This is a genomic window from Planococcus faecalis, from assembly GCF_002009235.1.
GTDB classification, from domain to species: domain Bacteria; phylum Bacillota; class Bacilli; order Bacillales_A; family Planococcaceae; genus Planococcus; species Planococcus kocurii.
This window is the reverse complement of the sequence record NZ_CP019401.1, coordinates 998872-1056542: the sequence shown is the minus strand read 5'-3', so window position 1 is coordinate 1056542 and position 57671 is coordinate 998872. Positions and strand designations below refer to the sequence as shown.

Sequence of the window (57671 nt, the reverse complement as noted above, 5' to 3'; positions counted from 1 at the left end):
CAACCAATTTAAGACATCTTCAATTACCGGATAAACCCGTCTTTTGAAATCTGTTGAAGCTATAACCTTTCTCAGCAGGAATAATATCAAAAATTTCCCGATAAGGATTAAAGCCACATACACGAAGAACATGAAAAACTCTACTAAAGACAAATCCTTTAAAAAAGTAATGCCTTCGAACAGCTCATTGTTTTTCATAACCCCTCTCCTTTACTGCTTGATAGATTTCTAACACTGTCCTCAGTTTTTTTTCGTCAAAACCAGATGATACGAATGCTGATCCGTGGCTATGGCTAACTCGTCCACTTTTTCTTGAAGAACTTCTTGATCAAAGGTTTTCAATGCCCCGATATCCACATCTTCTAAAACGTAAGCATGAATTTCCCACAACTCCACATAATGCCGTTTAGCTCCCATTTCAGCAGCCACTTTCAAAGACTCAAGAATAGAAATTAAAACTGAAATGTCTTCCTTGCCGTAATGCGATAATTGATAGAAAGTTTTATACAACGCTTTTTTATATGCAGGAAAGCGGTATAAAACATGCTCTTCAGCTAGTAAGAAAGGTCCTGTTTTTAATCGACCTAATTGGCCAAGTAAACGTCCGAGCCGAATAATAATATCGTTCGCTGTATTTGGATCATTGATGCCCGGCGATATGGCACGAAGCGCCACTTCCACTAATTTTTGAATGGCAAAATCAAGGTCCTGTTCTGTCGTTCTAGAAGTACCGAGTGAATAGAAGTTATTAATAGACTGTTTAGCGTGATTCACTCCATAAACATGAAAAATCGGCTTGCCCTCATAGACGTAATCGCCTGGATTCACAAGAATTTCAACTTTTAGTTTTTGCTCTTGTGCATAATTTCCCAGCTTTTCGAAAGACAGATACTGAATGTAGCCTTCTTTTTCAGCTTGATACGTGTCTTTGATACCAATTGGGCTCCACGTTATTTCTTCACCTTTTTCATTTTCTTGTAACTTTTCAAATTTGGAAATGGCATCTTCTGTATCCTTAATTAATTGATTGATTAGTTGTCCTACTTGTACATTTGTTGCAATATAATGGATGAAATAGGCAAATGTAGAAAGACAGAAAAAAGCGATAATAATACCGATAAAAGTTGAAATGACATCAGTTTCGTAGAGATCTTCTCTCATAAATAATAATGATAAAGTATTGTAAATAAAGCCGCTCAGAAAAATCCCTAAAACTCGCCAAACAATTTTATCGTGAACAAAGTTCTTTAATGTTCTTGGCGAAAATTGAGATGAGTACATCGTTAGTACGACGAGAATTGTTGAAAAAGTAAAAGTCGTCATCGTTAGGAGAGCGCCTGATAAACTTCCCATAATCGTCTTAGCTAAGTCAACATTCGTTAAAAGAATTGCTGGGACATATGGCTTTAGTTCGTCGATATACAATAAGTCAACATAGTAAAAAAAGATGGATAGAAAAATTGAAATTACAATGTAAAATGCAGGAGTAATCCACAGTTTTTCTTTTAGCCAAAAAGACAATGCCTTCATCGTCATGCTCCTTTCTTGTGGGTATCTATCCTCTTTCTTTTCCCTTGATGGCTTTTTGACAAACAAAAAAGGCTTGATGAGGTAGTGCACCCAAAAGTTAGAGTTCGACTTTAACTTTTGGGTGCTCTACCTGTTGATCAGCCCTTCTTCTAGCACAGCCGAAGAAAATCCATCTGTTGGCATGCGCACAACTAACATAGAACTAAAGAAAATTATTTTTCCAAAGCAGTCGACAGCGCATGCTTCATTAGACTCGCTACATATTGATCGAAATGTGCGAATCTCGGATCTTGTGTCTGTCCTTTTTTGTAACGATAATAAATTTGTTGAATAATCACAGCCAATTTGAAATAAGCAAATGTTAAATAAAAATTCATATCGGATACGTCTCTTCCACTTTTTTCACCATAGCTTTTTATAAACTCCTGCCGACTGTAAAAGCCTTCTAGCACAGTAACGGGTGCTCTACCGAGTCCTTTTTTTAATAAGTCAGGATCTCCCTCTTGAATCCAATAACTCATAGCCGCTCCAAGATCTGCTAATGGATCTCCGACTGTCGTCATTTCCCAGTCAAACAGACCCGTTATTTCTGAGAAATCTTCCGAAAATAAAGCATTGTTCAATTTAAAATCATAGTGAATAATCGTAGGTTCTTGAGATACTGGCATGTTTGTGAGCATCCATTCAGTTAATCTTCCTACACCTTCAATATCGTCTGTTTGTGCACGCTCATAACGTCCAATCCAGCCGTCAACTTGACGCTGCATAAAGCCTTCCGGTTTTGCCATTCCAGCCAAAGCCGTTTGCTTGTAATCTAACGAATGAAGCTCGACCAGCAAATCGACCATTTTCTCTGAAATTTTTTGTCCCAACTCTCTCGTCGGTCTACTATTTTCTGGGAAATCACTATCTAATACATGACCATGGCGCCTCTCCATCACAAAAAAGGGACTGCCAACAATCGATAAATCATTTGAAAAAACAAAAGGCTTTGGTGCTGTTTTAAAGACTGGATGTAAAGCAGATAGAATGTTATATTCGCGTTCCATATCATGCGCTTTAGGTGCTACAGGTCCGAGCGGTGGCCTTCTTAATACAGCTTGCCAGTTTCCGATTTGCAAGGCATACGTTAAATTGGAATGACCCGTACCAAACTGCTGAACTTCAAGTTTTCCTGTTGGTAGATTTTCAATTTTCTCTTGGAGAAATCGCTCAAGCGTCTCTATATCAAGTTCTTCGCCTACTCTTACTGGAATAATCACATTTTGTCGCTCTCTCATTTCTCCACCTCTTCTAAATTTAATCACCACAAGAATTCGGAATAGTCACTTAATGGTAGCGTGGTCATTTCGTTTATGCAAGTTACAGTAAAATATTTCCCAATAATCTAAAAAATGTTCTTGACCAAAAACAGAATATCCTATATCGTTAATCTAACTTGAAGAAAGAGGTGAAGCATTATGGCTATTTTATTGTTGAATACGCAATTCCAGTCTATAGTGTCTCCCTCTGTGTATCGCTGACGATACGCTTCTTCCATTATGTCCGGAGACCACGACTGCGAATTGCGCGCATCCGTGGTTTTTTATTTTGCATAATTAGGAGGAAATAACATTGATGAAAATTGAACAATACGGCTGGAATTCAGGCTGGCAAGACAAAACAACGACGAATGGCACTCCAGGGCGTGTCACACTGGAGCATAAAAATGGATACCGCGTTGTCACAAATGATGGCGAATGGCTTTGCTCATTATCTGGAAAGTACAGACACCAGCACCATGGCATAGAATTTCCGTGCGTCGGAGATTGGGTCATGGTCGAGCAAATGCCGGGTGAAGACAAAGGCATTATTCACCATGTGCTACCACGAACGTCTCAGTTTTCTAGAAAAGTGGCGGGCGAAACATCTGATATCCAATTGATTGCGGTCAATGTGGATATCGTGTTTTTAACGATGTCACTAAACGATGATTTTAATATTCGGCGGTTAGAACGCTATTTGTTAGCCGCTTGGGATTCTGGATCGAATCCCATTATCGTCTTAACAAAAAAAGACCAATGCACTGACATTACCCCTTATTTACGTGAAGTAGAAAATGTAGCGTTCGGCGTTCCGATTTTTGCCGTATCCGCACGTACTAGTGAAGGAATCGAAGAATTACAGAAGCAGTTAACGGGTTCAAAAACTGGAGCTTTACTCGGTTCTTCCGGTGTCGGGAAATCTTCTTTGATCAATGCCTTGTCTGGCAATGAACAAATGCTGGTTCAAGATATCCGAGAAGATGACAGCAAAGGGCGACATACGACTACACACAGAGAAATGATTTTACTGCCTGCAGGCGGATTAATGATTGATACACCTGGCATGCGTGAATTTCAGCTGGGCGACTATTCAGAAGGCGTAACAGCAGGATTTAGCGATGTCGAAGATTTGGCACTCCACTGTCGATTCCGTGATTGCGCTCATCATGACGAGCCTGGTTGTTGCGTTCAGGAGGCACTTCGAAATGGTAAGTTGGATGCCGGACGTTACCAGAGTTATTTAAAGCTAAAGCGTGAGCTTGCTCATATGGAGCGAAAAAGCGATGCCGCTGCTCAAAAAGCCGCGCGTAACAAATGGAAACAACTAACCAAAGACAATCGCAAACGACCCGTTAAAAAACGCTAAAATAGAGGAGGCTATCCCGTAAGTCTCTAACATAAAACAGGTGGAGAAAAAGAAACTCTTTTTCTCCACCTGTTTTTTTGAATTGCTTCTGAGAATATAAAAAGTCATTGATTACAGATCGTACGTGCAAATGCATCCACCTATTTTGTCGCCTGAAAACGGGGCTGTACTCAAAAAGTCGTTTTTCATGACCTTTTGAGTACAGCCCTCTCCTTTTATCTTATCTCTGGTTCAGTCAGACCATGCTTCACGGCATAAAGTGCCGCCTGCGTCCGGTCTTGAACAATTAGTTTGATAAAGATGTTGGAAATATGCGTTTTCACTGTTTTTTCGGTAACAAATAACGCAGAAGCGATTTCGCGATTGCTTTTGCCTTTAGTCAATTCAGCCAGCACTTCCTGTTCTCTTGGTGTCAGCTGGTTGATGGTATGAGGTGCCGGTTCCGCTGGCGCTTTCATCAGTTCAGAAGAAGCTTTTGGATGCAGTGTGTTTTCACCACGCATCAAACTGCGCAAAGAAGCAACCAGTTCATCCGGTTCAATATCTTTCAATTGATAGCCTGCTGCTCCCGCTTCAATCGCAGGCACCACGTGATCTTGATCTGAAAAACTAGTTAGCATTAAAACGATGATAGTGGGGAATTGTTCTTTGATCATTCGCGTTGCTTGAATGCCGTCCATAATGGGCATTACCAAATCCATTAACACAATATCCGGCTGAAGTGCTGCAGCCATTTCTACAGCCTCTTTGCCATTTATCGCTTCTCCTACCACTTCAATATCCTTTTGTGTTTTCAAAAAGAATAACAATCCTCGTCGGACCACATGATGGTCATCGGCTATTAAAACTTTCATCACGTTTTCAACTCCTTATCCATACGGAATCCGCACTAAGATTTCCGTTCCCTTGCCAATCTCACTTGACCAATCAGCTGTGCCACCTTCTGCTTTGGCACGTTCACGTATGCTTTGAATGCCGATAGATGGCAAGTGGACTCTATGATCAAATGCGAATCCGCGCCCTTCATCTTTTAGCACGAACAAAACATCCGTTGCCGTGACCGATAAATACAATTCGACTTTATTAACTTCCGCGTGTTTCCGGACATTGTTCAACGATTCCTGCGCAATCCGGAATAGCGTTTCTTCAATTCGCGATGGCAATTGAATAACACCCATTACTTTTGTTTCAACTGCAATTCCGAGCATTTCTCCGTAACCTTTGATGGCATCAAGCAATCCACTCTCTAACCCTTTTGGCCGCAATTGCCAAATTAACGCTCTCATTTCATTCAATGCTTCCTGCGTCAAATGTTGAATATCGCGAAAAGTTTCTTGAACAACAGGATCCTCTGACATCTCGACACCACCGCGAGCAGTTAACGTCACTGAAAACAGCAATTGGTTAACAGAATCATGGAGGTCGCGCGCTAAGCGATTTCGTTCTTTCACAAGAGCCAATTCCTGTTCTTGCTTTGTTAAGCCAATTCGTTTGATTGCAGAGCCAATTTGAAAAGCCACTGATTCCAACAGAGCCAATTCGTCTTTTGAAAACCCGACAGTGTCGGGTGCGGCAATGTTCAGCAAGCCAAATTTCTCTTCTCCTGACTGCAAAGGAACCGTCGCATGATGAGTGATACTGCCTTGTAGCCGCGAATTTTCTGGCATGGCATTTTCGATACGTTGACAAGCGATAATATTCGATGCTTTTTCAAGATCGCCATCGTGATAGCGCTTAACGCACCAACAGCCACCTTTTTGTAAATGACGGCAACTGTTTTCTTCTAAAGCGGCCGGCAAATTAGCCTGAGCCACTAATTGATGCTTGCCTTTTTCATTAATAAAAAATATCCAAGCCGTTTCAAAAGCAGAGCCGTTCAACAATTTACGAATAGCCCCATCTAACATACACGTCATATCCATTTCTTCATTTAACAGTTCAGCAATTTCTTTTAACAGCGTTACATTTGAAGGTTCTGCCAACATTAATCACCTCACTTTTATCATATACGTGATCGCAATCCAACTCACTCGTACTTTTGTCTTAGAAAGGCACATACGTATACAGAGTTAGACAATAAAAGCCCCCTTTTTTAGGGGGGCTTAGTCGTTAGCGGCTATTTACTTCTTCTATGAATGATTCTTTTAGCAATTCCATTTTTTCATCGCTTTCTTGCTGTGTTTTTGCGGTGATGCCGAAATAATATTTCACTTTCGGTTCTGTGCCGCTTGGACGCACACATACCCACGAACCATCTTCTAAGAAGTACTTCAAGACATTAGATTGAGGCAGTTCAATTTTTTCATTGGTGCCCAAATTGACAGAAATGCGGTTTTGCGTTTCATAATCTTCAATCGAAACAACAGGAATGCCGGCAATCGCCTGTACTGGGTGTTTACGCAAACCTTCCAGCAATGCAGTAATTTCACGGGCCCCATCAATGCCTTTTTTCGTAACAGATACGAGTGATTCACGGTACCAACCAAACTCATTATACAATTCGATCAACACGTCATGAAGATTCTTCCCTTGTTTTTTATAAAAAGCAGCTGCTTCAACGAGCAATAAAACAGACTGGACAGCGTCTTTGTCTCTTGCAAAATCACGAATTAAATAACCATAACTTTCTTCGTAGCCGAATAAAAATTCGAATTTCGGATCCTCATCGTTGTGCTTTAATTTTTCACCGATGAATTTAAAACCAGTTAAAACATCTTCCGAACTGACACCATATGATTCTGCTACGACGCGACCAAATTCTGATGTGACAATGGTTTTAAAAATACGACCGTTTTTGGGTAACGTGCCTTTTGCTTGTTTTTGACTCAGCAAATACTCAATCAAAATAGCGCCGGTTTGGTTGCCGCTCAGTAGTTCATACTGGCTACCGCTCCAAACGGCAATTCCAACACGGTCTCCGTCTGGATCGACGGCAATCAGTAAATCAGCTCCGGATTTCTTACCGTATTCTTTTGCCAATTCAAATGCAGATCCTTCTTCTGGATTCGGAGAAGTAACAGTTGGAAATTCACCGTCTGGTTGCATCTGTTCGGTTACGTAAGTAATTTGATCATAGCCTGCTCGATCTAATAACCGCTTAACCGTTGCACCCGATGCTCCGTGAAGTGGCGTAAAAACGGCTTGGATCGGACTCGCTGAATGCTCTTGAACAGTTAACGCATTGGTAAGATACGCTTCATCCAATTTTTCGTCAATTCGGATTAGTAATGACTCGTCAAATCCTTCGTTGACGATAGATAGCTCATCTTCTACACGGCTAACATAGTCAATGACACGGTCGGCATCTTCTAGATTTAATTGAGCGCCATCTTCTCCGTACACTTTATAGCCATTGTATTCCGGCGGATTGTGACTCGCCGTAATAACAATTCCCATAAATGCATTCAAATATCGAACACTAAACGATAACTGGGGTGTCGTTCTAGGGCTACTGTACAAATACGTATGAATACCGTTTGCTGCAAATGTACGTGCTGCTTCTTCTGCAAATTCAGGTGACATGCGGCGGCTGTCATATGCAATGACCATCCCCCGTGCCATAGCAAGTTCCCCATTTTCCTTCATGTAATCCGCGATTCCTTGAGAGGCTTTACGGACCGTATAAACGTTCATGCGGTTTGTCCCTGGACCAATTTCACCGCGCATGCCTCCGGTACCAAAAACCAGATCTTGATAAAACGCATCTTCTGCTAATTTTTCATCGTCTTTTAAGACAGTTAATGATTGGCGCGTTTCTTCATCAAGTGATTCATTGTCTAACCAACGCTTCATGCGTTCTTTCCATGACATAGAAATTCCTCCATCCATATTGAAATTGAGTTAAATTAAACAGTCTTATATGTAGATATTCTACAAACCAGTTGCGCTTTCCTGCGAGAGCTCCTCACTAAGTAAGCACATCAGTTAAAAATTTTTTCGCTGAATCTCCAGTTTATCAAACATCTCAAAAAAAAGCCGCTCCATTTCGGAAGCGGCGGTGTTCAGTCTTTTTTGTATTCTACACGGTAGACATCATGACGACGGTCTTTTAACTGCTTGACTGTTCCATTTTGACGTTGACGACGTAAAATTTCCAAATCGACATCTCCAATCAACACCATTTCAAGGTTTGCATTGGTTTCGCCGACAATGCCGTCACGTGCAAACTCAAAATCGGATGGCGCAAAAATACCCGATTGTGCATATTGAATGTCCATGTTTTCGGTTTGCGGCAAGTTACCGACCGTACCGGAAATGACCGTGTAGATTTGATTTTCCACAGCACGCGCTTGTGCGCAATAACGAACGCGCAAGTAGCCTTGGCGATCTTCTGTACAGAACGGGGTGAAAATAATATTGGCACCCATATCTGTCGCAATACGCGCCAGTTCTGGGAATTCAATATCGTAGCAAATTTGAATAGCGATTTTCCCACAATCCGTATCGAAGACACGAACCGAATCTCCTGCAGAAATGCCCCACCATTTACGTTCGTTTGGTGTGATATGGATTTTGTATTGCTTGTCGATCGATCCGTCACGGCGGAACAAGTAAGCAATATTGTAAATTTCATCGTCTTCTTCTTTAACGAAATGCGATCCTCCGATAATGTTGACATTGTAACGAACAGCAAGGTCTGTAAACAATTCAATATATTGAGGTGTATATTCCGTTAACTTACGTACTGCTTGGCTCGGCGATGGCTCATTTAAGAACGACATGAGCTGCGTCGTGAAGATTTCAGGGAATACCACAAAATCTGAATGGGCATCTGACGCTACATCTACAAAATATTCTACTTGGTTCGCTAAATCATCAAACGATTCGATGGCGCGCATCAAATACTGGACAACACAAATACGGACCGGCAAGCTTGTTTTGAAATGACGTTTAGAAACAGGTTTGTAATCGACGTTATTCCATTCCATCAACGTTGCGTATTTACCTGAAGCTACGTCGTCTTGCAAGTAGTTCGGATTGATGCGCATTAATTGGAAGTTGTTCATCAATTGGAACGTCAAAACCGGATCGTAAATTTTATGACGTGAAACCGAATCTACATATTCACGTGGTGACATTTCATCCGCGTGTTTGTGGTAATTTGGAATACGTCCTCCGATGATAATCGATTTTAAATTTAATTCGCGTGCTAATTCTTTGCGGGCTTCATATAAACGCTGGCCTACTTTCATCCGGCGGTATTCTGGGTGTACCATCACTTCAATGCCGTACATATTGTAACCATCTGGATTATGGTTGGTAATATATCCCGCGTCGGTTACATCGTCCCACGTATGACGGTCGTCATATTCATCAAAGTTGATTAATAAACTTGAACAGGAGCCAATGACTGTTCCATCTAACTCAGCTATAAGCTGACCTTGTGGGAAAACACCCAAATGACTTCTTAACTGTTCTTCTTTCCAAGGATCCATTCCCGGGAAGCATAGACGCTGCATTGCCAGGATGGCATCTATATCTGCATAAGTCATCTCGCGAATGATCATGCTTTTTTCAAAATGGGATAAATCAAATTGTTCTGACACAGCACAGCTCTCCTTCACAAAAGTTTCATACTTTATTATATCGGATAGTCGCTCAGGTTGATATTATTTTACTTGTCTCCCGATAACAATTATAATTCTATGGAATCATTTTTTGAAAAGAGGGAATCTCAAATGACGAAACGCCAGGAGAATGTTTTGCTTTCCATGTGGGTTGTAGCCCTTATCGCCACGGCCGGTTCGCTTTATTTTTCTGAAATTCGTGACTTTGCTCCGTGTGAACTATGCTGGATTCAACGTATCTTTATGTATCCGCTTGTTATTGTCATCGGAGTTGCTTACGTACAGAAAAATGTTCGAATTGCAGCTACTGCGCTTGTGTTCTCCATTATAGGAGGAGGAATTTCTCTTTATCATTACGGTTTACAGAAGCTCGATTTCCTGGCAGATTCTGCACCATCTTGTGGACTTGTTCCATGTAACGGTGAGTATATCAATCTCCTCGGATTTATCACCATTCCCTTTTTAGCGCTTACTGCATTTATTCTAATTGCTGGAATGAGTATCTATTTATTAAAGTCCCTTAAGGAGGAAAAGTAACATGAAAAAGTTATTAATCATCGCAGGAATTGTTGTTATTATTTTTGCCGGAATCATCTTTTTAACGAATCAGGCAAATGATGAGAAATTGGCGGATAACCCATACGATACAGAGGATCTAGAGCAGGCAACTATTGATCAATTAGACGATGAAAATTATCAGAACATTGTCTTACCGGCTGATTTAGAAAAGGAAATTGCTAGCGGAGAGCCAACTACGGTTTATTTTTACAGCCCAACTTGTAGCTACTGTCAGCAGACTACACCTGTTTTGATGCCGGTTGCTGAAGATATGAGTATAGACGTTTTGCAGTACAATCTGTTAGAATATGATCAAGGTTGGCAACAATACTTGATCGAAGCTACACCAACATTGATCCATTTCGAAGAGGGTAAAGAAGTTTCGCGTTGGGTCGGTGCACAGCCAAAAGAGAATATTGAACAATTTTTCACTGATGTAGTTAAAAAATAACTGACAAAAGGATCATGTGCCTGGCGCATGGTCCTTTTTTAATGGAGGAAACCACATGACTTGGAGTTATGAAATCAAAGATGACGGTATGACCGTTGAAGAATTACTAAGAACCGAATGGGGCCTTGGAAAAAAAGTCGTTCACCAAATGCGCATGGCCAAAAGCGTTAAAAACGATAAATTCCAAGAAGTAGTTTGGAAAGAACCTTTACCAAAAGGAACTGTCTTGCAATTTGACTTGCCTCCCGCAGACTCACCTTACGAACCAAAACACGATGTTGAGTTACCGGTACTTTTTGAAGACGATCACTTTATCGTGGCTCGTAAACCAAAAGGTATGGCGACACACCCGAACGAAGTTGGCCAAACAGATACGTTCATTAACGCCATTCTTGGTCACATTATTCGTAACGGCGGATCATATGGGGAGCATGTTCACCGCTTGGATCAAGGAACTTCCGGTTTGTTGATGGTTGCAAAACACCCTGTTGCAAAAAACGTGCTGGACCGTATGTTAGAACAAAAACAATTGGTTCGTGACTACGAAGCTGTTGTGAAAGGCAAAGTTCACAATAAATCTGGCACAATTGATTTCGCAATTGGTCGCGATCGCCATCACCCAACGCGTCGCATGGTTTCTCAAACAGGTCAAAGCGCTGTTACTCATTACCGTGTACTGAAACTAATGGAAGGCAAATCTTTGCTTCATTTAACACTTGAAACAGGACGCACGCACCAAATCCGTACACACCTTTCTCATATCGGTCATCCGATTGTTGGAGATACATTATACGACGGACCGCCAACACAAGACGGCGCTTATCACCTTCATGCTTTCCGCATGTCATTCATCCACCCGTTTACAAATGAAAAAGTAGTGGTTGAAGATACTGCGAGATAATAAAAAAGTAGTGACTGATGTCCATTGCAGCGGACGCTTTCTCGTGGGCTTACGTTGACGCTTCCATTTCAATCAGCGATTTTAAAAACAATAAAAAGAACGGAGAAGAGGATGTCCTTTTCTTCGTTCTTTTTGATTTCCTCTACTTAAGTAGAGGATCTTTTAAACCTTAATGTCATCTGGATGTGTTCCGCTACGCCAATCTTGGTTTAACCCATCGATTATACCCATTTCTTCTGGAGTCAACGCGAAATCAAATACTTGCGCGTTTTCTTGAATGCGTGAGGGTGTTACTGACTTTGGAATAACGACTAAATCATTCTGCAAATGCCAACGGATAATGACCTGTGCAATTGATTTATTATGCTGTTTTGCGATTTCCACTAACACAGGATCCTCTAGCAAACGACCTCTTGCAAGTGGCGACCACGATGTTACTACAATGTCATTTGCGTCGCAATAGTTTCGTAATGGCACTTGTGTCAGTTGTGGATGCAATTCAATTTGATTGACCATTGGTTTTGTATTGGCCGTAGCCATAATTTTCTCCAAATGATGCTCTTGGTGATTTGAAACACCAATGGAACGAACGAGCTTTTCGTCGTAAAGACGTTGGATGGCACGATACGTGTCTACGTATTTCCCTTCAATCGCCCAATGTGTCAAATACAGATCCAAATAATCAAAATCCAGACGTTTTAGCGATGCTTCAAATGCACGCAAAGTTTCATCATAGCCTTGGTCCGTGTTCCAAACTTTCGAAGTGATAAACAAGTTCTCGCGTTTAACACCCGAATTCCGTACCGCTTCGCCTACTTCTGCTTCGTTGTCGTAAATGGTCGCTGTATCGATTGCTGTATAGCCTGCTCCAATTGCCGTAATCATCGCTTCTACTGCGGCTTCTTTGTCGGTCATTTTGTAGACACCGAGGCCGAAGCGGGGCATTTCTACACCATTATGTAATTGTTTTGTTGAGTTGATTGTTAACCCCATCTATCATCATCCTTTCATCTTTCTATTGTACAAATAATATTAGATTAATTCGACTTTTAGGATTTCGGTGCAAGCTCTTGCACTCTCCGATTAAAACGAATAATATATATCATGTTGTGTAAAATTGTTCGTGTTTTAGGAGGAGTTTTTTATGTTTCATTTAAAAGAAAACAATACGACGATAAAGACTGAAGTGACTGCTGGAATGACGACTTTCCTAACTATGGCCTATATCGTCATTGTCAATCCAGTCATCTTAGGTGCTGCAGGTGTGCCGTTTGATCAAGTATTTTTAGCGACGATTATCGCCGCCGCCATCGGAACTTTATGGATGGCCTTAGCCGCTAATTACCCCATTGCCATTGCACCCGGCATGGGATTGAATGCTTATTTCACTTCTATGGTACTCGGATCAAATGGGGCCATCGATTACGTAACTGCCTTTGCAGCTGTATTTGTGGCGGGTCTTATTTTTATTTTGTTGTCATTGACTTCTTTGAGAAAAGTGCTGATTCAAGCCATTCCTGAAAACTTAAAGCATGCTATTACTGCTGGAATTGGTTTGTTTATCGCGTTTATCGGTATGAGACTGAGCGGCTTGATTGTTGCAAACGAGGCGAATTTGGTCGGCTTAGGTGATTTAACTTCTCTTCCTGTCGCCTTAACGTTGCTCGGCTTACTAATTACTGTCATCTTTATGTCATTAAATATTAGTGGTGGTATTTTTTACGGTATGATTGTCACAGGAATCGTTGCCTTTTTCACTGGTCAATTAAAATTTGAAACAGGATTTATAAAATTACCGTCATTGCCCGAAGGGATTCTGATTTGGAATCCGTTAGAAGCTCTTCAATTGGTCATTGAATATGGTCTTTATGGCGTTGTCTTTTCTTTCTTACTCGTGACGTTGTTTGATACGACTGGCACAATGATTGGTGTCGCCAAACAAGCTGGCTTACTAAAAGACAATAAAATGCCTAGAATGCGTCAAGCGTTGCTAGCAGATTCGTTCGCAGCTACTGCCGGTGCTATGGTTGGAACCAGTCCAACTACCGCGTATGTTGAATCTACGGCAGGTGTTGCAGCAGGTGGTCGCACCGGTCTTACAAGTTTAACAGTTGCCGTTCTTTTCATACTCGCAGCGTTTTTCGGACCGTTAGTCGGCTCTTTATCAAGTGTTGCCGCCATTACAGCTCCTGCATTAATTATCGTTGGCAGTTTAATGATTGGTGCAGTCAAACAAATTGAGTGGGAAAAATTCGATGAAGCTTTCCCCGCCTTTTTGATTGTACTCGCTATGCCGTTAACATCGAGTATTGCAACGGGGATTGCTTTCGGTTTTATTTCTTATCCGTTAATGAAAATCTTCAAAGGCAAAGGCAAGTCGGTTCATCCAATTCTTTACGTCTTTGCGATTTTGTTCACGATTCAACTATTAATCGCACCTCATTGATGATAGATGTAAAAAAACCGCCAAATTGGCGGTTTTTTTAGATTCTATTTCTGGTGAATGTTGCTGACAATAATAACACAGCTGCAGTAATCAAGTGGAATACCCAACCGACACCTGGAATCCATGCGATTATGCTTGTAATGATTCCGAGAATCGAACCTGCTTTTGGTGAATATTCACGGAAGCTGAAGAATAAAGTAATCGCGTGAAGCACGAACATAACACCTAACGCTGAGTAACCTGTGCTGATGACAAAGCCTCCGCCAATTAACGGGATTGCTAGAAAGGCTTCAGCTAAGCCTGTAATCCAAAGTAACGCAACAGAAATCTTCATTTTCATATATCTTCATCCCTTCTATAAAAGTTGCTATCTTCTTTATACGAACGATAACAGCTAAGGTTTCATTATTTACGAGACCGTCAGAAATTATCCACATTTCGAGCGATGTTGTATATTTCATTTTTCCCACTTGTAAGCTATACTAAACAAAGATGCACATTTCAAGGAGGTCATTCTTATGAACTTAATCCTTATTTTAGGTGTTTGTGTTTCGTTCTTAGTAGCTATTTTTACTGCTGGATACGATGACAAACCTGGAACAAACGAAAGAGAATAGTGTAAAAGGACAGCGAAATTCGCTGTCCTTTTTTTATTCTAAGCCTGGATAATCTTGTTGACGCAACGCTTCGTACATGAGTATCGCTGCCGTATTCGACAAATTAAGTGAACGAATATGATCGTTCATTGGAATTCGCAAGCAATGATCTGGGTTTTGCTCGATCAGTTCTTTCGGCAATCCTTTAGTTTCTTGTCCAAAAACGAAGAAATGATCTTTTCCTCTATCGGAAAAATCGTATGAAGTATGCGGCTTTGCGCCGAACTTCGTAATATAGTAGAACACCCCGTCTTGGTAACTGTCAAACAACTCCTGCAACCCGTCATAATAATAAATATCGACATGTTCCCAGTAGTCCAGCCCGGCGCGTTTAAGCATTTTATCGTCTGTCGAGAAACCGAGCGGCCGGATTAAATGCAACTTAACTCCTGTCCCGGCGCATGAACGCGCGATATTCCCTGTATTTGCTGGAATCAGCGGTTGGTACAACACAATATGAATAGCCAAATCTGTCACTTATCCTTTCAATCTTTCAGCAAAAAATGCCAATCCTTTTTGAATTTCTTCTTGCACTTCACCATCTTTTTCTAGCTGTTGCACGCGCTTTAATGCTTCTAATCCTTCATCAGTGCCAATTTTACCAATTGCCCAAGCCGCAGTTCCTCGAATGACCGGTCGCTCATCACTGTCGAGCAATTGAATCAAAACAGGTATAGCAGCTGTTTCTTTAAAATGTGCTAACGCCAAAATAGCATTTCGCTGAATCGGTTTTTTGCCTCGCCACGATCCGGACACATAACCAAACTTATCTTTAAACTCACGATTAGAAATTGTTAATAATGGCAGCAATAAGGGTTTCGCAATTTCTGGATCTGGCTCAAACTCTGCATGAATTTGATTGGCTTTTCGCTTGTTTTTCGGACATACCGTCTGACACGTGTCACAGCCATATAGCCGATTGCCAATTTTGCTACGAAACTCATCCGGTAAAAATCCTTTTGTTTGCGTCAAAAACGAAATGCAACGCTGAGCGTTTAATTGGCCGCCTTCGACAATCGCTCCTGTTGGGCACGTGTCGATACACAACCGACAGTCCCCGCATTGATCTTCCATTGGCTCATCAAAACGAAACGGGATATTGGTAATCATCTCACCCAGATACACGTACGAACCAAATTCTGGCGTGATAATGTTCGTGTTTTTAGCACTCCAGCCAATGCCAGCTCGTTCTGCTACTGCCCGGTCAGATAGTTCTCCTGTGTCCACCATCGATCGCATTCGTGCTTCTGGGTAACGCGACGCAATGAACGCTTCTAACAGCGTCAGCCGCTCTCTGAGAGCGGCATGGTAATCCTTGCCCCAAGAGGAACGAGAAAACATGCCTCGCCTTGCGCCTTTTACTCCTTGCGGTGCATCTTCCATCTTTGATGGATAAGCAATGGCAATCGCAACAATACTAACGGCTTCATTTAGCAACAGCTCCGGCCTCGTACGTTTTTCCACATCTGATTCTTCAAAGCCTGACTGGTAATTTAACTGCTGCTGACGAATCAATTGATGCTTTAAGCTATAAAAAGGTTCTGCCGATGCAAAGCCGATTTTATCAATTCCGATGTCCGAGGCATACGCAACAAGCTCTTTTTGAAATTGATCAAGATTCATGTCGTAACCCCTCACTCAATTCTATGATACGATAATAAAAACCCATACGCGAAAGGAAGATTGCAATGAAGCTGACAATCGATCCTCAAATAAACGAGATTCTAGGCGATTTTAAAATTGGCATCATTCTTTATAACAATATCACCGTTTCCGATTCACCTCAAATGTTAAAAGGCCGTTTGCAACTTTTTCAAGAGCAATTGTATTTCGAGTTAGAAGATAAAGACTTTACCGATTTTCCTGGTTTGCTCGAATGGCAACTAATATGGAAAGCATTAGGAGCCGATCCAAGTCGTTACCGACCGTCTGCTGAAGCATTATACCGTCGTATTAAAAAGCAAAATTATTTATCCGTCGTCGATTCTGCTGTCGACATGAATAGCTTTTTGTCGCTCCAATACGAAATTCCACTAGGTCTTTACGATGCTGATAAAATTTCAGGCGATATTGAAATTACGGTTGGAACCAGCACAGACCGCTATGAAGGCTTAAATAACCGCACCAATACATTGACTGGTATTCTCGTATCCAAAGACGACGAAGGCGCTTTCGGTAGCCCTTATGTCGATTCTAAACGGACGGCTGTTACAGAACAGACAAAAAATGCAGTACATATTTTTTATCTGCGTCCTTCTATGCAAAAAGATACGGCTTTGCAGCTGCTTACCGCCGCTTCGAATATGTTTACCGGTATTAACGGCGGAAATGCCGAGTTTTATGTTATCTAGTAAAAATACAAAAGACCGACACTTTCAATTTTGAAAGTTGTTGGTCTTTTGTATTTTTACTTATTTTTTAACAACTACTTTTGTAGTCTTATTGCTAATGTTCCCGGCTTTATCTTTTGCCGTTACTTCAATTGTTGTACCTGTTTTCTGCGCTTTTATCTTCACAGAATAATTACCCTTTGCATCAGCTTTCACTGAACCTAACACTGTTTTCCCTACTTTTGCTGTAACTGTAGCATTTGCTTCTACTTTACCGGTTATTTTTAAGTCCTTACTAGTAATTTTATTGATTGTTGGTTTTGCTGGGGCTGTCTTATCTGCTACCGTTACTGTCGCATTTGAACTTTTGTTTTTTGCACTGTCTTCCGCTGTAATATTCAATTTCACACCAGCTTTTTGAGCAGCTATTTTAGTGGAAAACACGCCTTTTGTTGTAGCTTTTGTTGTGGCTATAACCTTACTGCCATTTTTTATTGTAACTGTGGAATTTGCTTCAGCTTTCCCAGTAATAACTAAATCGTTATTGTCAATTGCGTTAACAGTCGGTTTAGATGGGGCAACGTTATCTATAAAGGATGTAGCCATAATGTATAGATCTGATGAGCCATTGCTGTAATCATCTGCATCAATTACTGGAATATAATAAGTGCCTGCCTTAGCTTGATAAACTTGAATTTCTACTTTACCGTCATAATCACTAGCTAAATAGCTAAGCTTTCCCGTGTCTTTAAAATCTTTTTCAGTTGCCATGAACAAAAGGTCGATTTCATAAGACGTTGTTCCCCCACCAACAGCCAACATACCGTCGCTTGGAACGATCACTTTGTAAAAATCCAAATCATAATAAGGTAGTAATTGTCCTACCGTGGGTTTTGAATAAGATAATTGATTAGCGAAATCAAAGTCATCATTTGGTTCTTGCTCTATCAGGTAATCTGAAGCTGCGCGGTTAACTGTAGATGTATTAGCTTGTGTAACCGAGTGTTTCTGAATCAACAACTCTTTTTGTAGCTGTGATTCTAGTTGCTGAATAGTCGAAGATTTCAGTAGTTTTTGTTCAACAGGCAATTTCTTTTGAAAGGTTGATAATTGTTTAACTGCCTGTGAATATTGTGTATTTGCAAATGTTGTTTCCGTTGATACCGTCAAAGCTAAAAGACCTGATAAAAATAATAGAACCCCTGTTTTTTTACTCATATTAATCCCCTTTTTAATGATTACTTTTACCTACTGGAATATCATACAATATATAACAAACCAAGCCTAGTTATTTTTTATTGTAAAAAAGTCTTCCCTACAGATAAGTTAAATGCACGACGAGATCACTCATTAACAACTAGTACAACACAACTAGTAGTCCATAGGCATATTCTTTTCTATTTGCCTATAAATGCAGTAAACTCTTCTTACATTAATTAGTAAAAGAGGGGTCAATACGTGAAACGAGTACACAGTGACATCGTCCAGTTTCGTGGAAGCCATTACGATTTTGGTCAAATGCAAGGAGAATTATTGAAAAAGTCCGTAATTCTTGCCAACCGCCAAAAACAACGAACAGCTTCCAGTCGCCATTTGATTATAGATGAACAACGCGCTAAAAACATATTGCAAACGTTAGCACCACGTGTGTGGGAAGAAATTAACGGCCTTGCTGATGCGTTAAATTGGTCGTTGCATGATGCCATTCGAGAATTCGGCGGCTATTATTTAGAATACACACGAAGTGGCTGTTCGATTTATACCGAATCCGACTTTATGGTTCGCAATTACGATAGTTCCCCACAAGGCTATGAAGGTCGACTTGCTTTGTATCAACCAACTGATGGTGGATTTGCCACGATTGGCCCGACGATGCAAATAACCGGTCGCACGGATGGTATGAATGAAAAAGGACTTGTTATGGGGTATAATTTTATCAATCGACGCAACTCTGAAGATGGTTTTATTTGCAATATGATTGGTCGGTTGATTTTGGAAAATTGCGCTACCATTGATGATGCAGTCGAGTTATTAGAAGAACTGCCTCATCGTCGTTCGTTTAGTTATGTCTTACTTGATCGTACAGGAAAATCAGTGGTCGTTGAAGCATCGCCTCGTTTTGTCGCCGTTCGTGAATCCGCTGTGTCGACCAATCATTTTGAATTGCTCGTAGAAGAAAATCGGTACCAACTTGATGATTCCCGCAGAAGAGAAGACGCTATGTTAAAGCAACAACAAAATAAAATCGATGCCTATAGTGCATTTCGTCTATTAAACGACTCGAATCAAGGTGTCTTTTCAACAAAGTACAGCACCGCTTCAGGAACCTTGCATACCGCTTCTTACTTTCCGCGTAGTCTCGAAATTGGATTTGCTATTGGTCCTGACCGTTTGCCACTGATGCTCGATTTCGATAAATGGTTACAAGGTGAGCGACTATACGCCAAACGGATCAACGGGAACATTGACACACATTTTCCATTTGCTCATATGGCAGAACTATAAAAAACAGGCGCCAGCAACTAAATTGCTGGCGCCTGTTTTGTTTAGCTGAATTGTTTGTCGACATGTGCAAAGCCAATATCCGTATCTACTACTCCATGGATTTGCTGAATGTTCAAATTTCCTCCGCGTAGCCAGCCTGCGAAATCAAAAACGGTTGGCTGTTGATTTCCACCGAGTGCAAACCAAACTTCTTTGTCTTTTGGCAAATAAAGAGATGTGTGAATCGTCCCCGCCCAGCTCTTGTAAAGCTTCGAAAATACACCTTTGCCTGTGTCGTTAAATAAACGAAATGCTTTCAATGCGTCTGCCGTTTGGCTTTGCTGACTTTGAATAACTTCTAAACGGTCAAACGAATCCTTTAAATAATTGCGGTTTTCGTGCTGCTGAATTTCAAAATGATTGGTGCATGCGTTACTGATGCGGACATCAACCGAGCGAGGGCTTGCTTCGATGATGCGTGTTCTTCCGCTTGTATCTGTGACAATATAGCTGAACGACCCACGGTGAGGAAGCTGTTTTAACAGTTCCACCGCTTCTTCAATTGTTGCACAAGTTTCTAGAATAATCCGCCCGATTAAATAACACACAAAGCCGTCTCCTGGCTTTTTTCGGTGTGTAAAATTATAGCCCATGGCAAGTCCTTTTTCATTCATGCCATCCATCCGTCCGATAATTCGTGATGTTGGACCAATCGTCGCATAGCCCCCGTCGTCTGGTTGAAACAAACTAAAACGTCCTTCATAGGTCTGCGGGTGAAAATCATAATTTCGAACCATAAAATCTGTGCCTGTCACGATCGAACAGCCAGATGGCATGGCATCGATTCGGTATCCACCAAAATCGCGCAGCACTTCCTCCATCGGCAAGCCGAGACTCTCCTGCAGACCCATTAACTCATGCCAGATCCGAGGAGCAAATTTGGAATAAGCTTCTGCCGTTTTTGCCACATCTATTTTAAATCGTGGCCTTTTTGCTTTCCACTGCTTTTGTCGATTCTCCAATATTATACTATTCTTTAACAGCTCTCCTTGCTTGAATCCAAAATCGTAATGACTTCCTCTAAACTCTAAGATGTTACTATGTATAGATTTCATCAAATTCTCCTTTATAGTGCAGAATCACTGATTAGGTTTTAGCATACACATTTACGATAAAAAACTCAAAAGCAGCGTTTGAAAAGTTGTTCTTAAATTAAAGAAATAATTCCTTATTAAATTCGATCCTTATTATTAAGTAAAGCAACTTACTCTTTCTACTCTTCATTTTGTTTATCCAGTTGATTTTGCTATTTCAACTGCATAAACACATCAATCCAAGTATTCTTTATAGTTATACTACTAACATATTCCACAGTCGTTCTCATAGATAGTCCTTATTAATCCTAAATATACTTTTTACACCAGAAATGGAATTTAATATAACTGAATACTTTTTATTTTCCGCAAAAGCACCTTAAAATTCACTGAAAATTATGATAGGATAAGACTATTATTCTAAAGGAGGGTTTTTTTTGGATCAACTATTCACTAAGCTCGATAAACTGTACGACGAGATTGTCGATATTCGGCGCCATCTTCATGAATACCCAGAACTATCTTTTGAGGAGGTGGAAACAGCCGAATATATTGCTCTTTTCCACGAAAAATTAGGTCACGAAGTCCGTAGAAATGTTGGTGGTAACGGTGTGCTGGCCTACTTAAAAGGTGACAAACCTGGTCCAACTGTTGCTTTGCGCGCGGACTTTGACGCCCTACCGATTCAAGAACAAACAGACGTGCCTTTTAAATCTAAAAATGACGGTGTCATGCATGCTTGTGGCCATGATGGCCATACGGCGAGTCTACTCGGTCTAGCGAAAGCATTAAATAGTATGCAATCAGAAATTGAAGGTACCATTGTCTTTTTGCACCAGCACGCAGAAGAACTACCACCCGGCGGAGCCATCGCCATGATTGAAGACGGCTGTCTCGATGGCGTCGATGTTATTTTTGGTACGCATTTACAAGCCCAAATGCCTCTTGGAGAAATTGGTTATCGTTCAGGTCCTCTTCAAGCCGCTCCAGATCGCTTTGACATTAAAATCCTTGGAAGAGGTGGGCATGCTGCAAGCCCTCACGATACAAAAGACAGCATTGTCATTGGGGGACAACTGATTAATAACTTGCAACAAATCGTCAGCCGCCGAATCAATCCATTGGAATCTGCTGTTGTCTCGATTTGTAATTTCGAAGCTAAAAATCCCTATAATGTTATCGCGGACACGGCTGAAATGACTGGAACTGTACGGACATTCAAAGAAGACATTCGTAGTTTTATCGAAGAAGAAATTGAACGCGTCATTGCAGGAACTTGTCTCGTTTCAGGAGCAGATTATGAATATACCTATACACGCGGTTATCCAACAACAGTCAATCACGAAGAAGAAACAAATTTTCTAGCAGCTCTCGCATCCTCTGTCCCTGGAGTAGAAGAAGTTAGAGAAACACCACCTGTCATGGGTGGCGAAGATTTCTCGTATTACCTTCAACATATAAAAGGAACGTTCTTTTTTACAGGTGCACAGAGCCCAGACAACACAGAGGCTTACCCACATCACCATCCAAAATTTGATATTGATGAACGTTCTTTGCTGATAGCCGCAAAAGCATTAGGCACAGCGGCACTTAACTATGCGAAAAAATACCAGTCTGCTACCAACGCAAGCTAATCACTAACGGAGAGCCAGTTCTCCCACATAAAAGGAGTAGATGTTACATGGGCGAACAAGCTTTTAAATTGTGGAAAGATTGGCGGCTACATGTCATCGTTTTAGCGATTGTAGCCGTGACTGAGTCGATTGGTACATTCGCTATTCCAGTTGGACCTGGGACCATTCTATTGTTGCCGATGCTTTATGCAGTTGTGATTGGTCTCGGATTGTATTTCACTCCACTGGTAACCGATAAACAATCGATTAACGCAGAACCTTTAGTATTTCTCTCAGTTTCTGTACTGATAGCTAAATTCGGAGTCCAAGCAGGACCCGCTCTGCCTCAAATCATCGAAGCCGGTCCTGCTCTATTGTTACAGGAATTTGGTAACCTTGGCACGATCTTATTAGCTCTTCCTTTAGCTGTATTTCTAGGACTCAAGAGAGAAAGCATCGGTATGACGCATTCTATCGGACGAGAAGCCAACCTTGCTCTGATTACCGATAAATATGGTTTATCCTCTCCCGAAGGACGCGGCGTTATGGCTATGTATATTTTTGGTACCGTCTTCGGATCGATTTTTATTGGGTTGATATCAGGCTTTTTAGCTACTGTGACGCCCCTGCATCCGATTTCTTTCGCCATGGCGACAGGTGTGGGCAGCGGTAGTATGGCAGCGGCTTCTCTAGGTCCTTTAATTGCCGCATTTCCTGAGATGAGTGAAACCTTGACTGCCTTTTCAGGAGTCAGCAACTTAATTTCTTCAGTAACAGGTCTATACATGAGTATTTTTATTGGTTTGCCCTTAACGGTTAAACTGTATGAGATTCTCTCTAAAAACAAAGAGAAAAAAGCAGCGAAAGGAAGCGTAGATTATGATAAAAAGTCTTAAAGAATGGATACTGGTCTTTATGATTATTGGTGTGATCATGCTGATTGGTAATTGGATTGGCTACGATATACTTCCTTGGGATGCGCTTCCCGGAATAGCCATCCTAATAGGCATTAGCCTGGCCGGATTGGTTATTCACCGCTTACTACCATTCAAGTTGCCTAGCATCGCTTACATCGGCATTATCGGTCTAATATTGACAATTCCGGGTATGCCGGGAGCAGCACAAATTGTCACTTACACAACAGAAGTTACTTTATTAGCAATTGCTACGCCTATCTTAGCTTATGCCGGCGTATCCATTGGCCGTTCATGGTTCGACTTTGTGCAATTAGGTTGGAAAACTATCGTAATTGGCATGGTGGTTCTGCTCGGAACATTTCTTGGCTCAGCAGTCATTGCGGAAATTATCCTTCGATTTCAAGGAATTATTTAACGTTAACCAAAAGACCACCGCAAAAGCTTTAGCTTTTGCGGTGGTCTTTTTACTAGTTCTTTAAAAATCTATTTACTGCTACTTACCCTCAGCAATCCATCTTAAAAATTCCAAAAAGAAAAGCCCAACAATAATGTCAGGGCCTCTCATCTAATCTTGCAGGATACCGGCGGTCGGGGTCGAACCGACACTCCGGTGAAGGAACGGGATTTTGAGTCCCGCGCGTCTGCCAATTCCGCCACGCCGGCAAGTATTTCTTTAGCGGACAAGAATTATTATAGCACATCTCATTTCGCTCGCCAATACTTTATTCGTATAACAAATAATTTTGCAAAAACAGGTGTTTATCTTTTTTACAAAACCAAATTAAGAAGAAAGTAGAAGACAGCGGCTAACATCGCCGATATTGGCATTGTAATCACCCAAGTGATTAACATAGTCTTGGCTGTCCCCCACTGAACGCCTTTAACACGATGCGCTGCCCCAACTCCCATTATAGAAGACGAAATAACGTGAGTTGTACTAACTGGCAAGTGAATCAGAGTAGCACCAAAAATTACTGCTGCACCTGTCAAATCAGCTGCTACACCATTAACTGGACGAATTTTCATGATTTTCCCGCCCACCGTTTTAATAATTCGCCAACCGCCAACCGAAGTCCCTAACGCCATCGCTAGGGCACATGTAGCTTGTACCCACAATTGGATATCATCAGAGCTTTGATAATTATTCACAATCAATGCCAACGTAATAATCCCCATCGCTTTTTGCGCATCATTCGTACCATGGGAAAATGACTGCAATGCAGCAGTGGCAATTTGAATTAATCTAAAATTCTTATTTGTTTTTGTTAAATTATGATCTTTGAATACTATTTTAAAAACACTATACATGAGATAGCCCACGACCAAAGCAAGAATTGGCGAAAAGATTAAAGCTTGCAAAATTGCTAGAAAGCCACTGTAATTAAGAGCTGCAAAGCCAGCCCCTGCAATAGCTGCTCCAGCTATTGAACCAATTAACGCGTGTGAGGAGCTACTTGGAATTCCATAGTACCAAGTCAACAAATTCCATGTAATAGCCGCTAATAAAGCTGCTAGAATAACGACAGAGCCATTATCGAGCGCAAAAGGATCGACGATATCCTTGGTTATTGTTTTAGCAACACCCGTAAAAGCCATAGCACCGACAAAATTCATAATGGCCGCAAGCATAATTGCACGTCTCGGTGTTAGTGCTTTTGTAGAAACCGCAGTAGCTATCGAATTTGCCGTATCATGAAACCCATTGATAAAGTCAAATATTATAGCAAAAATGACAATCAAAACTGTTAACAGCAATACCATATCCATTAGTCATTTTGCTCCTTAGGCGTTTTTCATAATAATTGATTCGAATGTATTCGCGACTTGCTGACAATGATCAGCAATTTCTTCTAACTCTTCGTATATGTCCTTGTATTGAATAATTCGAATCGGATCTTTTTCAGTTTGAAACAGATTTTTTATGGATCGACGCAGGACGGCATCACATTTAGATTCGTAATCTTTAATTTTAATCGCATGAGATCTCATCTGAGGCAACTTCTTAGAAACCATTAGTTCGACTGCCATTTCTATCTCAATCGTGCTCAATCGAATTGCTTCAACAAATTCAAGCATGTATTCATCTGCTTCTACTATTGAATACATATCAAATCGTGCAGCTGTGTGTTCTAAACCGTCTAATACATCATCCATACTCATTGCTAAAGCCAATATATCTTCTCGTTCAATTGGCGTAATAAATGCGTTGTTAAGATCTTGGATTATGGAATGTATAAAAGAATCTCCTTTTGTTTCATAATCCTTCATAGTGTTCGAAAAAATGATCAAGTCATTACTAGCTTTTAATTTATACTCAGCAAAATAAGCTGCACTTTCTTTTAAATTCAACGCAATGTCACTCAACTGCAATGCAAACTTATCTTTCTTTTTGAAAGCCATTTTCTCTACCTCCACTATTTTCGCAACATAATTTCTCAGCTAAATTATAATAGCTTATTTCTCGAGATATTAACACTATCTATATAATCAATTTACAAATTTTTGTTGAAACCGAATTTCCAGTTTAATCTAAACTCAATAAAAAAACCTCTTAACTATGATTTCTCACAGTTAAGAGGTTTTTGAAAGAGCAGGCAGGCTCTTTCGTGATACCGGCGGTCGGGGTCGAACCGACACTCCCGTGAAGGAACGGGATTTTGAGTCCCGCGCGTCTGCCAATTCCGCCACGCCGGCAAAATATTATGGAGGCGGCAACCGGACTCGAACCGGTGATAAGGGTGTTGCAGACCCATGCCTTACCACTTGGCTATGCCGCCAAATATTGGAGCGGAAGACGAGGTTCGAACTCGCGACCTCCACCTTGGCAAGGTGGCGTTCTACCACTGAACTACTTCCGCTTAAAGCTGGGGTACCTGGATTCGAACCAGGGCATGACGGGATCAAAACCCGTTGCCTTACCGCTTGGCTATACCCCACTAGTAAAAGATGGGGCGGACGAGGGGAATTGAACCCCCGAGTGCCGGAATCACAATCCGGTGCGTTAACCACTTCGCCACGACCGCCACTTTATTATTTATAAGTTCACTTAATGAAATGAAAACATGGGGCGGACGAGGGGAATTGAACCCCCGAGTGCCGGAATCACAATCCGGTGCGTTAACCACTTCGCCACGACCGCCATCATAAAATTTAAAATTGGCAGGGGCAGTAGGAATCGAACCCACATCGGAGGTGTTGGAGACCTCTGTTCTACCGTTAAACTATGCCCCTAAAAACTGGTGGTGGGGGGCAGATTCGAACTGCCGAACCCGAAGGAGCGGATTTACAGTCCGCCGCGTTTAGCCACTTCGCTACCCCACCTAGTGGTGCCGGAGAAAGGAGTCGAACCCTCGACCTACTGATTACAAGTCAGTTGCTCTACCAACTGAGCTACTCCGGCACAAGTATTAATAAAAAATGGTGGGTCAGGACGGAATCGAACCGCCGACACTTAGAGCTTCAATCTAATGCTCTACCGACTGAGCTACTGACCCACTTTATTTATTGAAAATGGCGGTCCCGACCGGGATCGAACCGGCGATCTCCTGCGTGACAGGCAGGCATGTTAACCGCTACACCACGGGACCATTTGGTTGCGGGGGCAGGATTTGAACCTGCGACCTTTGGGTTATGAGCCCAACGAGCTACCGAACTGCTCCACCCCGCGACAATACTATTTTCTTACGATTAACATTGTGAAATTTAAAAACAACGCGTTCACTATGTAACTGTAAATGGTGGAGGATGACGGGATCGAACCGCCGACCCTCTGCTTGTAAGGCAGATGCTCTCCCAGCTGAGCTAATCCTCCATGAAATTGGTGACCCCTACGGGATTCGAACCCGTGTTACCGCCGTGAAAGGGCGGTGTCTTAACCGCTTGACCAAGGGGCCGTGCTTTTAAAAAGAACTTCTGGCGGAGAGCAAGGGATTCGAACCCTTGAGACGGTTGCCCGCCTACATGATTTCCAATCATGCTCCTTCGGCCACTCGGACAGCTCTCCATATTTGGCTCCGAAGGTAGGACTCGAACCTACGACCATCGCATTAACAGTGCGGTGCTCTACCACTGAGCTACTTCGGAATAATTATTCAGACTGGCAACGTCCTACTCTCACAGGGGGAAACCCCCAACTACCATCGGCGCAAAAGAGCTTAACTACCGTGTTCGGGATGGGAACGGGTGTGGCCTCTTTGCCATCATTACCAGACTGAATTTATTTTGAAAGACAAGTTTTATTATACCATTAGTACCGGTTTTTTCAAGCTTTTTTTACAAAAACTTTCTTATTCTTTCAAAACTGGATAAACGACAGGTGAAACAGGCAAGTTTTTCGCATACAGTATGTTGGTTAAGTCCTCGATCGATTAGTATTCGTCAGCTGCACGTATCGCTACGCTTCCACCTCGAACCTATCTACCTCATCGTCTTTGAGGGATCTTACTTGCTTGCGCAATGGGAAATCTCATCTTGAGGGGGGCTTCGTGCTTAGATGCTTTCAGCACTTATCCCGGCCACACATAGCTACCCAGCGATGCCCTTGGCAGAACAACTGGTACACCAGCGGTGTGTCCATCCCGGTCCTCTCGTACTAAGGACAGCTCCTCTCAAATTTCCTGCGCCCGCGACGGATAGGGACCGAACTGTCTCACGACGTTCTGAACCCAGCTCGCGTACCGCTTTAATGGGCGAACAGCCCAACCCTTGGGACCGACTACAGCCCCAGGATGCGATGAGCCGACATCGAGGTGCCAAACCTCCCCGTCGATGTGGACTCTTGGGGGAGATAAGCCTGTTATCCCCGGGGTAGCTTTTATCCGTTGAGCGATGGCCCTTCCATGCGGAACCACCGGATCACTAAGCCCGTCTTTCGACCCTGCTCGACCTGTACGTCTCGCAGTCAAGCTCCCTTCTGCCTTTACACTCTACGAATGATTTCCAACCATTCTGAGGGAACCTTTGGGCGCCTCCGTTACTCTTTAGGAGGCGACCGCCCCAGTCAAACTGCCCGCCTGACACTGTCTCCCAAGCCGATCAGGCTTGTGGGTTAGAATTTCAATACAACCAGGGTAGTATCCCACTGACGCCTCCTCCGAAGCTAGCGCTCCGGAATCTCAGGCTCCTACCTATCCTGTACAAGTTGCACCAAAATTCAATATCAGGCTACAGTAAAGCTCCACGGGGTCTTTCCGTCCTGTCGCGGGTAACCTGCATCTTCACAGGTACTATAATTTCACCGAGTCTCTCGTTGAGACAGTGCCCAGATCGTTACGCCTTTCGTGCGGGTCGGAACTTACCCGACAAGGAATTTCGCTACCTTAGGACCGTTATAGTTACGGCCGCCGTTTACTGGGGCTTCAATTCGCACCTTCGCTTGCGCTAAGCACTCCTCTTAACCTTCCAGCACCGGGCAGGCGTCAGCCCCTATACGTCACCTTACGGTTTTGCAGAGACCTGTGTTTTTGCTAAACAGTCGCCTGGGCCTATTCACTGCGGCTCTCTCGGGCTATTCACCCTACCAGAGCACCCCTTCTCCCGAAGTTACGGGGTCATTTTGCCGAGTTCCTTAACGAGAGTTCACTCGCTCACCTTAGAATTCTCTTCTCGCCTACCTGTGTCGGTTTGCGGTACGGGCACCTCCCGCCTCGCTAGAGGCTTTTCTTGGCAGTGTGAAATCAGGGACTCAAGGGTAAACCCTCTTGCCGTCACAGCTCAACGTATTAGAAATGGGATTTGCCTCATTTCACGCCTCACTGCTTGGACGTGCACAACCAACGGCACGCTCTCCTTATCCTTCTGCGTCCCCCATTGCTCAAACGGCGGGGAGGTGGTACAGGAATATCAACCTGTTGTCCATCGTCTACGCCTATCGGCCTCGACTTAGGTCCCGACTAACCCTGAGCGGACGAGCCTTCCTCAGGAAACCTTAGGCATTCGGTGGACGGGATTCTCACCCGTCTTTCGTTACTCATACCGGCATTCTCACTTCTAAGCGCTCCACCAGTCCTTCCGGTCTGACTTCAACGCCCTTAGAACGCTCTCCTACCACGGATCTCTAACGAGATCCATCCACAGCTTCGGTAATCCGTTTAGCCCCGGTACATTTTCGGCGCAGTGTCACTCGACCAGTGAGCTATTACGCACTCTTTAAATGATGGCTGCTTCTAAGCCAACATCCTGGTTGTCTAAGCAACGCCACATCCTTTTCCACTTAACGGATATTTGGGGACCTTAGCTGGTGGTCTGGGCTGTTTCCCTCTTGACTACGGATCTTATCACTCGCAGTCTGACTCCCAAGCATAAATCACTGGCATTCGGAGTTTGTCTGAATTCGGTAACCCGGGATGGGCCCCTAGTCCAAACAGTGCTCTACCTCCAGGATTCTCAATCTTGAGGCTAGCCCTAAAGCTATTTCGGAGAGAACCAGCTATCTCCAGGTTCGATTGGAATTTCTCCGCTACCCACACCTCATCCCCGCACTTTTCAACGTGCGTGGGTTCGGGCCTCCAGTAAGTGTTACCTTACCTTCACCCTGGACATGGGTAGATCACCTGGTTTCGGGTCTACAACTGCATACTCTGTCGCCCTATTCAGACTCGCTTTCGCTGCGGCTCCGCCTTCTCAGCTTAACCTTGCATGCAATCGTAACTCGCCGGTTCATTCTACAAAAGGCACGCCATCACCCATTAACGGGCTTTGACTACTTGTAGGCACACGGTTTCAGGATCTATTTCACTCCCCTTCCGGGGTGCTTTTCACCTTTCCCTCACGGTACTGGTTCACTATCGGTCACTAGGAAGTATTTAGCCTTGGGAGATGGTCCTCCCAGATTCCGACGGAATTTCACGTGTTCCGCCGTACTCAGGATCCACTCTGGAGGGATAGGGTTTTCGGCTACGGGGCTGTTACCCGCTGCGGCGGACCGTTCCAGGTCGCTTCGCCTAATCCTATCTTTTGTAACTCCGTATAGAGTGTCCTACAACCCCAAGAGGCAAGCCTCTTGGTTTGGGCTGATCCCGTTTCGCTCGCCGCTACTCAGGGAATCGCATTTGCTTTCTCTTCCTCCAGGTACTTAGATGTTTCAGTTCCCTGGGTCTGCCTTCTCATGTGCTATAGATTCACACATGGATACTACCCGATTAAAGGCAGTGGGTTCCCCCATTCGGAAATCTCCGGATCACAGCTCACTTACAGCTCCCCGAAGCATATCGGTGTTAGTGCCGTCCTTCTTCGGCTCCTAGTGCCAAGGCATCCACCGTGCGCCCTTTCTAACTTAACCACTGGTTAATTAAAAAGTTGTGACGAAATCGTCACGCGTACTTGAATTACTTGCATTTGTTTCAATGTCGTTTTATCCAGTTTTCAAAGAACAAAGTCATCATTTCTACTTGCAAAATGATTGGTGGAGCCTAGCGGGATCGAACCGCTGACCTCCTGCGTGCAAGGCAGGCGCTCTCCCAGCTGAGCTAAGGCCCCAAGAAGAATGGTGGGCCTAAATGGACTCGAACCATCGACCTCACGCTTATCAGGCGTGCGCTCTAACCAGCTGAGCTATAGGCCCTCTTGAGTATAATTGTAATACTGATAAAAGATCAATTCAATGTCACCATTGAAAATGAACCTTCAAAACTGAACGCAAAACGTCAACCCCGAGCCAAGCTCGGTTCCGAATTTATCCTTAGAAAGGAGGTGATCCAGCCGCACCTTCCGATACGGCTACCTTGTTACGACTTCACCCCAATCATCTGTCCCACCTTCGGCGGCTGGCTCCACAAGGGTTACCTCACCGACTTCGGGTGTTACAAACTCTCGTGGTGTGACGGGCGGTGTGTACAAGGCCCGGGAACGTATTCACCGTGGCATGCTGATCCACGATTACTAGCGATTCCGGCTTCATGCAGGCGAGTTGCAGCCTGCAATCCGAACTGAGAACGGTTTTCTGGGATTGGCTTGCCCTCGCGGGGTTGCAGCCCTTTGTACCGTCCATTGTAGCACGTGTGTAGCCCAGGTCATAAGGGGCATGATGATTTGACGTCATCCCCACCTTCCTCCGGTTTGTCACCGGCAGTCACCTTAGAGTGCCCAACTGAATGCTGGCAACTAAGATCAAGGGTTGCGCTCGTTGCGGGACTTAACCCAACATCTCACGACACGAGCTGACGACAACCATGCACCACCTGTCACCACTGTCCCCGAAGGGAAAAGTGTATCTCTACACCGGTCAGTGGGATGTCAAGACCTGGTAAGGTTCTTCGCGTTGCTTCGAATTAAACCACATGCTCCACCGCTTGTGCGGGCCCCCGTCAATTCCTTTGAGTTTCAGCCTTGCGGCCGTACTCCCCAGGCGGAGTGCTTAATGCGTTAGCTGCAGCACTAAGGGGCGGAAACCCCCTAACACTTAGCACTCATCGTTTACGGCGTGGACTACCAGGGTATCTAATCCTGTTTGCTCCCCACGCTTTCGCGCCTCAGCGTCAGTTACAGACCAGAAAGTCGCCTTCGCCACTGGTGTTCCTCCACATCTCTACGCATTTCACCGCTACACATGGAATTCCACTTTCCTCTTCTGCACTCAAGTTCCCCAGTTTCCAATGACCCTCCACGGTTGAGCCGTGGGCTTTCACATCGGACTTAAGGAACCGCCTGCGCGCGCTTTACGCCCAATAATTCCGGACAACGCTTGCCACCTACGTATTACCGCGGCTGCTGGCACGTAGTTAGCCGTGGCTTTCTGGTGAGGTACCGTCAAGGTACCAGTAGTTACTTGGTACTTGTTCTTCCCTCACAACAGAGTTTTACGATCCGAAAACCTTCGTCACTCACGCGGCGTTGCTCCGTCAGACTTTCGTCCATTGCGGAAGATTCCCTACTGCTGCCTCCCGTAGGAGTCTGGGCCGTGTCTCAGTCCCAGTGTGGCCGATCACCCTCTCAGGTCGGCTACGCATCGTCGCCTTGGTGGGCCATTACCCCACCAACTAGCTAATGCGCCGCGGGCCCATCCTGCAGTGACAGCGAGATGCCGTCTTTCCGTGCAGCCTCAGGAGAGGCCGCAAACTATTCGGTATTAGCACCGGTTTCCCGGAGTTATCCCGATCTGCAGGGCAGGTTGCCCACGTGTTACTCACCCGTCCGCCGCTAAACAATGGGAGCAAGCTCCCATTGTTCCGCTCGACTTGCATGTATTAGGCACGCCGCCAGCGTTCGTCCTGAGCCAGGATCAAACTCTCCATTATAGAGTAGTGTTGATTGCTCAATACTGCTGGCGTATCGCCGTCCGAAGACGCACGATTCGCTTTGATCTGCGTGATGCTGATCAGTAAGTTGTCGTCACGAACACCGAGAAGGAAAACAACTTCGCTCTGGTTGCCAAAGGCAACCTTCGCAAAAGCCGTTCTCGCACCAAGGTGCTCGTGACGTCTTTCGTTGACGTTTTGCTGTTCAGTTTTCAAGGTTCAATGTGTTCGTTCTGTAAAAGCAACTTCTCTAATTTAACATTGTCTTCCGAGAGAGTCAAGCTTTTTTATTATTGTAAAAAACTTAATTTCTCTTAGCGACGTGTATTATCATAATACAGATCCACTTAATATGTCAACGGTTAAAGCAAAATATTTTCAAAAATATTGCTCGTCTTAATAATTAGGCTGTTAAATCATTATTCTTTAGTGAATTCTGGCAAAAGAAAAGCTGTTACCAAAGTCCAAATATCCGACTTTCAGTAACAGCTACCAATTCAATTCAGTTCTTGGCACTTATTTTTGTCTCTACATAATCCTTGTAATCCCCTTAACTGCTCCAGTCTTCCTAACTTAATCGCTAAGGGAAAAGCACAACAACGCGCATTTCATTTTTCGCTCATTCGAAAGAGCATTCACTTCTCTAAAGCACCCTTTATTTTTTTACGTAATAATACCTGTGGAAAATCCCTTCGCTCTTAGTCGTTACCCCGTTAATAAAAATCAATTCTTTATCTACTAAATATTCGATGAACACTTCAAGATCAGAAGAATAGTTTTTCAATTCTTCTTGCTCGTGTAACTCCTGTATCGTCCAGCTACTTTGTTTCTCCATAACTTCTCTTATATGAAGAGCTCCGTCTTGTGTCCGCGAATGAATATAAAATTCACTCGCTAAAAATAACAATTCTAGCCGTTTATCAATAGGCTCATCACTCGAAATCAATTCTTCGTAGAGCTTGTAGATGGCGGGTTCCATTTGTTTAACTTGCGACCAAACAGTCACTTCTGGAGGCAAACCATTTTCTAGCACTGCCAATCGCGCTAAATGATGTAGCGATTCGACCATATGATTATAGGCATCCATGTAGTTCTTTTCTTCAAAAAACACTTTTCCTTCCATATAACGACGAATTAGTTTTGCAAATTCCATACCCATCTTGATTTTCCGTCCGTAGAAAGGATAGTCTTTTAGCTCGATCTTTAACTTTTCCATGAATTCGTTCCGGTCGTAGATTACGCGACCATAAAACAACCAGTCAACAATTTTTCGATTTGTCCCTAGCAGCAGCCATTTATGTAATTGCTTTTCGGTAACGATGTGCATTGCTGCTTTTTTAGCTAGATACGTATAATGTTTTGTAAATACGGGTGTCTCGTTTTCCTTGGTGATAATTAACAAGATCGAATCGAACGTATCTGTAATCTGACTTAGCTTTTCTCTTTTTTCAACTAAGATCACGCCAAGTGTACTTTCTTGGCTGGCACGTTCTTGATAAATAGGTCGTAGTATTTGTTCCATTTGTTTTCACTCCTTGCTGTCTCTATCGCATTCTGCTATAAAGCTGAACAGAGTCGTTAGTTATAAACTACAGCTTGTTTTCATTTCCCCATCGTCTGCTAGACTTTGCCATTCTCTTTTTCTCAAACCTTACTGTCACTTTCGTTGATTCCTACCCTTCTTTATTTCGACATATTTATTACGGATTCCTTCATTTGAAAACCGATATCACTTTTTAAGAACATTTATGATATAGTATGATGGATGCAAGGAGGAAATAAATCATGAAACCTTATAAAAATAAAATCAATCGCATTCGGACGTTTGCGTTAGCGCTAATCTTCATTGGTATTGTCATTATGTATGTCGGCATCTATTTTAGAAATCACCCTATTGTCATGGTGATTTTCATGTTGCTTGGTGTTGTAGCGATTATTGGCAGTACAGGTGTCTATGCTTGGATTGGGTTGCTGTCTATGAAAACCGTACCCGTGGAATGTCCTAATTGTGGAAAACATACAAAAATGCTGGGTCGCGTAGATATTTGCATGCATTGTAACGAGCCATTGACAATGGATCGCTCACTTGAAGGAAAAGAGTTTGATCAAGACTACAATAAAAAAAGTTCACAACATTAAAAACAACCAGCGAATGAACATTTCGCTGGTTGTTTTTCACTGCATACAAAAGAGCTTACCGCTAATTGCAATAAGCTCTTTTTACTTTTAGAAATTTATTGGGCTTTTGCCGTTTCGCTTAAGCAATTCTGGCATGTTCCATAAATTTCGAGACGGTGATAATCCACTTGGAATCCAGTCACGTGAGAAGCTAGATGTTCAACCTCATCAAGTCCGGGATAATGGAAATCAACAATCTTTCCGCAATCATTGCAGATAATATGATAATGATCATGTGTCACAAAGTCGAAACGGCTTGAAGAATCTCCATAAGTCAGCTCTTTTACCAATCCCGCTTTTCTGAACACCCGTAAATTATTATAAACAGTTGCAACACTCATATTAGGAAACGTTTTTTCAAGCGCGCGATAAATGTCATCCGCTGTTGGGTGTGTTGTCGAGTGAATCATGTACTCCAAAATCGCATGGCGTTGGGGCGTGATTCTTACACCTGTTGACTTCAAAGCATCAAGCGCGTCTTTTAATTGTACTTCAGACATCGCCGTGCACCTCACTTCATAGATATTCTTACATTATAATCGTTATAAACAGTGTACCTAATGAAAGTGCTAGATGTCAAGAAATCACTATATGCCCACCGGTCGCTCCGCATCTCTTACTTTATTTTTCATGTAGTCCTTTTTCTTTACGACCAAGGCGCTGGTTAACTAGGCGTGCTGCAACAAACAAAAAGTCGGATAAGCGATTTAAATACGCCAAAACTAGTGGAGAAACGTCCGTTCCGGTGGATAAAACCGTCCGTTCCGCTCTTCTGACGACAGTCCTAGCCACATGAAGTGTCGCACCGGACGGATGTCCTCCTGGCAAAATAAAGTTAGTAAGTGAAGAAACTTTTGCGTCGTAGTGATCCACCCATTGTTCTAGCTTTGAAATATCTTGTTCTGTTAGCTTCCATTTTACTTGTTTGCCTTTTGGCGTAGCGAGTTCAGCCCCTACATGGAATAAGGTCGTTTGGATTTCATGGAAAACTTCACATAATGCTTCTTTTTCTTCAAAAAACTCCATAGTCATATGCCCTACCGATAAACCGATCAAGGAGTTTGCTTCATCACAAGTTCCATATGCTTCAACTATCGCATCATTTTTCGCCACTCGCACTCCATAAACTAACGAAGTAGTCCCGTTATCCCCCGTCTTCGTATAAATTTTCATGCTCAATACCCCTTTTCCATGTCAACCAGATTAGTTGGAACGGTTCTATTGACGAGCCATTTTTTGAGATTCGGTATAAATATATCTAAGGTACGCTCTACATACTTGCTAGATTTACTTGAGATGTGAGGTGACACGACGACATTATCCATTGTCCAGTAAAGATGATCCTCCGGAAGCGGTTCCTGCTCAAAGACATCTAAAACCGCAGAAGCAATCTCTTCTTTTTGCAGTGCATTCAAAAGAACTGCATCAGCGACTAAATCGCCTCTTCCGAAATTCATAAAGATGGCTGTTTTTTTCATTGCTTTGAAATGCTCTTCCTTTAATAGATATTTTGTTTCAGTTGTACTCGGCAAAATTGATATCACATAATCTGCCTGCGATAGTTTTTCAAGAATTGCTTCGAATGAGATCATTTCATCCATATGAGGTGCCTGCGTTCCTGAACGGTTGCAACCAATCGTTTTGACACCAAACGCCTGTAGCAATCGACCGATTTCTGAACCAATCGCGCCCGGTCCAAGGATCAACGCTGTCGAATCTTTCAATTCAACAGAACCTACTCTTCTATTCCAATCTTGGTTGCGCTGATTTTGATAAATTGACGGCAACGAGCGCTCGAGAGATAAAAGATGAGCCAGAACAGATTCAGCCATAGGGATTTTGTGAATGCCTTTAACGTTAGACACCGTAATGTCACGATTCTTAATGGCTTGATGAGGCAGTTTTTCGATACCGGCACTAGCTACCATAATCCACTGCACGTTTTTAGCAGCGGCAATATCTTCTGCCGTTAAATCTTCTCCATAAGTGACGATAACGTCTGCAGACGCTAAACGCGTTTTATCTTTATAGAGAAAATAGAACTCAATTTTGGGGAATTCAGTTTTCAACCTCTGTTGTTGATCTTCTTTTGGAACGAATGTAAACAGAATCTCCATAACTCTCTCTCCTTATTGATCGCTAATTGTTTTCAAGGTTTCTAAAACGTCTTGGATATGATTGGGTACTTTAACTTTGCGCCACACGTTAACGATTGTTCCTGTCGGATCGATTAAATAAGTCGCGCGTTCAATGCCCATAAACTTTTTCCCGTACATATTTTTTTCTACCCAAACCCCATACTTTTCTGAAACTTGATGATCTTCGTCGACCAACAATGAAAATGGCAAACCATGTTTTTCGATGAATTTATTGTGGAGATCTTCTGAATCTGCACTGACCCCGAGAATCACAGCGTTGAGTGCTGAAAAATCAGCTTGCGAATCGCGGAAGTCACAAGCTTGCGTTGTACAACCGGGCGTCATATCTTTCGGATAAAAATAAAGAACCACATATTTACTACCAGAAAAATCCTTTAGAGAAACAGTCTCTCCCGCTTCGTTTTTTAACGAAAAGTCTGGTGCTTGCACACCGGTTACTGCTGACATCTTCATCACTCCTTTTCTTTTCCTTATCGTACCGAACCCAAGCGCTAGTTTCAATTTCTTTGGCGTTTATGCACAAGATTGTCTACAATAAAGAATAGACTAACCAATAGGAGGCAATTCACCCAATGAATCATTCAACTTCAGAAAAGCTTCACGCAGAGGCATTACAGCACATTGTGGGTGGCGTCAACAGCCCATCAAGATCTTTTAAAGCAGTAGGTGGCGGATCTCCCATCGCGATGGAACGTGGTAAAGGCGCTTATTTTTGGGACGTCGATGGCAATAAGTACATAGATTATTTAGCGGCATATGGTCCTATCATCACAGGACATGCACATCCGCACATTACGCAAGCAATTACGCGTGCAGCGGAATCCGGACTGCTTTACGGGACTCCAACGCGCCACGAAATTACATTTGCTAAAATGTTAAAAGAAGCGATGCCGAACATGGACAGAGTACGTTTCGTTAATAGCGGAACTGAAGCTGTCATGACAACAATTCGCGTTTCACGCGCATACACCGGACGAACAAAGATCATGAAATTTGCTGGGTGCTATCATGGCCACTCCGACTTAGTCTTAGTTGCTGCAGGATCTGGTCCGGCAACACTAGGCACTCCTGATTCAGCAGGTGTTCCAAAATCCATCGCAGAAGAAGTTATCACAATTCCTTTCAATGATATTGAAGCATTTTCAGAAGCCATGGACCGCTGGGGCGAAGAAATAGCTTGTCTTTTAGTCGAACCGATTGTCGGTAATTTCGGAATCGTCGAACCAAAAGAAGGCTACCTGAAAGAAGTTCATCGCATCGCTCACGAAAAAGGTGCGTTAATTGTCTATGACGAAGTCATTACAGCTTTCCGCTTCCACTACGGCGGTGCACAAGACATGCTCGGCTTAGTCCCAGACCTGACAGCACTCGGTAAAATCATTGGTGGCGGACTGCCAATTGGTGCTTATGGTGGAAAAAAAGAAATTATGGAAACGGTCGCTCCTTTAGGTCCCGCCTATCAAGCTGGAACAATGGCTGGAAATCCTGCTTCGATTCAAGCTGGGATTGCTTGTTTAGAGGTACTTGGCGAAGACGGAGTGTATGAAAAAATGGATCAACTGGGTGCACAGCTTGAACAAGGTATTTTGTCAGCTGCTGAAGAATTTGGTGTAACCATTACCGTTAATCGCTTGAAAGGTGCATTAACTATTTACTTTACGGATGTAACAGTGGAAAACTACGAACAAGCTGAAAAATCGGATGGTGAAATTTTTGGTCGCTTTTTTAAATTGATGCTCGCTCAAGGTATTAATCTAGCTCCATCAAAATATGAAGCTTGGTTTTTAACTACTGAACATACAGAAGAAGATGTAGAATTTTCTATCCAAGCAGTACGTGAGGCGTTTAAACAGTTATAATTAATGAAAATCATTTTTTAAGGAAGGAGTCCTTAAGTACATGAAATTAGGCGCACGTATTTTTAAAACTGGCGTGGCCATTTCTATGGCCCTGTATCTGGCCAATTTACTTGGATTGCCTTCCCCTGTTTTCGCAGGAGTGGCAGCGATTTTCGCTATCCAGCCATCTATCTATCGATCTTACCTAACGCTACTCGATCAAATTTACGGTAATTTGATCGGTGCAGCAATAGCCATTGTTTTTGTATTAACAATTGGCAGTAATTACTTCACTATTGGTGCGGCAGCGATTTTAGCAATTATTGTTATGTTGAAATTAAAGTTGGACAAACCTGTTCCGTTAACTTTAGTGACAATCATTATTATCATGGATTCTTCTCACTCCACCGACTTTTTAACTTTTGCTTCTTTACGATTTGGTACTGTGCTTCTTGGAATTATATCTGCCTTTATCGTGAACATGATATTTCTGCCACCTAAATACGAAACCCGTTTGTTTACGTCTATCCATTCGGTTAGTGAAGAAGTGATTCGATGGATTCGCGTTTCCATTCGTCATGCATCGGACCACGTATCTGTTAAAGAAGATATTGAGAAACTGACAGAGAACCTAGTACAAGTTGATCAATGGTATTCGTTTTACAAAGAAGAACGAAGCTATACCAAAAAGCAACAGTATGCGAAAGCACGAAAACTGGTGCTTTACCGTCAAATGATTGCTACATCGAAAAAAAGCCTCGAAGTATTAAAGCGACTCAATCGCTTTGAAAACGAATTGATGGAGCTTCCTCGACATTTTCATATGATGATACAAGAACGTTTAGAAAGTTTAGCCAGTTACCATGAACAACTTTACATGAAGTATGTTGGCAAACTACGCCCTGAGCATAGCGAAGGTTCAGGCAAAGATGCCATTATAAAACGGACTGAAGTGATGACAATTTTTATAAAAGAAATAAACTTAGCACACGAAGAACAGGATGATGAATTTTCGGTTTATCATTTAATGCATGTGTTATCAGCTATTTTGGATTACGAAGAACAATTAGAGCATTTGGATTTGCTCATTATTGCGTATTTAAATTACCATTCCGAAGAAGTAGACAGCAATCTTGAAAATGCCATATAAAAAAAGTGTGAGGCAAATTTGCCTCACACTTTTTTTATGATTTCATTCGTGGATCTAGCGCATCACGCAAACCGTCACCCATCAAGTTAAAGCCAAGTACAGTTAGCATAATCGCAACACCCGGGAAAATCATTGTCCAAGGGGCATTCGTTAAATACGAACGTGAGTCTGCCAGCATTTTGCCCCATTCTGGAGAAGGAGCTTGTGCACCTAATCCTAAGAAACCTAGTGCTGCTGCTTCAATAATCGCAGTTGCAATTGCTAATGTTCCTTGAACAATAACAGGTGCCATGGAATTCGGTAAAATATGCGAAATAAGAATACGGTTATCTTTCATACCAATCGCTTTCGCAGACATAATGTATTCATCTTCTTTAATACTTAATACTTTCGAGCGAATCAAACGACCAAAGTTTGGCACGTTAATAATAGCGATGGCTATAAGTGCATTACGTAAAGACGGTCCAAGAACCAAAACAACTGCAATGGCCAATAAAATACTCGGAAACGCTAACATAATATCAAAGATACGTGAAATAATTGTATCTACCCAACGTCCGTAATATCCTGCTAAAATCCCTAAAATACTGCCTACAATGACGGAGCCAATAACTGCTAAAAAGCCAACCCATAACGAAATTCGGGCACCATAGACAACTCGCGATAAAATATCTCTTCCAAAATCGTCCGTCCCCATCCAATGCGCGGAAGAAGGGGGCAGAAGCCGTTGAGACAGATTTTGCTCATTGATGCCTTGCGATGTTAGAAGCGGACCAAAAATTGCTAGCAGGATAAAGAAGATAACAATTCCCATTCCAATAACCGCAACTTTACTTTTACGGAAACCGCGCCAAGCCTCTTTCCAAGGGCCAGCAACTTTTTGCATTTTTACTTGATCTTGTTTGTCTACTGTTTCAGCCATAATACGTCTCCCCCTTCCTAGTCATATTTAATGCGTGGATCAACCAAACCGTAAAGCAGATCGACAAACAGATTAATCATAACGAAAATAAATGCAACGATTAATATACCTGACTGGATAACCGGATAATCACGGAAGCCAATCGCTTCGTAAATATAACGTCCGATTCCAGGCCAGCCGAAAATGGTTTCTGTCAAAATAGCACCACCAAGTAGCAATCCCATTTGAAGTCCAATAATTGTCAATACAGGAATAATCGCATTTTTAAGCGCGTGTTTGTAAACTACCCAAAACATCGACAAACCTTTCGACCGAGCTGTTCTGACGTAATCCGAACGCATTACTTCTAGCATGCTCGACCGAGTCATTCTAGCAATAATTGCCATTGGTATCGTCGCTAATGCGGTCCCCGGCAATACAAGATGTTTTAACACAGTCGATAATTGATTAAAATCTCCCGCAAGCAATGTGTCAATGACGTAAAAACCAGTCATAACATCCACAGGATCTCGAACATTTTCACGCCCTGTTGTTGGAAGAATTCCAAGTTCAATTGAGAAGATCCATTGGTTCATTAAACCCAACCAGAAGATTGGCATCGATACTCCGATTAACGCAATAATCATTGCTAAATAATCGAACCATGAATTTTGGAACCAGGCTGAAATAATGCCGGCATTGATTCCGATAATAACGGCAATGATAATAGCAAATAAAGAAAGTTCGATTGTTGCAGCCAAATATGGCCATACTTCATCTACAACAGGCGTTCGTGTACGAAGCGATTCTCCCAAATCACCAGTAACTAATCCTTTTAAATAATCAAAGTACTGAATATACCAAGGATTATCCAACCCCAAATTTGTTCGTAATGCCTTTATTGCTTCTTCGGATGCTTGCTGACCAAGAATAACTTGTGCAGGGTCACCAGGAATGGCACGGATGATCATAAAAACGATAAATGTCATACCGAGTAACACTGGGATCAACTGTAGAAGCCGTCTTCCGATATAGTGAAGCATCTTCTTCACCTCTCCATCTCTAACAATATGCAATATGTATAGCAGTAAAAAAAACGAGAGGAAATCATTCCGACTTCCTCCCTTGAATTGCCTACTCTAAATCTACTCCAGCCAACTTGTCAGAACCTGTTGGATGCGCTTTAAAATCAATTACGTTTTTCCCACCAGCTAATAGCGGTGTGGAGTGTGCAAGTGGAACCCAAGGAGCATCATCATGGATGATTTCTTGAGCTTGCATGTATAATTCATTTCTCTTATCTTCCTCAACTTCTGATTGTGCTTGAATTAAGATATCGTGCAATTCCTGATTTTCATAGTACGTGTAATTGTTAGTACCAACATTGTCTTGATCAAGTAATGTATACAAGAAGTTATCTGCATCGCCGTTATCGCCAGTCCAGCCAAGTAAGAATGCATCAGCTTCTCCGTTTGCAGCTTTCTCTAGATAAGTAGCCCATTCAAATGACACGATTTTAGCAGTTACGCCAACGTCAGCCAAGTTCTTTTGAATCGCCTCAGCTACTTTTTGACCATCCGGCATATATGGACGTGGAACTGGCATTGCATAAAGTTCCATTTCAAAACCATCTGGAAGACCCGCTTCGGCTAATAATTCTTTTGCTTTTTCAGGGCTGTATTCGTAATCTTCAATACTGTCGTTATATCCACTAATAACTGGTGGAATCGGGTTTTTCGCAACTTCTGCGCGCCCTTCGAAAAATGCGTCTACAATTGCTTGCTTGTCAATGGCATGATTTACCGCTTGGCGTACTTTTGGATCATCAAATGGTTCACGTGTTACAGTCATTCCAAGGTAACCAACGTTCATAGATGGGCGTTCATACAATTGAAGATCTGCATTTCCTTCAATTGTTTTACCATCAGATGGTGTAATGCCGTCTGCCAAATCAATTTCACCTGACAGTAAAGCGTTTAAACGAGCTGAGTTATCTGGAATCGCGCGGAATACCACTTGATCTAGTTTCGGCTCGCCATCTACCCAATAATCATCAAATTTTTCGATTGTAATTGTATCATTGCGTTTCCATTCAACAAATTTGAATGGACCAGTTCCGACCGGATTGTCACCGAAAGAATCCCCTGCTTCTTCAAATGCAGTTGGCGACGCAATCGCGAACGGGCTCATTGCTAGGTTTTTAAGGAATGGTGCTTGTGGACGATTTAATGTGAAAACAACTTCATAATCGCCAGTTGCTTCAACAGATTTGATAACATGTCCTTCCTCATCACCATAACCACCGAACATAGAACCGTAGTATGGGAATTTCTCGCCGTCACCAGCTGCCCAACGTTCAAAGTTTTTCACAACAGCTTCTGCATTAAAATCAGTGCCATCATGGAATTTAACGCCTTCTTCTAATGTGAACGTATATGACAATCCATCTTCAGAAGGTTCCCATTTAGATGCTAACGCTCCTTCGATTTCTGTGTCCTGTTCACCAAAATTCACTAATGTATCAAAAATGTTTTTTGTAACTTTAAAAGATTCTCCATCTGTTACAGTAATTGGATCAAGTGACACCGAGTCGCCTCCGCGTCCAAAGATCAATTGCTTCTCTTCAGCAGAGCCACCTTCGCCCCCGTCTTCTTTTGAACCTTCATCAGAACTACAGCCATAAAGAGCTGTTGAAACTAACAAAAGCAATAAAAATGTCCACGATAAGAACTTTTTCTTCCCCAAATTAACCCCTCCATTTTTTCTATTTATTATCATTGCGGCCTGGATTCTTCGTAAAGATGACAGGCAACAGAATGACCTTTTTCAACTTCCGCAAAAATCGGTACGACTTGTGAGCAAATGTCCATTTTGAACGGACAGCGCGTATGGAATCTACAGCCACTTGGTGGATTTGCTGGACTTGGAACATCTCCAGTAATAACGACTTCTTCCCGGACAAATGCGGGATCTGGTACCGGAACTGCAGCCAATAGAGCTTGCGTATACGGATGCAATGGTTTTTCGTATAAATCTTCAGTATTGGCAAGTTCCGCCATTTGCCCGAGATACATAACACCTACGCGGTCACTAATATGGCGAACTACTCCTAAATCATGAGCAATAAAAATATAAGTCAGCTTCAGCTCTTTTTGTAGATCTTGCATCAAGTTTAATACTTGCGCTTGAATTGATACGTCAAGTGCCGAAACGGGTTCATCTGCAATAATCAGTTTTGGATTTGTCATTAAGGCGCGTGCAATCCCGATGCGTTGCCTTTGACCACCACTAAATTGATGCGGATAACGTTTAGCGTGGTAACTACTCAATCCGACAATTTCCAAAAATTCGTGCACTTTTCTTTTCCGTTCTTTTGGATCGCCTATATTATGAACATTAAGCGGTTCCATTAAAATCTTCTCAATGGTATGACGTGGGTTTAATGAAGCGTAGGGATCTTGAAAGACCATTTGAATATCGCGACGAGCTTTGCGCATGTCGTGATTTGATAAACTGGTCAATTCCTGTCCATCAAATGTCACAGTGCCTTCTGTTGGTTCCAAAAGACGCATTAACATGCGACCTGTTGTGGACTTTCCGCAACCTGATTCACCAACAATTCCCAGTGTCTCCCCTTCTTGAACTGTAAACGACACATCATCTACAGCTTTTACATGATTGCTAACTTTCCCTAAAATTCCCGATTTAATCGGGAAATACTTTTTTAATCCTTCAACTTTTAACAACGGTTCTGTCATGAGACTGTACCTCCTTCGGATCGAATAGGAAACAGCGTGTTTGATGATCTTCCGCTGTTTGGTACAGCTCTGGATTTTCTACGGTGCAGCGATCAAAAGCAAATTCACAACGTGCTGCGAATTTGCAGCCTGTTTTTATCGCTCCCGGTTTGGGAACGTTCCCAGGAATCGAATACAATCGCTCTTTTTTAAAACGCATATCTGGAACTGATTCAAGTAAGCCTTTCGTGTAGGGATGTTGTGGGTCGTTAAAAATCGTGTGGACCGGACCTTCTTCGACTACTTTTCCGGCATACATAACGACTACACGCTCACAAGTTTCAGCTACTACACCTAAATCATGAGTAATTAATAGCACTGCTGTATTTAACCGTTCGTTAAGATTTTTGATCAATTTCAGAATTTGAGACTGAATCGTTACGTCAAGCGCTGTTGTCGGTTCGTCTGCAATCAATACTTTCGGATCACATAACAAAGCCATTGCAATCATGACTCGTTGGCGCATTCCGCCTGATAATTGATGTGGATATTCTTTCATCAACCCTTCAGGTCGAGGCAAGCCTACCAAATTCATCATTTCAATTGCTCTTTCTTGCACCTGTTTTTTTGACCAATCTTTTTTATGAATTTTAATCGCTTCACGAAGCTGATTGCCAATTGTAAACAACGGGTTTAACGACGTCATCGGTTCCTGAAAAATCATTGCGATATCATTTCCTCGGATTCCTCGCATTTCTTTCTCGGATAATTTCGTTAAATCTTTATCCTGAAATAAAATTTCGCCGTTCGTAATTTTCCCAGGAGGACTTGGAACTAATCCCATTATGGAAAGTGACGTCACACTTTTACCACATCCGGATTCCCCAACAATTCCAAGCACTTCCCCTTCTCGTATATGAAAATCTACATTATCTACTGCTGGTATCTCTCCATCGTCTGTGAAAAAGGTTGTTTGTAATCCTTTAACGTCTAAGATGGTTTTGCGTTCATTCATGATGCTCCCCCTTTTACACAAAAATGATTCAGAACATTCTCCTTCTTTTAATTATACGTAATATTATTATTAATGCAATATCTTATTTGTATTTGCTGGAAGTCGAAGACATCACAAAAGAGCCTCCAAAATAATGGAGGCTCTTCGTGTCAATCAATTAAAATGTTGAACTTGGAATAAGTTGTAATATACTCCTTGCTGTTTCATCAGTTCTGCATGCGTACCATTTTCAGCAAGTTTACCATGATCGATGACCAAAATTTGGTCTGCATGAGTAATTGTTGAAAGGCGATGTGCAACAATTAAGGTTGTGCGGTCATGTGCCAAACGTTCTAGTGAATCTTGAATCAATGCTTCACTTTCAAGGTCTAGTGCTGAAGTGGCTTCATCTAAAATAAGAATCGGTGGATTTTTCAAGAAGACACGTGCAATCGCGACACGTTGTTTTTGTCCACCCGATAATTTCACTCCGCGTTCTCCAACTTTAGTGTCGTAGCCTTCAGGCAGCTGCGAAATAAATTCATCTGCATTGGCAGCTTTGGCTGCTGCAATTACTTCTTCGTCTGTTGCCTCTGGTTTGCCCATCAGGATATTTGCTTTTACCGAATCGCTAAAGAGAATAGAATCCTGTAGCACTAATCCAATCTGATCACGTAACGTATGAGTCGTGACGTCGCGCAAATCGTGACCATCCATGAAGATCCCACCACTCGTAACATCGTAGAATCTCGGAATCAAGGAGACAATCGTAGATTTTCCACCACCGCTCATTCCAACAAATGCGACAGTCTCTCCAGGTTTCACTGTAAAGTTCAAATTAGATAATACGTTATTTCCACCATCGTTGTAATGGAAAGAAACGTCTCGGAATTCCAATTTGCCGTCAACCACTGTTAAATTATGTGCTTGTTCTTTATCAGTCACGTCGTAGTCCTCATCGATCAATTCGAAAACACGATCCATAGAAGCTAGTGACTGCACCAAAGTCGTTGAAGAATTGACTAAGCGGCGAAGTGGACTATAAAGTCGTTCAATATAAGCTATAAACGCTACCATTGTCCCGAGTGTTAAATTGCCTTCAATTACTTGATAACCGGCGTAGCCGATAACCAATAGCGGAGCAACATCCGTAATCGTATTGACTACAGCGAATGCTTTAGCATTCCATTTCGTATGATCAATAGCTTTTTCTAGAAATTGATTATTGGTATCGTTGAAAATTTTCTGCTCGTGCTTTTCGAGTGCAAAACTTTTAATGATACTCATTCCTTGAACACGTTCATGTAAATAGCTTTGAACATTTGCTAAAGCCTGAGAACGTGCACGCGTCAAGTCGCGCAAACGACCAAAGAAATATTTGACGCTAAATGCATAGAATGGAAATGCCAGCAATGCCACAATAGTTAACGAAACGTCCATAGAAAGCATGATCACAATGGCGATGAGAATCGTTGCCAGATCCAGCCACACGTTCATTAAGCCAATCATGACAAAGTTTTTGGTTTGCTCAACGTCGTTAATGATACGTGAGATAATTTCACCCGCTCGTGTGTTCGCGTAATAGCGCAGGCTTAGCCGTTGCAAATGGCCATATAAATAGCCACGGATATCATAAAGAATCTTATTGCTGACATACTGCGCGTAATATTGACGGTAATATTCAATCGGTGGACGCAATAAGAAAAAGACAATCGCGGTTCCCCCAAGCCATAAATATAGCTGGTTCAACTTTTCGGCATTAGATAATGCATCCGCTCCAATAATGTCGTCAATGACGATTTTGATTAGCAGTGGAATAAAAAGCGGGATGGCAAATTTGAATATTCCAATGACAATGGTTAACGCAATCTGCCAATAATACGGTTTAACAAACTGCATATAGCGTTTCATACTACTCAAATTTTCCACTCCATTCTGTTCAAAACGAAAAACCTGTTGGCAAGCAACAGGTTTTCATTTTAATCACGAATCCGGTTTTGTCTATGAAATTCATAGCGGTTCGTCCATACTTCGATAAAGTCTTGGGCAAATGGCCCTCTGCGTTGTTTGATCCAGCCGATCAGTTTCTCAACATTTCGATGTAGAATTTGATCGATCACATCAGGATAACCCATTTGTCGCTTATGGTCTTCATATTCGTCTTCATCCAACAGCGTGTAAGACATGTCTGGAAACACTTTGACGTCTAAGTCATAATCGATGTATTTCAACGAGCCATTATTATAAACGAATGGAGAACTGACATTGCAATAATAATAAACACCGTCGTCTCGGAGCATACAGATGATGTTAAACCAATGTTCTGCATGAAAATAGCAGATTGATGGTTCGCGCGTCAACCAAGTTCGGCCATCAGATTCTGTCACTAACGTCCGTTCATTTGCACCAATTACAATATTATTCGTACCTTTCAGTACAGTTGTTTCCTGCCAGACACGGTGGATTCGGCCGTTGTGCTTGTAACTGTGGATTTGGATTGTTTCACCCTCCGCAGGAATCGCCATGTACTATCCCACCTTCTTGTCTAAGCCATTATTTATCTGCTATTTCAGTATTATATCAACCAATTCTGAAAACATACAGCAATAAGGCATAAGGACCAAAGGATTACATAACGACTGAGCGACCTCCATCGACAATAATCGTTTGACCACGGATCATATCCGAGTCGGGAGAAATCAAGAACAAAGCAGCTTTGACCATATCATCAACCTCAACCATACGGCCTGCTGGTGTATTAATCCGTGCATCATTCAATAAATCATCACGATTTGGAAAATGTTTTAACGCGTCTGTATCGAGTGCTCCACCGGATACTGTATTGACTGCAATTCCAAGGGGCGCCATTTCTACAGCTAAATAACGTGTCAGTGATTCTACAGCTGCTTTTGAAACACCTATCGTCGTATAATTTTCCAAATAGCGAATTGAACCTAATGAACTAATACCAACAATTTTACCGCCTTTGTCCATTAACTTTGCAGCTTCTTGAGCACCAAATAACATGGCTCTTGCATTAATGTTCATCGTCCAGTCCCAATGAGATTCTTCTAGTTCCATAATCGGTCGTAAAACACCAGAAGCCGCATTGGATACGAAAACATCCAGTCTCCCAAATTCTTCTTTAATGGTCTGGAACATGCCACGCAGTTTCTCAACATCTCCTACATTCGCGCGAACCAGCAAAGCTTTTTGTCCTCGTGCTTCAATTTCTTTTACAGTTTCAAGCGCAGCAGTTTTGCTACGCGCATAGTTGACGACGATATCGTATCCTTGTTCAGCCAGTGCGATTGCCAGTGCTTTGCCTAGCCCTTTACTGCTACCTGTTACTAATGCTACTTTTTGTTCTGTCATGACTATACCTCTCCTCTTTGCTGTAAAGCTGTTTTCATTTTTTGAACCGGTCCTGCAACCGGCAATAACTCTAACTCTTCTGCTGTCACCCATCTCATGCGATCTAGTGCGACTATGTTTTTACTATCGGCAATAAAACCGTCCACGTTCCATGTTAAATGAGAAAAGACATGTTTGAAAGAAGTAATTTTTTCAGCTTTGTCCACGACGCCTTTTAACCTTTCGGACAATTGCTCTTCGATTTCTAGCGGTAGCGCATCTATGGCTGTTTCTAACAGCGGGAACTGCCACATATTCGCTAATAATCCACTTTCTGGTCGCTGTTCCATAAGGAATTTATCTTCATTGCGTATGGCTACCATTGCGTATTGCAATGATTTGGTTTTCTTAGCTTTCGTCTTAATCGGCAATTCATTTTGCTTTCCTTCGTGGAAAGCAGCACAATGCTCTCGCACAGGACATAACAAACATTTCGGCGAAGTGGGCGTACAGATCAAAGCACCCAACTCCATTAATCCCTGATTAAATGAAGAAGGATCTTCATGGCTGATAATTTCTGTGACGGCTTCTTCAAAAATTTTGCGCGTCTTTGGCTTCGCGATATCTTCTTCAATCAGTAAAATTCGCGACAACACACGCATAACGTTGCCATCTACTGCATGCTCTGGAATACCATAAGCAATGCTTAATACCGCTCCTGCTGTATACGGACCCACACCTTTTAAAGAAGAAATTTCTTTTCGACTATTTGGAACGATACCACCATAGTTTTCAGCTACTTCTTTGACTCCAGCTTGTAAATTGCGTGCACGCGAGTAGTAGCCTAGCCCTTCCCATTGTTTCAGTAAAATTTGTTCATCTGCTTGTGCCAAGTCATTCAAAGTGGGAAATTTTTCGATAAAGCGTTTATAATAAGGAATAACCGTATCTACACGGGTTTGCTGTAACATAATTTCTGAAATCCAGATTTGATAAGGATCTGCTGTACGTCTCCAAGGCAAATCTCTCTTTTCCGCTGCAAACCAACTAATCAAGTCATTTTGAAATTGCTTTTTTTCTATTTTAATAGTTATTTCCTCCGTTCAGCTTGATTATCCGAATCCTTTTCCGGGTATATATGACAATGAGGAATCTGTTTATTTTAACAAAAAACTTTAGTTTTTCATAAACATAACTTCTCTAGAGAGGAGATGAGACAATGGATACAGGTACTCATATTGTCATGGGTATCGCCCTTGGTGGTCTCGCAATGGCCGATCCCGTCGTCGCCAGTCACCCCATTACCATGACCGCTGTTATTTCTGGTGTTATTATTGGCTCGTTAGCGCCAGATGTTGATACTGTTTTAAAACTGCGAGATAACGCTGTTTATATTCGCCACCATAGAGGTGCAACTCATTCGATTCCGGCAGTATTGTTATGGCCGTTGCTTATAGCAGGTGCGATTTCTCTGATTTTTCCAGAAGCTAATCTACTGCATTTATGGCTTTGGTCTTTCTTGGCTGTCTTTATCCATGTGTTCGTCGATATTTTCAACTCGTATGGTACACAAGCCTTAAGGCCAATCTCTAACCGCTGGATTGCGCTTGGTGTCATTAACACCTTTGATCCGATTATTTTTGGTGCACACGTATTGGCTTTAACGATATGGGCATTTGGCGCTGATCCTGTTTGGACCATTAGCATCCTGTATATTACCTTATTCTTCTACTACCTTGCACGTTTTGCGCTACAAGCCGCAATTAAAAAAGCCGTTCTCAACACCATCCCAGGTGCTTCTGCCGTTTTTGTGGCACCGACGATGCGTTTTTTTCACTGGCGTATTGCTGCCGACACTGAACGTCACCATTATGTCGGCCGTGCATATGGGCGAACAATCAACATCTACGATAAATTTATGAAAAAAGAAATGCCTGAAAATAACTTGATTCAAGCAGCAATGAAAGACAAAAACATAGCTGCATTCATTTCGTTTTCTCCATTATACCGTTGGGAAATCAACGAGTACGGCGACATTTTCGAAGTGCGGTTGATTGACCTGCGCTATCGCAGCAATGATTATTATCCATTTGTTGCTGTAGCTCATTTGGACAAAGAATGTAAAATTATCAATTCGTATACGGGCTGGATTTTTAGCGAAGACAAGTTAAGAAAAAAACTAGATTTTAGCCATAACTAGAAAACGCACACCCCAGGGTGCGCGTTTTCTTTTTTATGCTTATAACAAAAAACTTTCAGAAATGTACCGATTTGCGCTTTTCTTTGTCCAGACTCCAGCGCCCAGCACCTCGGGTCATAAGTCATCCCGGCTGTGCGGCCAAATGCGCCGCTCTGCCAGTCTGTCTTATGCCTGTCGGTGCTACACGGGGGCTTGCGCTTTTCTTTGTCCAGACTCCAGCGCCCAGATCCTCGGGTCATAAGTCACTCCGGCTGTGTGGCAAAGAACGCCGCTCCGCCAGCGCGTCTTATGCCCGTCGAATCTACACGAGCGCTTGCGCTTTTCTTTTAGTCGTTTAAAAGATGTGCATATTTCGGATTCGTTCCGGCAAATTCATGAATTTTGTCGCCATAGCTGTCGATCCACTGTCGCATGACTTTTTCAACTACTGCGGTCCCTTGGTAATCGTATCCTGCTTTGGCGTAAGACGATTCAAAGTCAGATGCTAGTAGTTCAACCCATGTCCGTGCTTTCTCTTCTGTAAGATTCGGATTTTTTTCCTGTAACTCAATTGTTAGTTGATCGATAATTTCTTTCATCTTTTATTTCCCTTCTTTCAATGGGCGCAGCATCGAAATAGGCAGCGCCTCTGTAAATTTTTCTCCACCCATTCGGTAACCCCAAGCAAAACGACCTTTTAAATAATCGATTTGAAAATAGACATTTGGGTCTCCTTCAATGCGGTATATCTCGCCTTGTTTAAAATCAGCGGGATCCAGCATATAAGCTGCTGCCATCATGGCTTTTCGCTCGAGCACTGCGAATTCATTGATGATGCCTAGTTGCTCAGCTTTTCTAGCTTTTTCTTTTAAGTTAGCAATTTCTCCGCGAAGTTCATGCTCTGTCATATCACTGTATGGTTTTTTCTCAGTCATCTTCAAGCTCCTTCTTATCTAGATAGTCGTTGATTACTTCACTCGGAAACCCCTTTTGGTAGAGTCCTTGTTTAACTTTCGATTTTAAATCATAGCCGGACAGTTTTGAACTGTGCTTGCGCCATAACTTATCGCCTTGTTCTGCGACAATTTCCAACCACTGATCATCATTTTTCTCAAGGTCAAGTTCTTCAATTGCTAGTTTAATCAACGAATAGTTATAGCCTTTTCTCATCAGGGTGTCATTAATTTTTTGATGGATTTGGCTTGGTGTTTTCATCTTTTCTTTAAGTGCAATTTTCTCTGCAAGGCCTTTGGCAATTTCCAATTGCTCTTCTTCGGAATAGGAATCTAAGACGTCTTTTTGCATCTGTTTATCAATTCCTCTCTTTTGCATATCTTGCTGGATTGCGCGCGGACCTTTTTTCCCTGATTTGATTTGGGTTCTCATCAGCGCTTCTGAAAATTGTTGATCATCTAAAAAACTATGGACATATAGTTTCTTAATCGCTTCATCTATTACGGCATCTCCGTATTCTTTTTCTTTTAACTTTTGGCGTACTTCTCCTTCGCTTCGCATACGAAAGCCAAGGTAATAAAGAGCTTTATTATAGGCTTTTCGGACTTCGTCTTCGAAGTTAACTTCTTCGATGGTCCATTGGTCCAGCTCTTTGCCTTTTGTCAGCTGATACCTAATAAGCACCGCCTCATCCACGCTAAAAGCATATTTATCTTCGAAAAAGATATTATACCTTTCAGGGTTTTTCTTTCCCTGTGTGATTTTTGAAATAATCGGCATTTACTGGCACCTCTCTTCTCCTTATATTATACACCTTCAGGACAAAAAATGGCATAGCTTAGAGCCATTAAGGGTATGCTAACAAGAAACAGGAGGAGATGGAAATGAAAGTAGCAATTACAGGTGGCACAGGATTCGTTGGCAAAGAATTGACTCGCTTACTACTTGATCGAGGCGATGAAGTAGTTATTTTGACGAGAAATCCAAAAACGACAGCCAATAAAATTACATACGTCAAATGGCTGGAGAAAGATGCTGTTCCAGAAAAACAATTAGAAGGCGTTGATGCTTTTGTTAATTTGGCTGGTACTTCTATTAACGATGGTCGATGGAGTGAAGAACAGAAAAAAATGATTTACTCAAGTCGGATGGATGCCACGAATGAATTATTGCGCATTATTCACAAGCTAGAGAAAAAGCCGAAAGTTTTAGTAAACGCCAGTGCTGTCGGTATTTACCCACCTTCTCAAACGGTTACTTATACTGAGGCTTCTGCCGAACTTGGTTCAGACTTCTTGGCACAAACGGTTCGTGATTGGGAAATTTTAGCTCATCGCGCTGAAGAAGATGGATTACGTGTATCGTGTGGGCGTTTCGGCATTGTTCTTGGGAAAAATGGAGGGGCTTTACCTTTAATGGCTTTGCCTTATAAAATGTTCGCTGGCGGCACTGTTGGGTCTGGTAAACAATGGCTGTCATGGGTTCATATTAAAGACGTCGCTCGGGCATTAGCTTTTGCACTCGATACTGATCAATTAAGCGGCGCCTTTAATGTCACCGCTCCAAGTCCCAAACAAATGAAGGATTTTGGCAAGGAAATTGCCCATACACTTGGACGGCCGCATTGGATTCCTGTCCCATCATTTGCTATGAAAGCTATCCTAGGGGAGAAGAGTCAGCTAGTTCTTGAAGGCCAACGAGTCCTGCCTACGGTTCTTCAGCAACATGGTTTCCAATTCAAGTTTTCTAATTTACGATCAGCACTGGCTGATATCTATAAATAAGACTATAATGGGGAGATGATTAACTGAAGGATGTGAGATCCATGAACGATAAACCTAGTATTGAAGAAGGCCAGAAAATTCCGATGACCATTAAACGACTCGGCATTAACGGCGAAGGCATTGGCTATTTTAAACGTAATGTTGTATTTGTTCCAGGAGCTCTTCCAGGTGAAGAAATCGTGGCGCAAGTAACTGTAGTCAAGCGCAACTTTGCACAAGCACGCATTATTAAAATCTTAAGCGCTTCTCCCCATCGTCAGACACCACCTTGTCCAATTTATGAAGCATGCGGCGGCTGTCAATTGCAACACATGACGTATGATCAGCAATTAGTTGAAAAGCGGGATCTTGTCGTACAGGCATTGGAGCGCTACCTAAAAGGGACGACCGTGCATGTTGAGAAAACCATCGGCATGGAAGAACCGTGGCGTTACCGCAACAAGAGCCAGTTCCAGACACGCTTAAAAGGCACAAAAGTTATCGCAGGATTGTTTGCAGAAGGCTCTCATCAACTTTTGGATATTGATGAATGTATCGTTCAGCACCCCGATACAACGGTCATTACGAACGCAGTCAAGCGAATTTTGGAAGAATTGAAAATGCCAATATACGATGGCAAGACGATGAAAGGCATTATCCGTACCATCGTTGTCCGCACTGGTGTTAGAACGGGTGAAATTCAACTGGTCTTAGTGACGACACGTTCGAAGATTCCACAAAAAGAATTATTAATGGAACGTCTGCAAAAAATCGATACAAACTTAGTATCAATCGTTCAAAACATCAATAAAGAAAAAACTTCTTTGATTTTTGGAGACGAAACGATTACATTGTTCGGCAAAGATACGATCCACGAAGAGTTAGGCGAATTGGCATTTGATTTATCAGCACGTGCCTTTTTCCAACTAAATCCGACGCAAACCGTCAAACTATACGATGAAATCAAACGCGCTGCTGAATTAACTGGACAAGAAACGGTCGTCGATGCTTATTGTGGCGTCGGAACGATTGGACTTTGGCTAGCAGACCGTGCTAAAGAAGTTCGGGGCATGGACGTTTTACACGAAAGTGTGGTTGACGCTAAAGCCAATGCCAAAGCACAAGGCTATACAGCAAAATATGTTACAGGTACAGCCGAGAAATGGTTGGAGCTTTGGAGCAACGAAGGATTTGTTCCGGATGTGTTAACCGTAGATCCACCACGTACTGGACTTGCCGATTCACTTTTGCAAACTATTTTAAAAGTAAAACCGAAGCGTTTTGTTTATACGTCTTGCAATCCTTCCACTTTAGCTAAGGATTTACAGCAATTAACTAAAATCTACCGCATTGAATACATTCAACCGGTCGATATGTTCCCACAAACAGCGCAAGTAGAATCTGTTACAAAATTAGTACTGAAATAAAAAAAGCTGATGCTAGAGGCATACCTCTAGGCATCAGCTTTTTTGTTAAGCATTACTCGTTTTCATTGGATTTTTCAGGGCAATCGGTACTGTAATTATTAGTAAAATACCAGCGATGAGCAGCAGAAAACTTACCCCTCCTGAGAATTGAACAAATAATCCACCCATTGTAGGTCCTGCTAAGCTGCCAATACTAAATCCGATTCCACATAACAAGTTCCCTGTTGGCAATAACTCTTTTGGCATCACATCTGCCATATAAGATATACCCAGTGAAAATGTTGAACCAACAAACATACCCGCTACTGCAAAAAATCCAACAGTTACCCAAGCATTCGATTCATAAAAGCTAGCAGTAGCAAAAACTAGCGCTCCACCGGCCAATGCTACTAACAGTACTTTTTTTCGACCGATGCGATCACTCAAATTCCCAAGTGGCAATTGCGTAACAATCGCTCCTGCTGAAAAAGCGGCTAGCATAATCGAAACCATTCCAACTTCAATAGACTGACGAAGCGCATAAACTGGATAAATGGCATTGAGTGAAGCTTCTAAAAATCCATAGCCCAGCGGTGGAAGAAAGGCAACCCAAGCAATGAGGATGGCTGCTTTAAATCGTCCTACCGTACCTTTTGCTGTCATAGCACTTCCCGTAACTTCAGGAAAATCATTTCTAAGCAAAAAAACCAATGACCAAGCTAGCAAACACAATAAACCTGAAATGATGAATGGCAGAGCTTCAAACACTTCTACCATCGGAACAAATAGTGGACCCGCTCCAAAACCGATACTGAAAGACATCCCATAAATCGCGATATTACGTCCTAACCGGTGGTGTGGCGACGTACTCGTAATCCAAGTTTGCGTTGAAAAATGTAAGGCTTGATCACCAATACCAATTAAAATACGCAACACAAACCAAAACAACACTGATTTCCATAACGGAAAAAGAAAAAGCGATACGACAACTAATCCTCCGCCTACTAAAATCAATGGTTTGTAACCAAATTTTCGCAATTGCGGTTCCATAAAAGGCGCGATTACTAATGTTCCAATATACAAACCTGTGGCACTCAAGCCATTTAATGCGGAAGATACACCATCCTGTTCAAAAATAACTGCGATTAATGGCAGCAGCATGCCTTGTGAAAAGCCTGAAATCGAGACAATGGCAACAAGAATCCAAAATCGGCCACGCTCACTTTTTGAAAATTTCTTCATAATGCCTCCTCGAACAAGCATGTTCTTTTGTATTTAATAAGATTTCAGATACAATTCTAACATAGGGAGGCGTTACAAGATGAACTATTCAATGAACGAAAACGGCTTTACAGGGCATTTGCCTTTTGGTGACATCCAAATTTCAGGCGACGAGGAATATGGTTTTAGACCTTATCAATTATTGATCTCTTCGTTGGCTGTATGTAGTGGTGGGGTTATGAGAAAAGTCCTCGATAAAATGAGGATGCCTGCTAAAGATATTCAAATCGAAGTAACAGAAGTTGTTCGCAATGATGAAGAAGCTGGTCGTGTGGAAAAAGTTCATTTACACTTTACGATTACTGGTGACATTGACGAAAAGAAAATGGCGCGTGTTATGGAATTAACTCGAAAAAACTGCTCAATGGTTCAGTCGGTAAAGGATTCTATCGAAATCATTGAAAGCTTTGAAGTTCGTCAAACATGATAAAAGGCTCATTCTATATCTGATGTCAGATTAAGGATGAGCCTTTTACAGTTTATATACAGTTAAGTTATCTTTCATAAATGCCATTTTCGGCTAAGACGCCGGTGAAATGTGCGAACCGCCTCCTTCGAATTTTCTGATGCTGTGATGTGGTTTCGCTGATTCCCTTCGGCCTCCCCTCTCTTTTGATTAACCTTAACTTAACACAAAATTTATATTAAGTAAATATTCAAAATAGTAAAACTAGTAAAATAATTAGTTCTACCTATAGTTATTGAATTCGTCTCCATTATCCGTTACGATTAATAGGCGAAATGAGGTGTATCAAATGGGAAAATCCATTACGAATAAAGAGCAACAAGTTTCTTATATGAAACAGCGCTTAAGCATGTTTTTAGAAGTATTAGATGCTATCGAACCTGAAAACACAGAACTCGAAGACATTGATCGGTTAATCGCGATGGTTGATGATTTGGATGATAAAATGAAACAATTCCAGTCACGTCCTTCTGAAGATCGATAAGCAGTAAATCCGTTGCCTTTTGGCAGCGGATTTTTTTATCTTTTACTGTAGTGATAGCTGCTCTATTGCTTAGAAGTAATGTGATAGACTACACAGTAATAGAGTTTTAGTTTTTCTTTTCTGCACCTCCGTCCTTCAGAATTTTTAATTCGACAAATCGATTTAGAAAGGCAGGTATCGCTCATGCTATTTTTAAAAACCCATATCGAATTGAATGCCTCGTTGTTTTCAGGATTTTTAATTGTCATCGCGTTTATACTAGATCTACAACAGTATTCCACTTATTCAGTCACTACCTTTTTACTAGCTTTTGTAATTGGTGGTTATGCCAAAGCCAAATATGGCATATTGAAAACTTTAGAAGATAGACAATTAAA

Annotated in this window: 52 protein-coding genes, 19 tRNA genes and 3 rRNA genes (2 of these 74 only partly in view); 19 read left to right on the top strand and 55 right to left on the bottom strand. The window is 42.2% G+C overall.

Translation table 11 applies throughout. The annotated features are described in order from the left end of the window. The 3 genes from AJGP001_RS05200 to AJGP001_RS05190 form a co-directional block, all read right to left on the bottom strand. Positions 1-198, bottom strand: the 5' end (the start) of a protein-coding gene (locus tag AJGP001_RS05200; protein WP_078080225.1) for a mechanosensitive ion channel family protein. 852 nt of this gene lie to the left of the window's left edge; 198 of the gene's 1050 nt are visible here — the first part of the coding sequence; it begins with the start codon at positions 196-198; its stop codon lies off the left edge, out of view. A gap of 42 nt (positions 199-240) precedes the next feature. Beyond that, complete coding sequence (locus AJGP001_RS05195; protein WP_078080224.1) at positions 241-1530, bottom strand: DUF2254 domain-containing protein; 1290 nt, start codon at positions 1528-1530, stop codon at positions 241-243. A 212-nt stretch (positions 1531-1742) separates the two neighbouring features. Further along, positions 1743-2810: a phosphotransferase family protein gene (locus AJGP001_RS05190; protein WP_058385968.1), complete on the bottom strand. Its 1068-nt coding sequence runs from the start codon at positions 2808-2810 to the stop codon at positions 1743-1745. Between the two features lie 334 nt (positions 2811-3144). Between AJGP001_RS05190 and rsgA the strand changes: the two genes are divergently transcribed. Beyond that, positions 3145-4200: a ribosome small subunit-dependent GTPase A gene (gene rsgA / locus AJGP001_RS05185; protein WP_245830239.1), complete on the top strand. Its 1056-nt coding sequence runs from the start codon at positions 3145-3147 to the stop codon at positions 4198-4200. Between the two features lie 215 nt (positions 4201-4415). Here the strand turns inward: rsgA and AJGP001_RS05180 are convergent, their stop codons facing one another. From AJGP001_RS05180 to AJGP001_RS05165, 4 genes are all read right to left on the bottom strand, one after another. Next, on the bottom strand, positions 4416-5057 hold the full coding sequence (locus AJGP001_RS05180) for a response regulator (RefSeq protein WP_071153657.1): 642 nt from the start codon (positions 5055-5057) through the stop codon (positions 4416-4418). A 12-nt stretch (positions 5058-5069) separates the two neighbouring features. Next, on the bottom strand, positions 5070-6185 hold the full coding sequence (locus AJGP001_RS05175; protein ID WP_071153656.1) for a GAF domain-containing sensor histidine kinase: 1116 nt from the start codon (positions 6183-6185) through the stop codon (positions 5070-5072). A gap of 124 nt (positions 6186-6309) precedes the next feature. Continuing rightward, complete coding sequence (locus AJGP001_RS05170) at positions 6310-8010, bottom strand: phospho-sugar mutase (RefSeq protein WP_078080222.1); 1701 nt, start codon at positions 8008-8010, stop codon at positions 6310-6312. Between the two features lie 191 nt (positions 8011-8201). Next, entirely contained in the window at positions 8202-9746 is a 1545-nt protein-coding gene (locus AJGP001_RS05165) for a carbon-nitrogen hydrolase family protein (protein WP_058385973.1), read from the bottom strand. A gap of 132 nt (positions 9747-9878) precedes the next feature. Here AJGP001_RS05165 and AJGP001_RS05160 point away from each other — a divergent pair, with 132 nt between their 5' ends. From AJGP001_RS05160 to AJGP001_RS05150, 3 genes are read left to right on the top strand one after another with little or no spacing between them, the layout of a single operon-like run. Continuing rightward, the gene (locus AJGP001_RS05160) at positions 9879-10304 is read left to right on the top strand and encodes a disulfide oxidoreductase (protein ID WP_058385974.1); all 426 of its coding nucleotides are present in this window, start codon (positions 9879-9881) and stop codon (positions 10302-10304) included. 1 nt (position 10305) lies between these two features. After that, positions 10306-10776 (top strand): thioredoxin family protein, encoded by a 471-nt coding sequence (locus AJGP001_RS05155; RefSeq protein ID WP_071153655.1) that lies wholly within the window; start codon positions 10306-10308, stop codon positions 10774-10776. A gap of 55 nt (positions 10777-10831) precedes the next feature. Continuing rightward, a complete protein-coding gene (locus AJGP001_RS05150) occupies positions 10832-11677 on the top strand; it encodes an RluA family pseudouridine synthase (RefSeq protein WP_071153654.1) in 846 nt (281 codons plus the stop codon). A gap of 162 nt (positions 11678-11839) precedes the next feature. Here the strand turns inward: AJGP001_RS05150 and AJGP001_RS05145 are convergent, their stop codons facing one another. Then, the gene (locus tag AJGP001_RS05145) at positions 11840-12670 is read right to left on the bottom strand and encodes an aldo/keto reductase (RefSeq protein ID WP_071153653.1); all 831 of its coding nucleotides are present in this window, start codon (positions 12668-12670) and stop codon (positions 11840-11842) included. A gap of 151 nt (positions 12671-12821) precedes the next feature. Between AJGP001_RS05145 and AJGP001_RS05140 the strand changes: the two genes are divergently transcribed. After that, on the top strand, positions 12822-14123 hold the full coding sequence (locus tag AJGP001_RS05140; RefSeq protein ID WP_071153652.1) for an NCS2 family permease: 1302 nt from the start codon (positions 12822-12824) through the stop codon (positions 14121-14123). A 37-nt stretch (positions 14124-14160) separates the two neighbouring features. Here AJGP001_RS05140 and AJGP001_RS05135 read toward each other — a convergent pair whose 3' ends face one another. From AJGP001_RS05135 to queG, 3 genes are all read right to left on the bottom strand, one after another. Next, positions 14161-14463, bottom strand: a complete 303-nt coding sequence (locus tag AJGP001_RS05135; protein ID WP_078080221.1) for a hypothetical protein — start codon at positions 14461-14463, stop codon at positions 14161-14163. A gap of 310 nt (positions 14464-14773) precedes the next feature. Continuing rightward, on the bottom strand, positions 14774-15247 hold the full coding sequence (gene trmL, locus AJGP001_RS05130) for a tRNA (uridine(34)/cytosine(34)/5-carboxymethylaminomethyluridine(34)-2'-O)-methyltransferase TrmL (protein ID WP_058386941.1): 474 nt from the start codon (positions 15245-15247) through the stop codon (positions 14774-14776). Between the two features lie 9 nt (positions 15248-15256). Then, positions 15257-16402, bottom strand: a complete 1146-nt coding sequence (queG, locus tag AJGP001_RS05125) for a tRNA epoxyqueuosine(34) reductase QueG (RefSeq protein ID WP_058385979.1) — start codon at positions 16400-16402, stop codon at positions 15257-15259. A gap of 65 nt (positions 16403-16467) precedes the next feature. On the opposite strand from queG, the gene AJGP001_RS05120 reads away from it, so the two are divergent. Next, complete coding sequence (locus AJGP001_RS05120; protein WP_058385980.1) at positions 16468-17130, top strand: B3/B4 domain-containing protein; 663 nt, start codon at positions 16468-16470, stop codon at positions 17128-17130. A 60-nt stretch (positions 17131-17190) separates the two neighbouring features. Here the strand turns inward: AJGP001_RS05120 and AJGP001_RS05115 are convergent, their stop codons facing one another. Then, complete coding sequence (locus AJGP001_RS05115) at positions 17191-18327, bottom strand: Ig-like domain-containing protein (protein ID WP_078080220.1); 1137 nt, start codon at positions 18325-18327, stop codon at positions 17191-17193. A 240-nt stretch (positions 18328-18567) separates the two neighbouring features. Between AJGP001_RS05115 and AJGP001_RS05110 the strand changes: the two genes are divergently transcribed. Beyond that, complete coding sequence (locus tag AJGP001_RS05110) at positions 18568-19614, top strand: C45 family autoproteolytic acyltransferase/hydrolase (protein WP_078080219.1); 1047 nt, start codon at positions 18568-18570, stop codon at positions 19612-19614. A gap of 41 nt (positions 19615-19655) precedes the next feature. On the opposite strand, the gene AJGP001_RS05105 is transcribed toward AJGP001_RS05110, so the two are convergent. Further along, on the bottom strand, positions 19656-20708 hold the full coding sequence (locus AJGP001_RS05105) for a C45 family autoproteolytic acyltransferase/hydrolase (protein WP_078080218.1): 1053 nt from the start codon (positions 20706-20708) through the stop codon (positions 19656-19658). A gap of 416 nt (positions 20709-21124) precedes the next feature. Between AJGP001_RS05105 and AJGP001_RS05100 the strand changes: the two genes are divergently transcribed. Genes AJGP001_RS05100 through AJGP001_RS05090 form a run of 3 tightly spaced genes read left to right on the top strand, consistent with a single transcriptional unit; the run spans position 21125 to position 23632 of the window. Next, on the top strand, positions 21125-22321 hold the full coding sequence (locus AJGP001_RS05100) for a M20 family metallopeptidase (protein WP_071153388.1): 1197 nt from the start codon (positions 21125-21127) through the stop codon (positions 22319-22321). Between the two features lie 47 nt (positions 22322-22368). Beyond that, positions 22369-23196 carry a DUF3100 domain-containing protein gene (locus AJGP001_RS05095; RefSeq protein ID WP_058385985.1) on the top strand — a complete coding sequence of 276 codons (828 nt, stop codon included), beginning with the start codon at positions 22369-22371 and terminating at the stop codon, positions 23194-23196. Then, entirely contained in the window at positions 23180-23632 is a 453-nt protein-coding gene (locus AJGP001_RS05090) for a hypothetical protein (RefSeq protein WP_078080217.1), read from the top strand. The genes AJGP001_RS05095 and AJGP001_RS05090 overlap by 17 nt, the downstream gene beginning before the upstream one ends. A gap of 164 nt (positions 23633-23796) precedes the next feature. Here the strand turns inward: AJGP001_RS05090 and AJGP001_RS05085 are convergent. The 25 genes from AJGP001_RS05085 to AJGP001_RS04965 form a co-directional block, all read right to left on the bottom strand. Next, a tRNA-Leu gene (locus AJGP001_RS05085) sits at positions 23797-23880 on the bottom strand. Positions 23881-23985: 105 nt separating this feature from the next. Continuing rightward, the gene (locus AJGP001_RS05080; protein ID WP_058385987.1) at positions 23986-24984 is read right to left on the bottom strand and encodes an inorganic phosphate transporter; all 999 of its coding nucleotides are present in this window, start codon (positions 24982-24984) and stop codon (positions 23986-23988) included. A gap of 15 nt (positions 24985-24999) precedes the next feature. Further along, a complete protein-coding gene (locus AJGP001_RS05075) occupies positions 25000-25617 on the bottom strand; it encodes a DUF47 domain-containing protein (protein WP_071153387.1) in 618 nt (205 codons plus the stop codon). Between the two features lie 210 nt (positions 25618-25827). Next, positions 25828-25911, bottom strand: a tRNA-Leu gene (locus tag AJGP001_RS05070). A gap of 9 nt (positions 25912-25920) precedes the next feature. Beyond that, positions 25921-25994 (bottom strand) — tRNA-Cys (locus tag AJGP001_RS05065). 6 nt (positions 25995-26000) lie between these two features. Next, positions 26001-26075: transfer RNA gene (locus AJGP001_RS05060), tRNA-Gly, on the bottom strand. Between the two features lie 6 nt (positions 26076-26081). Then, positions 26082-26153: transfer RNA gene (locus AJGP001_RS05055), tRNA-Gln, on the bottom strand. Between the two features lie 11 nt (positions 26154-26164). Beyond that, positions 26165-26240 (bottom strand) — tRNA-His (locus tag AJGP001_RS05050). 40 nt (positions 26241-26280) lie between these two features. Beyond that, positions 26281-26356: transfer RNA gene (locus tag AJGP001_RS05045), tRNA-His, on the bottom strand. Between the two features lie 18 nt (positions 26357-26374). Further along, positions 26375-26448 (bottom strand) — tRNA-Trp (locus AJGP001_RS05040). Between the two features lie 6 nt (positions 26449-26454). Next, positions 26455-26538 (bottom strand) — tRNA-Tyr (locus AJGP001_RS05035). A gap of 3 nt (positions 26539-26541) precedes the next feature. Then, positions 26542-26617 (bottom strand) — tRNA-Thr (locus AJGP001_RS05030). Between the two features lie 18 nt (positions 26618-26635). Then, a tRNA-Phe gene (locus AJGP001_RS05025) sits at positions 26636-26711 on the bottom strand. A gap of 17 nt (positions 26712-26728) precedes the next feature. Then, a tRNA-Asp gene (locus tag AJGP001_RS05020) sits at positions 26729-26804 on the bottom strand. 3 nt (positions 26805-26807) lie between these two features. Then, positions 26808-26884, bottom strand: a tRNA-Met gene (locus AJGP001_RS05015). Positions 26885-26952: 68 nt separating this feature from the next. Continuing rightward, positions 26953-27028 (bottom strand) — tRNA-Val (locus AJGP001_RS05010). A gap of 7 nt (positions 27029-27035) precedes the next feature. Continuing rightward, positions 27036-27110, bottom strand: a tRNA-Glu gene (locus AJGP001_RS05005). A 20-nt stretch (positions 27111-27130) separates the two neighbouring features. Then, positions 27131-27220, bottom strand: a tRNA-Ser gene (locus AJGP001_RS05000). A gap of 5 nt (positions 27221-27225) precedes the next feature. After that, positions 27226-27300, bottom strand: a tRNA-Asn gene (locus AJGP001_RS04995). An 11-nt stretch (positions 27301-27311) separates the two neighbouring features. Continuing rightward, positions 27312-27427, bottom strand: a 5S ribosomal RNA gene (gene rrf / locus AJGP001_RS04990). A gap of 137 nt (positions 27428-27564) precedes the next feature. Then, positions 27565-30496: ribosomal RNA gene (locus tag AJGP001_RS04985) — 23S ribosomal RNA — on the bottom strand. Between the two features lie 121 nt (positions 30497-30617). Continuing rightward, a tRNA-Ala gene (locus AJGP001_RS04980) sits at positions 30618-30693 on the bottom strand. Between the two features lie 8 nt (positions 30694-30701). Continuing rightward, positions 30702-30778 (bottom strand) — tRNA-Ile (locus AJGP001_RS04975). Between the two features lie 121 nt (positions 30779-30899). Next, positions 30900-32450: ribosomal RNA gene (locus tag AJGP001_RS04970) — 16S ribosomal RNA — on the bottom strand. The 16S, 23S and 5S rRNA genes sit together here with 18 tRNA genes alongside, the layout of an rRNA operon. A gap of 655 nt (positions 32451-33105) precedes the next feature. After that, the gene (locus AJGP001_RS04965; RefSeq protein ID WP_071153292.1) at positions 33106-33972 is read right to left on the bottom strand and encodes a nucleotidyltransferase-like protein; all 867 of its coding nucleotides are present in this window, start codon (positions 33970-33972) and stop codon (positions 33106-33108) included. A gap of 263 nt (positions 33973-34235) precedes the next feature. Here AJGP001_RS04965 and AJGP001_RS04960 point away from each other — a divergent pair, with 263 nt between their 5' ends. Beyond that, a complete protein-coding gene (locus tag AJGP001_RS04960; protein ID WP_058385990.1) occupies positions 34236-34589 on the top strand; it encodes a YgzB family protein in 354 nt (117 codons plus the stop codon). A 95-nt stretch (positions 34590-34684) separates the two neighbouring features. On the opposite strand, the gene perR is transcribed toward AJGP001_RS04960, so the two are convergent. From perR to bcp, 4 genes are all read right to left on the bottom strand, one after another. Further along, a complete protein-coding gene (perR, locus tag AJGP001_RS04955) occupies positions 34685-35128 on the bottom strand; it encodes a peroxide-responsive transcriptional repressor PerR (protein WP_058385991.1) in 444 nt (147 codons plus the stop codon). Positions 35129-35249: 121 nt separating this feature from the next. Then, positions 35250-35801 carry a cob(I)yrinic acid a,c-diamide adenosyltransferase gene (locus AJGP001_RS04950; protein WP_071153291.1) on the bottom strand — a complete coding sequence of 184 codons (552 nt, stop codon included), beginning with the start codon at positions 35799-35801 and terminating at the stop codon, positions 35250-35252. 2 nt (positions 35802-35803) lie between these two features. After that, complete coding sequence (locus AJGP001_RS04945) at positions 35804-36745, bottom strand: D-2-hydroxyacid dehydrogenase (RefSeq protein ID WP_071153290.1); 942 nt, start codon at positions 36743-36745, stop codon at positions 35804-35806. A 12-nt stretch (positions 36746-36757) separates the two neighbouring features. Continuing rightward, positions 36758-37234, bottom strand: coding sequence for a thioredoxin-dependent thiol peroxidase (gene bcp, locus AJGP001_RS04940; protein WP_078080216.1), 477 nt, complete (start codon positions 37232-37234; stop codon positions 36758-36760). 125 nt (positions 37235-37359) lie between these two features. Between bcp and AJGP001_RS04935 the strand changes: the two genes are divergently transcribed. Further along, complete coding sequence (locus AJGP001_RS04935; RefSeq protein WP_071153289.1) at positions 37360-38646, top strand: glutamate-1-semialdehyde 2,1-aminomutase; 1287 nt, start codon at positions 37360-37362, stop codon at positions 38644-38646. Positions 38647-38686: 40 nt separating this feature from the next. Next, on the top strand, positions 38687-39775 hold the full coding sequence (locus AJGP001_RS04930; RefSeq protein WP_071153288.1) for an FUSC family protein: 1089 nt from the start codon (positions 38687-38689) through the stop codon (positions 39773-39775). Positions 39776-39809: 34 nt separating this feature from the next. Here AJGP001_RS04930 and AJGP001_RS04925 read toward each other — a convergent pair whose 3' ends face one another. The 9 genes from AJGP001_RS04925 to mutY all read right to left on the bottom strand — a co-directional run bounded on the left by AJGP001_RS04925 (position 39810) and on the right by mutY (position 49783). Beyond that, the gene (locus AJGP001_RS04925) at positions 39810-40697 is read right to left on the bottom strand and encodes an ABC transporter permease (RefSeq protein ID WP_071153287.1); all 888 of its coding nucleotides are present in this window, start codon (positions 40695-40697) and stop codon (positions 39810-39812) included. Between the two features lie 17 nt (positions 40698-40714). Continuing rightward, positions 40715-41719, bottom strand: coding sequence for an ABC transporter permease (locus tag AJGP001_RS04920; protein ID WP_058385998.1), 1005 nt, complete (start codon positions 41717-41719; stop codon positions 40715-40717). A 91-nt stretch (positions 41720-41810) separates the two neighbouring features. Then, a complete protein-coding gene (locus AJGP001_RS04915; RefSeq protein WP_071153286.1) occupies positions 41811-43421 on the bottom strand; it encodes an ABC transporter substrate-binding protein in 1611 nt (536 codons plus the stop codon). 29 nt (positions 43422-43450) lie between these two features. Then, entirely contained in the window at positions 43451-44434 is a 984-nt protein-coding gene (locus AJGP001_RS04910) for an ABC transporter ATP-binding protein (RefSeq protein ID WP_058386000.1), read from the bottom strand. Next, the gene (locus tag AJGP001_RS04905; RefSeq protein WP_058386001.1) at positions 44409-45428 is read right to left on the bottom strand and encodes an ABC transporter ATP-binding protein; all 1020 of its coding nucleotides are present in this window, start codon (positions 45426-45428) and stop codon (positions 44409-44411) included. Before AJGP001_RS04905 ends, AJGP001_RS04910 begins: the two co-directional genes overlap by 26 nt. Positions 45429-45581: 153 nt before the next feature. After that, positions 45582-47327 (bottom strand): ABC transporter ATP-binding protein, encoded by a 1746-nt coding sequence (locus AJGP001_RS04900; protein ID WP_071153285.1) that lies wholly within the window; start codon positions 47325-47327, stop codon positions 45582-45584. Between the two features lie 59 nt (positions 47328-47386). After that, positions 47387-47932: a nucleoside tri-diphosphate phosphatase gene (gene ntdP / locus AJGP001_RS04895; protein WP_058386003.1), complete on the bottom strand. Its 546-nt coding sequence runs from the start codon at positions 47930-47932 to the stop codon at positions 47387-47389. Between the two features lie 103 nt (positions 47933-48035). Further along, positions 48036-48782 (bottom strand): enoyl-[acyl-carrier-protein] reductase FabL, encoded by a 747-nt coding sequence (fabL, locus tag AJGP001_RS04890; RefSeq protein ID WP_058386004.1) that lies wholly within the window; start codon positions 48780-48782, stop codon positions 48036-48038. A gap of 2 nt (positions 48783-48784) precedes the next feature. Next, positions 48785-49783 (bottom strand): A/G-specific adenine glycosylase, encoded by a 999-nt coding sequence (gene mutY / locus AJGP001_RS04885; RefSeq protein ID WP_071153284.1) that lies wholly within the window; start codon positions 49781-49783, stop codon positions 48785-48787. Positions 49784-49980: 197 nt separating this feature from the next. Here mutY and AJGP001_RS04880 point away from each other — a divergent pair, with 197 nt between their 5' ends. Beyond that, a complete protein-coding gene (locus tag AJGP001_RS04880) occupies positions 49981-50961 on the top strand; it encodes a metal-dependent hydrolase (protein ID WP_071153283.1) in 981 nt (326 codons plus the stop codon). A 326-nt stretch (positions 50962-51287) separates the two neighbouring features. Here AJGP001_RS04880 and AJGP001_RS04870 read toward each other — a convergent pair whose 3' ends face one another. From AJGP001_RS04870 to recX, 3 genes are read right to left on the bottom strand one after another with little or no spacing between them, the layout of a single operon-like run. Beyond that, positions 51288-51539, bottom strand: a complete 252-nt coding sequence (locus AJGP001_RS04870; RefSeq protein WP_058386008.1) for a YfhJ family protein — start codon at positions 51537-51539, stop codon at positions 51288-51290. A gap of 3 nt (positions 51540-51542) precedes the next feature. Beyond that, positions 51543-51875: a YfhH family protein gene (locus AJGP001_RS04865; protein WP_071153281.1), complete on the bottom strand. Its 333-nt coding sequence runs from the start codon at positions 51873-51875 to the stop codon at positions 51543-51545. Further along, positions 51868-52674, bottom strand: coding sequence for a recombination regulator RecX (recX, locus tag AJGP001_RS04860; RefSeq protein ID WP_071153280.1), 807 nt, complete (start codon positions 52672-52674; stop codon positions 51868-51870). The genes AJGP001_RS04865 and recX overlap by 8 nt, the downstream gene beginning before the upstream one ends. A gap of 104 nt (positions 52675-52778) precedes the next feature. On the opposite strand from recX, the gene AJGP001_RS04855 reads away from it, so the two are divergent. Both AJGP001_RS04855 and rlmD read left to right on the top strand, forming a co-directional pair. Continuing rightward, positions 52779-53678 carry a TIGR01777 family oxidoreductase gene (locus AJGP001_RS04855; protein WP_071153279.1) on the top strand — a complete coding sequence of 300 codons (900 nt, stop codon included), beginning with the start codon at positions 52779-52781 and terminating at the stop codon, positions 53676-53678. A gap of 41 nt (positions 53679-53719) precedes the next feature. After that, complete coding sequence (gene rlmD / locus AJGP001_RS04850; RefSeq protein ID WP_058386012.1) at positions 53720-55084, top strand: 23S rRNA (uracil(1939)-C(5))-methyltransferase RlmD; 1365 nt, start codon at positions 53720-53722, stop codon at positions 55082-55084. A 45-nt stretch (positions 55085-55129) separates the two neighbouring features. Here rlmD and AJGP001_RS04845 read toward each other — a convergent pair whose 3' ends face one another. After that, positions 55130-56305, bottom strand: coding sequence for an MFS transporter (locus tag AJGP001_RS04845; RefSeq protein WP_071153278.1), 1176 nt, complete (start codon positions 56303-56305; stop codon positions 55130-55132). A 79-nt stretch (positions 56306-56384) separates the two neighbouring features. On the opposite strand from AJGP001_RS04845, the gene AJGP001_RS04840 reads away from it, so the two are divergent. The 3 genes from AJGP001_RS04840 to AJGP001_RS04830 form a co-directional block, all read left to right on the top strand. Continuing rightward, positions 56385-56771, top strand: coding sequence for an OsmC family protein (locus AJGP001_RS04840; RefSeq protein ID WP_071153277.1), 387 nt, complete (start codon positions 56385-56387; stop codon positions 56769-56771). 328 nt (positions 56772-57099) lie between these two features. After that, positions 57100-57294: an SE1561 family protein gene (locus AJGP001_RS04835; RefSeq protein ID WP_058386015.1), complete on the top strand. Its 195-nt coding sequence runs from the start codon at positions 57100-57102 to the stop codon at positions 57292-57294. Between the two features lie 183 nt (positions 57295-57477). Then, positions 57478-57671, top strand: partial view of a heavy metal translocating P-type ATPase gene (locus AJGP001_RS04830; protein ID WP_071153276.1) — the start only. It continues 1675 nt past the right edge of the window; 194 of the gene's 1869 nt are visible here — the first part of the coding sequence; it begins with the start codon at positions 57478-57480; its stop codon lies off the right edge, out of view.

Bases quoted from the DNA above. Each gene is read 5' to 3' on its own strand.
- AJGP001_RS05195 (WP_078080224.1), bottom strand. From the start codon at position 1,530: ATGAAGGCATTGTCTTTTTGGCTAAAAGAAAAACTGTGGATTACTCCT.
- AJGP001_RS05190 (WP_058385968.1), bottom strand. From the start codon at position 2,810: ATGAGAGAGCGACAAAATGTGATTATTCCAGTAAGAGTAGGCGAAGAA.
- AJGP001_RS05175 (WP_071153656.1), bottom strand. From the start codon at position 6,185: ATGTTGGCAGAACCTTCAAATGTAACGCTGTTAAAAGAAATTGCTGAA.
- AJGP001_RS05170 (WP_078080222.1), bottom strand. From the start codon at position 8,010: ATGTCATGGAAAGAACGCATGAAGCGTTGGTTAGACAATGAATCACTT.
- AJGP001_RS05160 (WP_058385974.1), top strand. From the start codon at position 9,879: ATGACGAAACGCCAGGAGAATGTTTTGCTTTCCATGTGGGTTGTAGCC.
- AJGP001_RS05155 (WP_071153655.1), top strand. From the start codon at position 10,306: ATGAAAAAGTTATTAATCATCGCAGGAATTGTTGTTATTATTTTTGCC.
- AJGP001_RS05150 (WP_071153654.1), top strand. From the start codon at position 10,832: ATGACTTGGAGTTATGAAATCAAAGATGACGGTATGACCGTTGAAGAA.
- AJGP001_RS05145 (WP_071153653.1), bottom strand. From the start codon at position 12,670: ATGGGGTTAACAATCAACTCAACAAAACAATTACATAATGGTGTAGAA.
- AJGP001_RS05140 (WP_071153652.1), top strand. From the start codon at position 12,822: ATGTTTCATTTAAAAGAAAACAATACGACGATAAAGACTGAAGTGACT.
- AJGP001_RS05135 (WP_078080221.1), bottom strand. From the start codon at position 14,463: ATGAAAATGAAGATTTCTGTTGCGTTACTTTGGATTACAGGCTTAGCT.
- queG (WP_058385979.1), bottom strand. From the start codon at position 16,402: ATGAATCTTGATCAATTTCAAAAAGAGCTTGTTGCGTATGCCTCGGAC.
- AJGP001_RS05120 (WP_058385980.1), top strand. From the start codon at position 16,468: ATGAAGCTGACAATCGATCCTCAAATAAACGAGATTCTAGGCGATTTT.
- AJGP001_RS05115 (WP_078080220.1), bottom strand. From the start codon at position 18,327: ATGAGTAAAAAAACAGGGGTTCTATTATTTTTATCAGGTCTTTTAGCT.
- AJGP001_RS05105 (WP_078080218.1), bottom strand. From the start codon at position 20,708: ATGAAATCTATACATAGTAACATCTTAGAGTTTAGAGGAAGTCATTAC.
- AJGP001_RS05095 (WP_058385985.1), top strand. From the start codon at position 22,369: ATGGGCGAACAAGCTTTTAAATTGTGGAAAGATTGGCGGCTACATGTC.
- AJGP001_RS05090 (WP_078080217.1), top strand. From the start codon at position 23,180: ATGATAAAAAGTCTTAAAGAATGGATACTGGTCTTTATGATTATTGGT.
- AJGP001_RS05080 (WP_058385987.1), bottom strand. From the start codon at position 24,984: ATGGATATGGTATTGCTGTTAACAGTTTTGATTGTCATTTTTGCTATA.
- AJGP001_RS05075 (WP_071153387.1), bottom strand. From the start codon at position 25,617: ATGGCTTTCAAAAAGAAAGATAAGTTTGCATTGCAGTTGAGTGACATT.
- AJGP001_RS04965 (WP_071153292.1), bottom strand. From the start codon at position 33,972: ATGGAACAAATACTACGACCTATTTATCAAGAACGTGCCAGCCAAGAA.
- AJGP001_RS04960 (WP_058385990.1), top strand. From the start codon at position 34,236: ATGAAACCTTATAAAAATAAAATCAATCGCATTCGGACGTTTGCGTTA.
- perR (WP_058385991.1), bottom strand. From the start codon at position 35,128: ATGTCTGAAGTACAATTAAAAGACGCGCTTGATGCTTTGAAGTCAACA.
- AJGP001_RS04950 (WP_071153291.1), bottom strand. From the start codon at position 35,801: ATGAAAATTTATACGAAGACGGGGGATAACGGGACTACTTCGTTAGTT.
- AJGP001_RS04945 (WP_071153290.1), bottom strand. From the start codon at position 36,745: ATGGAGATTCTGTTTACATTCGTTCCAAAAGAAGATCAACAACAGAGG.
- bcp (WP_078080216.1), bottom strand. From the start codon at position 37,234: ATGTCAGCAGTAACCGGTGTGCAAGCACCAGACTTTTCGTTAAAAAAC.
- AJGP001_RS04935 (WP_071153289.1), top strand. From the start codon at position 37,360: ATGAATCATTCAACTTCAGAAAAGCTTCACGCAGAGGCATTACAGCAC.
- AJGP001_RS04930 (WP_071153288.1), top strand. From the start codon at position 38,687: ATGAAATTAGGCGCACGTATTTTTAAAACTGGCGTGGCCATTTCTATG.
- AJGP001_RS04925 (WP_071153287.1), bottom strand. From the start codon at position 40,697: ATGGCTGAAACAGTAGACAAACAAGATCAAGTAAAAATGCAAAAAGTT.
- AJGP001_RS04920 (WP_058385998.1), bottom strand. From the start codon at position 41,719: ATGCTTCACTATATCGGAAGACGGCTTCTACAGTTGATCCCAGTGTTA.
- AJGP001_RS04910 (WP_058386000.1), bottom strand. From the start codon at position 44,434: ATGACAGAACCGTTGTTAAAAGTTGAAGGATTAAAAAAGTATTTCCCG.
- AJGP001_RS04905 (WP_058386001.1), bottom strand. From the start codon at position 45,428: ATGAATGAACGCAAAACCATCTTAGACGTTAAAGGATTACAAACAACC.
- ntdP (WP_058386003.1), bottom strand. From the start codon at position 47,932: ATGGCGATTCCTGCGGAGGGTGAAACAATCCAAATCCACAGTTACAAG.
- fabL (WP_058386004.1), bottom strand. From the start codon at position 48,782: ATGACAGAACAAAAAGTAGCATTAGTAACAGGTAGCAGTAAAGGGCTA.
- AJGP001_RS04880 (WP_071153283.1), top strand. From the start codon at position 49,981: ATGGATACAGGTACTCATATTGTCATGGGTATCGCCCTTGGTGGTCTC.
- AJGP001_RS04870 (WP_058386008.1), bottom strand. From the start codon at position 51,539: ATGAAAGAAATTATCGATCAACTAACAATTGAGTTACAGGAAAAAAAT.
- AJGP001_RS04865 (WP_071153281.1), bottom strand. From the start codon at position 51,875: ATGACTGAGAAAAAACCATACAGTGATATGACAGAGCATGAACTTCGC.
- recX (WP_071153280.1), bottom strand. From the start codon at position 52,674: ATGCCGATTATTTCAAAAATCACACAGGGAAAGAAAAACCCTGAAAGG.
- AJGP001_RS04855 (WP_071153279.1), top strand. From the start codon at position 52,779: ATGAAAGTAGCAATTACAGGTGGCACAGGATTCGTTGGCAAAGAATTG.
- rlmD (WP_058386012.1), top strand. From the start codon at position 53,720: ATGAACGATAAACCTAGTATTGAAGAAGGCCAGAAAATTCCGATGACC.
- AJGP001_RS04845 (WP_071153278.1), bottom strand. From the start codon at position 56,305: ATGAAGAAATTTTCAAAAAGTGAGCGTGGCCGATTTTGGATTCTTGTT.
- AJGP001_RS04840 (WP_071153277.1), top strand. From the start codon at position 56,385: ATGAACTATTCAATGAACGAAAACGGCTTTACAGGGCATTTGCCTTTT.
- AJGP001_RS04835 (WP_058386015.1), top strand. From the start codon at position 57,100: ATGGGAAAATCCATTACGAATAAAGAGCAACAAGTTTCTTATATGAAA.